42 protein-coding genes and 1 pseudogene (1 of these 43 only partly in view) are annotated in these 43,877 nt (G+C 31.2%); 20 read left to right on the top strand and 23 right to left on the bottom strand.

The features are described 5' to 3' along the window. The 6 genes and pseudogenes from HMPREF2647_RS11610 to HMPREF2647_RS07530 all read right to left on the bottom strand — a co-directional run. Nucleotides 1-105: pseudogene (locus HMPREF2647_RS11610) on the bottom strand (formate/nitrite transporter); the annotation flags it as partial. Between the two features lie 124 nt (nucleotides 106-229). After that, nucleotides 230-412, bottom strand: coding sequence for a hypothetical protein (locus tag HMPREF2647_RS07550; protein ID WP_002448340.1), 183 nt, complete (start codon nucleotides 410-412; stop codon nucleotides 230-232). A 71-nt stretch (nucleotides 413-483) separates the two neighbouring features. Next, the gene (locus HMPREF2647_RS07545) at nucleotides 484-954 is read right to left on the bottom strand and encodes an SRPBCC family protein (RefSeq protein WP_019834821.1); all 471 of its coding nucleotides are present in this window, start codon (nucleotides 952-954) and stop codon (nucleotides 484-486) included. A gap of 111 nt (nucleotides 955-1,065) precedes the next feature. Further along, a complete protein-coding gene (locus HMPREF2647_RS07540; protein ID WP_070859827.1) occupies nucleotides 1,066-1,581 on the bottom strand; it encodes a YceI family protein in 516 nt (171 codons plus the stop codon). 300 nt (nucleotides 1,582-1,881) lie between these two features. Continuing rightward, nucleotides 1,882-2,478 (bottom strand): thioredoxin domain-containing protein, encoded by a 597-nt coding sequence (locus tag HMPREF2647_RS07535; protein ID WP_049382396.1) that lies wholly within the window; start codon nucleotides 2,476-2,478, stop codon nucleotides 1,882-1,884. Nucleotides 2,479-2,502: 24 nt separating this feature from the next. Further along, a complete protein-coding gene (locus HMPREF2647_RS07530) occupies nucleotides 2,503-2,862 on the bottom strand; it encodes a DUF4467 domain-containing protein (RefSeq protein WP_017174967.1) in 360 nt (119 codons plus the stop codon). Nucleotides 2,863-3,129: 267 nt separating this feature from the next. On the opposite strand from HMPREF2647_RS07530, the gene HMPREF2647_RS07525 reads away from it, so the two are divergent. Continuing rightward, nucleotides 3,130-4,377, top strand: coding sequence for an aminoacyltransferase (locus tag HMPREF2647_RS07525; RefSeq protein WP_017174968.1), 1,248 nt, complete (start codon nucleotides 3,130-3,132; stop codon nucleotides 4,375-4,377). Between the two features lie 40 nt (nucleotides 4,378-4,417). Next, nucleotides 4,418-4,840, top strand: coding sequence for a MaoC/PaaZ C-terminal domain-containing protein (locus tag HMPREF2647_RS07520; RefSeq protein ID WP_017174969.1), 423 nt, complete (start codon nucleotides 4,418-4,420; stop codon nucleotides 4,838-4,840). A gap of 102 nt (nucleotides 4,841-4,942) precedes the next feature. Here HMPREF2647_RS07520 and HMPREF2647_RS07515 read toward each other — a convergent pair whose 3' ends face one another. The 4 genes from HMPREF2647_RS07515 to HMPREF2647_RS07500 form a co-directional block, all read right to left on the bottom strand. Further along, entirely contained in the window at nucleotides 4,943-5,674 is a 732-nt protein-coding gene (locus HMPREF2647_RS07515; protein ID WP_017174970.1) for an amino acid ABC transporter ATP-binding protein, read from the bottom strand. Continuing rightward, entirely contained in the window at nucleotides 5,671-6,390 is a 720-nt protein-coding gene (locus tag HMPREF2647_RS07510) for an amino acid ABC transporter permease (RefSeq protein WP_002448600.1), read from the bottom strand. Before HMPREF2647_RS07510 ends, HMPREF2647_RS07515 begins: the two co-directional genes overlap by 4 nt. Further along, nucleotides 6,371-7,171, bottom strand: coding sequence for a transporter substrate-binding domain-containing protein (locus HMPREF2647_RS07505; RefSeq protein ID WP_002448333.1), 801 nt, complete (start codon nucleotides 7,169-7,171; stop codon nucleotides 6,371-6,373). The genes HMPREF2647_RS07510 and HMPREF2647_RS07505 overlap by 20 nt, the downstream gene beginning before the upstream one ends. 118 nt (nucleotides 7,172-7,289) lie before the next feature. Then, nucleotides 7,290-8,729, bottom strand: coding sequence for an MDR family MFS transporter (locus HMPREF2647_RS07500; RefSeq protein ID WP_070859825.1), 1,440 nt, complete (start codon nucleotides 8,727-8,729; stop codon nucleotides 7,290-7,292). Between the two features lie 95 nt (nucleotides 8,730-8,824). Here HMPREF2647_RS07500 and HMPREF2647_RS11185 point away from each other — a divergent pair, with 95 nt between their 5' ends. Then, complete coding sequence (locus HMPREF2647_RS11185; protein WP_017174973.1) at nucleotides 8,825-8,923, top strand: putative metal homeostasis protein; 99 nt, start codon at nucleotides 8,825-8,827, stop codon at nucleotides 8,921-8,923. A gap of 133 nt (nucleotides 8,924-9,056) precedes the next feature. Here the strand turns inward: HMPREF2647_RS11185 and HMPREF2647_RS07495 are convergent, their stop codons facing one another. Further along, a complete protein-coding gene (locus tag HMPREF2647_RS07495; protein ID WP_017174974.1) occupies nucleotides 9,057-9,743 on the bottom strand; it encodes a 2,3-diphosphoglycerate-dependent phosphoglycerate mutase in 687 nt (228 codons plus the stop codon). A gap of 348 nt (nucleotides 9,744-10,091) precedes the next feature. Between HMPREF2647_RS07495 and HMPREF2647_RS07490 the strand changes: the two genes are divergently transcribed. Continuing rightward, nucleotides 10,092-10,535, top strand: coding sequence for an aggregation-promoting factor C-terminal-like domain-containing protein (locus tag HMPREF2647_RS07490; RefSeq protein ID WP_070859823.1), 444 nt, complete (start codon nucleotides 10,092-10,094; stop codon nucleotides 10,533-10,535). A 40-nt stretch (nucleotides 10,536-10,575) separates the two neighbouring features. Here HMPREF2647_RS07490 and HMPREF2647_RS07485 read toward each other — a convergent pair whose 3' ends face one another. From HMPREF2647_RS07485 to HMPREF2647_RS07475, 3 genes are all read right to left on the bottom strand, one after another. Then, nucleotides 10,576-11,451 carry a cation diffusion facilitator family transporter gene (locus HMPREF2647_RS07485; protein ID WP_017174976.1) on the bottom strand — a complete coding sequence of 292 codons (876 nt, stop codon included), beginning with the start codon at nucleotides 11,449-11,451 and terminating at the stop codon, nucleotides 10,576-10,578. Between the two features lie 181 nt (nucleotides 11,452-11,632). Continuing rightward, nucleotides 11,633-12,013: a GtrA family protein gene (locus tag HMPREF2647_RS07480; protein WP_017174977.1), complete on the bottom strand. Its 381-nt coding sequence runs from the start codon at nucleotides 12,011-12,013 to the stop codon at nucleotides 11,633-11,635. A gap of 2 nt (nucleotides 12,014-12,015) precedes the next feature. Continuing rightward, the gene (locus HMPREF2647_RS07475; RefSeq protein ID WP_017174978.1) at nucleotides 12,016-13,512 is read right to left on the bottom strand and encodes a hypothetical protein; all 1,497 of its coding nucleotides are present in this window, start codon (nucleotides 13,510-13,512) and stop codon (nucleotides 12,016-12,018) included. A gap of 150 nt (nucleotides 13,513-13,662) precedes the next feature. Between HMPREF2647_RS07475 and HMPREF2647_RS07470 the strand changes: the two genes are divergently transcribed. The 5 genes from HMPREF2647_RS07470 to HMPREF2647_RS07450 all read left to right on the top strand — a co-directional run bounded on the left by HMPREF2647_RS07470 (nucleotide 13,663) and on the right by HMPREF2647_RS07450 (nucleotide 18,924). Beyond that, the gene (locus HMPREF2647_RS07470; RefSeq protein WP_019834816.1) at nucleotides 13,663-14,808 is read left to right on the top strand and encodes a glycerate kinase; all 1,146 of its coding nucleotides are present in this window, start codon (nucleotides 13,663-13,665) and stop codon (nucleotides 14,806-14,808) included. A 15-nt stretch (nucleotides 14,809-14,823) separates the two neighbouring features. After that, on the top strand, nucleotides 14,824-15,546 hold the full coding sequence (locus HMPREF2647_RS07465) for a hypothetical protein (protein WP_002488783.1): 723 nt from the start codon (nucleotides 14,824-14,826) through the stop codon (nucleotides 15,544-15,546). 140 nt (nucleotides 15,547-15,686) lie between these two features. Then, nucleotides 15,687-16,883, top strand: a complete 1,197-nt coding sequence (locus tag HMPREF2647_RS07460; RefSeq protein ID WP_002488760.1) for a putative multidrug effflux MFS transporter TcaB — start codon at nucleotides 15,687-15,689, stop codon at nucleotides 16,881-16,883. A 225-nt stretch (nucleotides 16,884-17,108) separates the two neighbouring features. Then, entirely contained in the window at nucleotides 17,109-17,774 is a 666-nt protein-coding gene (gene scdA, locus HMPREF2647_RS07455; RefSeq protein WP_017174980.1) for an iron-sulfur cluster repair di-iron protein ScdA, read from the top strand. Between the two features lie 538 nt (nucleotides 17,775-18,312). After that, a complete protein-coding gene (locus tag HMPREF2647_RS07450; RefSeq protein WP_017174981.1) occupies nucleotides 18,313-18,924 on the top strand; it encodes a C39 family peptidase in 612 nt (203 codons plus the stop codon). 51 nt (nucleotides 18,925-18,975) lie between these two features. Here HMPREF2647_RS07450 and HMPREF2647_RS07445 read toward each other — a convergent pair whose 3' ends face one another. Beyond that, nucleotides 18,976-19,788, bottom strand: coding sequence for a metallophosphoesterase (locus HMPREF2647_RS07445; RefSeq protein WP_017174982.1), 813 nt, complete (start codon nucleotides 19,786-19,788; stop codon nucleotides 18,976-18,978). 306 nt (nucleotides 19,789-20,094) lie between these two features. Between HMPREF2647_RS07445 and HMPREF2647_RS07440 the strand changes: the two genes are divergently transcribed. Then, complete coding sequence (locus HMPREF2647_RS07440) at nucleotides 20,095-21,495, top strand: amino acid permease (RefSeq protein WP_070859821.1); 1,401 nt, start codon at nucleotides 20,095-20,097, stop codon at nucleotides 21,493-21,495. A 134-nt stretch (nucleotides 21,496-21,629) separates the two neighbouring features. Next, nucleotides 21,630-23,726: a cation:proton antiporter gene (locus tag HMPREF2647_RS07435; RefSeq protein WP_070859819.1), complete on the top strand. Its 2,097-nt coding sequence runs from the start codon at nucleotides 21,630-21,632 to the stop codon at nucleotides 23,724-23,726. Between the two features lie 53 nt (nucleotides 23,727-23,779). Here the strand turns inward: HMPREF2647_RS07435 and HMPREF2647_RS07430 are convergent, their stop codons facing one another. Continuing rightward, nucleotides 23,780-25,606, bottom strand: a complete 1,827-nt coding sequence (locus HMPREF2647_RS07430; protein WP_070859817.1) for an APC family permease — start codon at nucleotides 25,604-25,606, stop codon at nucleotides 23,780-23,782. Between the two features lie 272 nt (nucleotides 25,607-25,878). On the opposite strand from HMPREF2647_RS07430, the gene HMPREF2647_RS07425 reads away from it, so the two are divergent. Both HMPREF2647_RS07425 and yidC read left to right on the top strand, forming a co-directional pair. After that, nucleotides 25,879-27,372, top strand: coding sequence for a serine hydrolase domain-containing protein (locus HMPREF2647_RS07425; RefSeq protein ID WP_070859815.1), 1,494 nt, complete (start codon nucleotides 25,879-25,881; stop codon nucleotides 27,370-27,372). 96 nt (nucleotides 27,373-27,468) lie between these two features. Continuing rightward, on the top strand, nucleotides 27,469-28,311 hold the full coding sequence (gene yidC / locus HMPREF2647_RS07420; RefSeq protein WP_048762182.1) for a membrane protein insertase YidC: 843 nt from the start codon (nucleotides 27,469-27,471) through the stop codon (nucleotides 28,309-28,311). Between the two features lie 56 nt (nucleotides 28,312-28,367). Here yidC and HMPREF2647_RS07415 read toward each other — a convergent pair whose 3' ends face one another. The 3 genes from HMPREF2647_RS07415 to HMPREF2647_RS07405 all read right to left on the bottom strand — a co-directional run bounded on the left by HMPREF2647_RS07415 (nucleotide 28,368) and on the right by HMPREF2647_RS07405 (nucleotide 31,532). Beyond that, on the bottom strand, nucleotides 28,368-28,841 hold the full coding sequence (locus tag HMPREF2647_RS07415; protein ID WP_048762183.1) for a DUF1440 domain-containing protein: 474 nt from the start codon (nucleotides 28,839-28,841) through the stop codon (nucleotides 28,368-28,370). A gap of 100 nt (nucleotides 28,842-28,941) precedes the next feature. Next, nucleotides 28,942-29,874, bottom strand: coding sequence for a 2-dehydropantoate 2-reductase (locus tag HMPREF2647_RS07410; protein ID WP_017174989.1), 933 nt, complete (start codon nucleotides 29,872-29,874; stop codon nucleotides 28,942-28,944). A 257-nt stretch (nucleotides 29,875-30,131) separates the two neighbouring features. Continuing rightward, the gene (locus HMPREF2647_RS07405) at nucleotides 30,132-31,532 is read right to left on the bottom strand and encodes an MFS transporter (protein WP_070859812.1); all 1,401 of its coding nucleotides are present in this window, start codon (nucleotides 31,530-31,532) and stop codon (nucleotides 30,132-30,134) included. A 264-nt stretch (nucleotides 31,533-31,796) separates the two neighbouring features. Here HMPREF2647_RS07405 and HMPREF2647_RS07400 point away from each other — a divergent pair, with 264 nt between their 5' ends. From HMPREF2647_RS07400 to lrgB, 4 genes are all read left to right on the top strand, one after another. Beyond that, nucleotides 31,797-33,551 (top strand): sensor histidine kinase, encoded by a 1,755-nt coding sequence (locus HMPREF2647_RS07400; RefSeq protein ID WP_069723821.1) that lies wholly within the window; start codon nucleotides 31,797-31,799, stop codon nucleotides 33,549-33,551. After that, the gene (locus HMPREF2647_RS07395; protein WP_017174992.1) at nucleotides 33,552-34,322 is read left to right on the top strand and encodes a response regulator transcription factor LytR; all 771 of its coding nucleotides are present in this window, start codon (nucleotides 33,552-33,554) and stop codon (nucleotides 34,320-34,322) included. It begins immediately after the preceding gene. 235 nt (nucleotides 34,323-34,557) lie between these two features. Further along, nucleotides 34,558-35,013 (top strand): antiholin-like murein hydrolase modulator LrgA, encoded by a 456-nt coding sequence (gene lrgA / locus HMPREF2647_RS07390; protein WP_017174993.1) that lies wholly within the window; start codon nucleotides 34,558-34,560, stop codon nucleotides 35,011-35,013. Continuing rightward, a complete protein-coding gene (gene lrgB / locus HMPREF2647_RS07385) occupies nucleotides 35,013-35,714 on the top strand; it encodes an antiholin-like protein LrgB (protein ID WP_002448343.1) in 702 nt (233 codons plus the stop codon). Before lrgA ends, lrgB begins: the two co-directional genes overlap by 1 nt. 63 nt (nucleotides 35,715-35,777) lie before the next feature. On the opposite strand, the gene HMPREF2647_RS07380 is transcribed toward lrgB, so the two are convergent. From HMPREF2647_RS07380 to HMPREF2647_RS07365, 4 genes are read right to left on the bottom strand one after another with little or no spacing between them, the layout of a single operon-like run. After that, nucleotides 35,778-36,455, bottom strand: coding sequence for an ABC transporter permease (locus tag HMPREF2647_RS07380; RefSeq protein ID WP_070436362.1), 678 nt, complete (start codon nucleotides 36,453-36,455; stop codon nucleotides 35,778-35,780). Nucleotides 36,456-36,457: 2 nt separating this feature from the next. Next, nucleotides 36,458-37,396, bottom strand: coding sequence for an osmoprotectant ABC transporter substrate-binding protein (locus HMPREF2647_RS07375; RefSeq protein WP_048762189.1), 939 nt, complete (start codon nucleotides 37,394-37,396; stop codon nucleotides 36,458-36,460). 24 nt (nucleotides 37,397-37,420) lie between these two features. Further along, nucleotides 37,421-38,056: an ABC transporter permease gene (locus HMPREF2647_RS07370; RefSeq protein ID WP_017174996.1), complete on the bottom strand. Its 636-nt coding sequence runs from the start codon at nucleotides 38,054-38,056 to the stop codon at nucleotides 37,421-37,423. Continuing rightward, a complete protein-coding gene (locus HMPREF2647_RS07365) occupies nucleotides 38,056-39,354 on the bottom strand; it encodes a betaine/proline/choline family ABC transporter ATP-binding protein (protein ID WP_070859810.1) in 1,299 nt (432 codons plus the stop codon). Before HMPREF2647_RS07365 ends, HMPREF2647_RS07370 begins: the two co-directional genes overlap by 1 nt. A gap of 447 nt (nucleotides 39,355-39,801) precedes the next feature. On the opposite strand from HMPREF2647_RS07365, the gene HMPREF2647_RS07360 reads away from it, so the two are divergent. The 3 genes from HMPREF2647_RS07360 to HMPREF2647_RS07350 all read left to right on the top strand — a co-directional run. Next, nucleotides 39,802-40,857, top strand: a complete 1,056-nt coding sequence (locus HMPREF2647_RS07360) for a 2,3-butanediol dehydrogenase (protein WP_002448606.1) — start codon at nucleotides 39,802-39,804, stop codon at nucleotides 40,855-40,857. Nucleotides 40,858-41,159: 302 nt separating this feature from the next. Then, a complete protein-coding gene (locus HMPREF2647_RS07355) occupies nucleotides 41,160-42,803 on the top strand; it encodes an APC family permease (RefSeq protein ID WP_048762191.1) in 1,644 nt (547 codons plus the stop codon). A 101-nt stretch (nucleotides 42,804-42,904) separates the two neighbouring features. Continuing rightward, nucleotides 42,905-43,877: the 5' portion of a carboxylesterase family protein gene (locus HMPREF2647_RS07350; RefSeq protein WP_048762192.1), read on the top strand. The gene runs 377 nt beyond the window's last position; the window shows 973 of its 1,350 coding nt (coding positions 1-973); the start codon lies at nucleotides 42,905-42,907; its stop codon lies off the right edge, out of view.

Here is a 43,877-nt window from a genome sequence, read left to right as displayed (position 1 = left end):
TGTTTGAGTTGCCATAACTTCTTTCATTTGTACCTGTCTTACAGCCGCTTTAATAAGATCTTTTGTAGTATATGTATCTTCAATTGTTGTATGGTTACTTGTCATATTCCCTCTCCTTAATTCATTTATAATTTTATATTATATATAGTGAAGTGCATTTTGAATAGAGAAGATTAAAAAAGAGCAACATATGGAGGTTTATTTTCCATATCTTGCTCTTGTCATGATATTAATGTGCTTTTTTTAATTTTGAAAAATAACGTAATCCTGAAGCAAAAATACCATAGCCTAATGCCGTTCTTAAAATATATTTTATGACGCCATTATTTAAACACTTTGAATTAATTAATAATGTTGGAATTAAAGTACTAATTGAAAATAATCCCAGCACTTTTAAATATCTTTCTTTCATACTATATCATCCTCTTTTCAATATTATTATAACTTAAAAGTTCAATTTAATTTTGACATCCTCGTGACGATTTATTCATTAAGTAAGACTTCTAGTTGATCTAATGTTGAATTCATACCTGCTTCTATTCCCATACCTACTGCTTGTTGAGCTGCTTCTTTAGTTGGAAACACTGACGTAGACGTAATAGTAGTCATTTGTTTATTATCTGAGTTAAAATTGATTGAAATATGCATACCAGGTAAACGCGTATCTTTTTTTCCCTCAGGTGTAGCAAAGTAATCAAAGTATTCAAGATACTTCGGACGATCCACTTTTCGATATTCTGTTAATGTATAGCTTGTCTGTTCTGAGGTTTCTATTGCAAAGAAGGCTTCCCCGCCTTCTTCAGTATTAAAACGATATACTTTTGTCTTAGCGCCTTGAGGATGAAACCATTGCTCAAATAACGATGGATTTGTATAGGCATCAAATACATCATTGATAGGAGCTTTAAATGTTCTTTTAAAAATTATTTTATTTTCTTTTACATCGATTGACATCGTTATCTCTCCTAATTTCTAAAATGGTGATTTCTATAATTTAACAACTATTATATTTTAAGACAATAAAAAAACAGGCAAAGTTAGAACTCTGCCTGTTTTTTAACTTTATTATTCTTCAATAGGAAATTCTAAATCGAATTCCACATTTAATGTTTTACCTAATAAGAAACCAATAGTTTCTAATGGTTGGTTAAATGTAACACCATATTTTTCACGATCAAGTTCGCCAGTAATAACTAAACCTGCTGTATTTTTATTATTAAGTGGGTTTAAGCTAATACCTTTATAATCTAAATCGAATGTTTCTTTTTGTGTTTGATCTTTAATTGTTACATTACCAGTAACTGAATGGTCATCAACACTAATAATTTCAAATTTAATTTCAGGATATTGTTCAACGTTTAAGAAATCTTCACTTTTAAGATGATTATCACGATCTTCTACTTTAGTATCAATAGAATTAGCTTGAACAGTAAAAGTGCCTTTTAAAGAACTTAAATCATGAAAGTCACCTGTAATATCTGCATCAAAATCGTTAAAACGTCCTTTTACATTACTAATTACAAGGTGTTGTATTGAGAAATTCACACCTGAATGAACTGGATCTAAATTAAAGTTAGCCATTTATTTTCCCTCCAATAGTGAAATGATAAAACTAATAGTATTCATTTTATCTATCTTCTACTTTAATATAATTATTATACTCAGTATATTAAATAAATCTAATGAAAATGACAAACTAAACGACTTAATTAAAGTAAATTAATTGTTCTAACTTTATTTCTTTTATCTCTATTCCCTTTTTTTATAAAAATAATGATTTTAAATGTAAGATTTTTAAATATTTCATAAACTATATAAAAACATAATTAAAAGACCTAATTTAATATTTAAACAACACTAAGTTAGGTCTTTTGTATTATGCTATAAATATTGTTTCCATTCTTTAACTTTATAAGGGTCTTCTACTTTTTTACCATTGATAAAAACTGTTGGAACAGATTGAATATGATTTTCTTTTGTTAACTTTTTCTGTTTTTCTGCTTCCTTCCAAGCATCGCTATTTTTAGTTTTATATTCTTTTTTTATGCGATCTTTTTGTTTTTGAGAAATATTTAATTGGTCAATTTCTTTATCTAGTAATGTTTCAGTAATCCAATGTTTTTTTTCTTCTTGTTGATGAGCATATATATTTTTTTGGAATGTAAGATATTCTTTTGGTGCAATAGATTGAATAGCATTCCCTGCTCTAGAGCCCATTAATGAATCTTTTCCAAGAAAACTTGCATTAATAAATTGATATTCCACTCTATTTGTATCAATATAATCTTTTTTTATGATAGGCATGACGTTATCTTCAATTTTCTTGCAATAAGGACATTTATAGTCTCCATATTCTACAATTAAAATTTTTCCATTTTTCGTATGAGCTGGGGTTGTTTCTTTTTTATTTCGAGAGCAAGCGACAACGATAATGATTAAACATATGATCCCAGCTCCAATAAAAATCAATTTTTTCATATATACTCCTTAAGATTGTTTCAATTAGTTAAGATTTTCTTCCTTATAATCCGAATCATGTGTACTAATATATTGTTTCGTATCAAAGTGCTCTAAATAAGTTGCCTTCTTGTCTTTAAATTGATATGTATAATAATGCATTTCATCGTTATTACTTAATGGTCTATATGCTAATACAACATATTTACCTTTTTCATACACATATATATTAGCGTCTTTTTTATCAAAGTGTTTTACCACATCGCCTTGTTCATTCCTAGCAAGTCGTTCTTGTTTTTTATCTTGTAGTTTTACAGCTTTATCTATTTTATTAGCATATTCATCATTACCGCAGCCCGCTAGCAATATGACACATACACTTAATGATAAAATCAATCTTTTCAAATATGTTCACTCCTACTTTTTCTAATCTAACCTAATATAACTCTTACTATTATACTATGCTTATACTGATTATCATACAGTGGTTTTGCAATATAAACTAGACTATTAAAAAATATTATATTTTAAGTTTTATAGTTATATATTTTAAAAAATAATTATTATCTAATACTAAAGTACGAGTAAATTAATTTACTAAATGTGTGTAATAATAGAACTAATTTGATAAAATAGTTTAGAATTCTTAAAAATACAGAGGAGTAGATAATCATGAAATTCGTAAGTTTAACACCTGAAGAATTTGAAAAATTCACATCCGAACATTTTTCTCACTATACACAATCTCGAATACACTTGGATAATAGAAATGAGATGAAACATGATGTACATGTTGTAGGTGTTAAAGATGATAGTGGAGATGTCATTGCTGCAACATTAATGACTGAAGCACGCGCATTAAAATTTTATAAATATTTTTACACACATCGTGGTCCAGTAATGGATTATAGCAATATCAAACTGGTTCACTTCTTTTTCAAATCACTAACAGAATATTTAAAAAAACAAAATTGTCTATTTGTTTTAGTAGATCCATATATTTTAGAAAACCTACGTAATGCAGATGGAGAAATCTTAAAAAGCTACGATAATCGTGCAGTGATTAAAACACTTGAAGACTTAGGATATAAACATCAAGGATGGTCTGTAGGTTATAGTACAATGAGTCAAATTCGTTGGCTGTCTGTACTTGATCTTAAAGATAAAACTGAGGAACAATTACTAAAAGAAATGGACTATCAAACACGTCGTAATATTAAAAAGACATATGAGATGGGCGTAAAAGTTAAAACATTACCTATGGAAGACACACATACTTTCTTTGAACTGTTCCAAATGGCTGAAGAAAAACATGGCTTTAAATTTAGAGATGAGCCTTATTTCTATGAAATGCAAAAAACATATAAAGATCATGCCATGCTAAAATTAGCTTATATCGATTTAAAAGATTATTTGTCTACTCTACAACATAAACATGAGGATTTAACAAAACAACTTACTGAAATTGAAGAAGCTTTAAAAGAAAGCCCTAACTCTAAAAAGAACAAAAATAAACGCAATCAACTTCAACAACAATTTGATAGCAATGAACGTAAAATAAACCAAACAAAAGATAAAATTGCAGCAGAAGGTGAAGTATTAAATCTAGCAGCTGCATTATATATCTACAATGAACATGAAGTATATTATTTATCTAGTGGTTCTAATCCAAAATATAATGAATATATGGGGGCCTATCGTTTACAGTGGGAAATGATTAAATTTGCTAAAGAGCATAACATTGACCGTTACAACTTCTATGGTATTACTGGAGACTTTAGTGAAAATGCTGAAGATTATGGTGTCCAACAGTTCAAAAAAGGCTTTAATGCTGGTGTTTATGAATATATTGGTGACTTCATTAAGCCAATTAAACCTGTTCTTTATCATACTCAACAATGGATCAAAAATAGAAGATAATCATTGCATTATAAGTATACTTTAAGGTAGGCATATAACTATGAAATACAGTATGTTTTCTATAGGAGATACATTCATTAGTAAACATTACAAAATAACTGAGAAAGAAATATTAGAGTTTGCTCATCAATTTGACCCTCAATATATGCATCTAGATAAGAAAAAAGCAGGTCAAGGAATGTATAAAGGGATTATAGCATCAGGTATGCATACCCTTTCTCTCTCCTTTAAACTTTGGATTGAAGAAAATAAATATGAAGAAGACATCATAGCAAGGACTCATTTAAATAATGTAACCTTTATTAAACCTGTTTATCCAAATGATAACTTATATGTAAAAGTTAAAGTTTTAGATAAAAAATTAAAAAAACAATTTGGTAGTTTAACCGTTGAAGTTATGACATTTAATCAATATGAGAATAAAGTACTTCAATTTGAGCTTACTGTTTTACTATCAGTTTAAAATAATAAACATTTCTAAAGTCTATTTATGTGAAGAAAGAAAGCATTATTCAATAAAAAGAATCGTCGTTCAAGATGAAATATCTCAAACGACGATTCTTTTTTAATTTTTATTAATTACATTTAAAAAACGTCTTAATTCATCAGTTTTAGGATGATTAAATAATTCTTCAGGAGACCCTTCTTCACCAATTTCTCCGTCGTGAATAAATACAACTTTATTAGATACTTCTTTTGCAAAACGCATTGCATGAGTAACTATCACCATCGTCATGCCTTCATTTGCTAATTCTTTAATAACTTTCAACACATCATTTACAAGTTCAGGGTCAAGTGCAGATGTAGGTTCATCAAATAACATCACTTTAGGATTCATCGCTAAAGCTCTCGCAATCGCCACACGTTGTTGTTGACCACCAGAGAGTGCATGAGGACGTTGATCTTTAACATGTGTCAAACCTACTTTTTCAAGTAAGTCTAATGCTCTATCTCTAGCTTCTGATTTACTCATTTTCTTTACAGTTACTAAACCTTCCATCACATTTTCTAAAGCCGTTTTATGTGGAAAAAGATTATAACTTTGGAATACCATACCTGATTGTTTACGTACTTCAATTTGAGATTTCTTATCTTTAGCAGTATACGTTTTATCATTCACAGTAACGTTGCCTTCAGTCGGAATCTCTAACGCATTAATCATACGCAATAATGTAGTCTTACCCGAACCGGAACGACCAATTAATGTGACAACTTCACCTTTTTTTACATTCAAATCAATACCTTTAATTACTTCTTTATCATTAAAAGATTTATGAATATTGGATAACTCAATCATGCCTTATACCCTCTTTCAATATATGATTCATAGAAGCCTTGGATGACTGAAATAATAAAACAAACAACCCAATACATCACAGCTACGAGAATATAAATTGTAAAGTACTCGTATGTTGTAGAAGCAACTTCTTGCGCTTTACGGAACATTTCAGCTACTAAGATAAATCCTAATAATGAAGTGTCTTTAATTAATCCTAAGAATGTGTTACCTAAAGCTGGAACTGAAACACGAATCGCTTGAGGTAAAATAATACGTTGAATCGTTTGACGATAATTCATTCCAATAGAGTATGCCGCTTCTGTCTGGCCTTTTGGAATAGAAATAATACCGCCACGGATAATTTCAGATGCATATGCACCCACATTTAAAGACAATCCAATAATCGCTGAAACAACAGAAGACAATGTCCATTGTTCGTCTGCATTTCCAGTAATTAGACGTCCAAGTTCTGGAATACCATAAAAGATAATAAAGAGTTGTACAATCATTGGTGTCCCACGAATAATAGATACATATACACGTGCAATTCCTCTTAATACTTTACTAGACGAAATACGCATTAACGCCGTAAACAAAGCGATAATCAAACCTAAAATAAATGTCACAATTGTAATTGGAATAGAGTATTTTACTAAACCTTCCAACATGGGTCCAAATGCTTGAGTTGCTGCATCTAATGCGTGTTGTTGTTGACTATTTAGGCTCAGAAACATTTTCACCGAACCATTTCTCACCAATTTTTGCTAGTTCACCATTCTCTTTAAGTTTTTTCAAACCATCGTTGAAATCAGAAACAACTTTATCATCGACACTTTTAGAGAATGCAAATGCTGATTTATTTTGTTCTGCATCACCTTTGATTGCTTTAATTTTAGCATTAGGTTTTTGTTTTTTATAATCTAAATAAGATAAGCTATCATTAAAAGTACCATCCACACGTTTAGATAATAATAAATCGATAGACTGGTTGAAACCATCTACTTTAGTGATGTTAGCACCTTTATCTTTAGCAAGTTTTCCGTAGTTAGAAGTAAATGTTTGTGCTAATTTTTTACCTTTCACATCATCAAATGATTTAATATTCTTCTCATCATCACGAACAACTAAGACACCACTTGAATAAGTGTAAGGGTTAGAGAATTTATATTTTTCTTTTCTTTCTTTATTAATACCCACTTGGTTTGCAATGACATCAAAACGTTTTGCATCTAAACCAGCAAACATTGAATCCCAAGATGTTTCATTAAATTTAAGTTTATATCCTTCTTCTTTCGCAACAGCTTTAATTACATCAATATCATAACCAGTTAACTGATCTTTTTTGTTGTGGAAAGTAAAAGGTGCATAAGTCCCTTCAGTTCCTACACGTAAGGTTTTTTTATCACTATTACTGCTACTTGATTTTGAATCACTATTTTTGTCAGATGAACCACTATTACCACATGCGGCTAATACAAAAATAAGTGTCAAAGCTACAAATAAAAGTCTTTTCATTAATAACTCCTCCATATTCCTATTAAATTAGTCAGAATAAATTAATTCTAATCTCATCACTATGAATAGTCAATAACTATTTAAACTATTAAATAAAATAGAAGGTTTAGATATGAGGTTAATGACTTTCTTCATTTAAATCCTTTTTTCGTTTAAGTAAAAAAGTTAATAATAAACTAACAACTGTGATAATGACTGCGAATAAAAAGCCAGAATGATATCCATGTATCATTGCGTCTGTTTGAATGTGTTTCATCATCTCTGTTTTAGCCATTCCTTGATAATCACTTGGTGTCGGTTTAAAATGCTGACTTGCTACACTTAAAATTGTTACTAAACCAGCTGTACCAATAGAACCCGCTACTTGTTGAATCGTATTTGTCATTGAAGATCCATGAGCATTTAATTCTGGAGTGAGTTGGTTCATTGTATGCGTCATTACAGGCATTAACCCTAAAGCAATACCAATCATACGAATCGCATAAATAGTTGCTAAAACAATTGTTGACGTATGTTCATCCATTACTACAAAGTAGGACGTCGTAATTGTTACAATAAGCATACCTATCATTGAAAGTACTCGTGCTCCAAAAGTTTCGTATAAACTCCCAGATATGATAGACATGATTGCCATTACAATTGCTCCAGGTAACAATATCAAACCGGAATCAACAGGCGTACGTTGCAACACATTTTGTACAAACATAGGTAAGACCGTTTCAGATCCAATCATCGAAATCATCGTTACAGCCATAATAGCAATACCTACTGTGAATTGACTATTTTTAAATACTTTAAAACTTAATAGAGGGGTTTCAAGTCGTTCTTGTCTCCAAATAAATAAAACTACAAAAATAATGCCTAAAATAATAGTGCTCAGAACGACTGGGTCATTCCAACCTTTCTGAGAAATAGAACTTACCCCATATAACATACCACCGAATCCGAGAATAGATAAGATAATGGATAGTATGTCAATGGGCGCTTTTACTTTTACTCCAACGTTTTTAATAAAAATTAAAGCAAGTATAAAGGTCACTGCTGAAATTGGAGCTACAACATAAAACAATGCTCTCCAATTAATGTATTCAACCAAATATCCAGATAATGTAGGTCCAATCGCTGGTGCTAAACCAATCACTAATCCAAACATCCCCATATATTTTCCACGTTCGTGCGGTTCAAATATATCTAATATCGTCGTCATCATTAGTGGCATCATAATACCAGAACCTAATGCTTGGATAATTCTTGCAATTAATAAAGTAGTGAAATTAGGGCTAAATCCTCCTAGTAAAGTGCCTAGAAAGAATATAATAATTCCAGTTAAGAAGACTTGTCTTGTTGTATAACGTTGAATAATAAATGCAGATAATGGAATAACTACTCCATTTGTTAGTAAGAAGGCTGTTGTGAGCCATTGTACTTGAGAATATTCAATATGAAAATCTTTCATTATTCTCGGTAATGCTGTGGTCAACAAGGTTTCATTTAATAAACCAAAAAAGCCACCTAATAGCATAGTGAAAATCATAATTAACTTTTTACTATGCGACATGGTATCATCTCCTTATTTTTATTTTATAAATCGTAATAATTACTATTTACATAAACCATCTTTTCCTTTATTCTTTATAAAAAGGAGGACTATTTATGAAACAAGATTTACAAACTGCACGTCGCAACTTAAAAAGTTCTAATATTAAAACACGCAAACGTGCATTAAAGATGATTAAGCAATATCGACGTTAGTTAAAACCGTTTAACTATTTTTACAAACAATCTTACTCCACTACATTAATAAAAGACTAAAGCACTTCTTTAATGCTTTAGCCTTTTATTGTATCTACTATATTACAATAAATAAAAATTCTTGCTCACACTTTTATAAATAATAATGATTAGTTACTTTTAAATCATCATCTAATTCATAAATTAACGGTGCGCCAGTTTTAATTTCATAGCCTATAATGTCTTCATCTGATACGTTTTCTAAATATTTAATTAATGCTCGAATAGAGTTACCATGTGCTGCTACAAGTACAGTATCCCCATCTAATAAATGTTGTGAAATATGATCAGTCCAAATTGGAATGACACGCTCTAATGTTGTTTTTAAACTTTCAGAGTAAGGCATCATACGATGATCTAAATGACGATAACGACGATCATTTAAATAAGATTGACGTTGTTCTTCAGTTTGTGCTGGCGGTAATACATCATAAGAACGTCTCCATTGATGAACTTGTTCTTCACCAAATTCCTTACGGGCATCATCTTTATTTAACCCTTGTAATTTTCCATAGTGTCGTTCGTTCAAGCGCCAACTTTTATGAACGGGAATCCATTCTTGGTCAGATTCAGCTAATAAATATTGAGTCGTTTCCAATGCTCTTGTTAATAAAGAAGTATAAGCAACATCAATTTCAATTTTGTTTTCTTTTAATTTTTTACCTGAAGTGATGGCTTCATTTCTCCCTTGTTCTGACAGTTGAACATCTTCCCAACCGGTAAATAAATTTTTCGCATTCCATTCACTTTGTCCATGGCGACATAAAATTAATTTTGGCATAATATAACACTCCTTAGGTTAATAGAAAGTTAATGAGTATAACGATTGAATTATAAATACTTTCCTCATTATTTAATTTAATATCTATTTATCTTTACACCATTATTATAGAACTATTTCACTTTTTTTCATAATAGGACTACTTATAATTTAATTCGGAATATATGATAAACGTTTGAGATATTTGTTACTTCGTGTTCATATTTGATAATGATTCTTGATATGACAGTAACCTATGTCATTAAATTAACTGTTATAGTGAACATACCGTAGTCAACATCTAGATTTATTGGGATGCAATGTTTTAATTCGAACATTAATATCCAAATCACAAAGGAGTTTTTTATCATGAAAAAATCAATTTTTGCATTAATGACCATGCTCTCATTAGGTGCCGCTGGATTAGAAAGTGGCCAGGCACACGCAGAAGAGGTATCAACATCCCCTTCTCAACAACATCAATACCAATATCATCAAAGTCATACATCTAATTTAAATATATCAAGTTCAAACGCGACAACTTCTAGTACTTCAAGTCGTACACAATCAGTATATCAACGTTTCTTAGCTGCTGGAGTCACAGAAGAAATGTGGGAGAAAATTGTACTTCCTGAATCCGGCGGTAACCCTAATGCATCAAATGGTCAATACCATGGATTAGGCCAAACTAACCAATCATGGGGGTATGGATCAGTGGAAACCCAAACTAAAGGCATGATTCAATATGCAAAAGAACGTTATGGATCAATTGGAGCAGCGATACGTTTTAGAGAATCAAATGGTTGGTGGTAAATTGAATCAAAAAAGAGCAGGAGTATACTCCCGCTCTTTTTTATTTCTCATTTAATGTATTTGGTTCTGGATGAACATATACAGACGATATACCATTATGTTCTAAATGTGTTTCTACTCTATCGCAAATATCATGCGCTTCTTGTAATGATAAATTTGCATCAACTACAATCGTTACATCTAAAAAAATGCTACTGCCGTGATAACGTCCTTTTACATTTTTTACTTCTCTTACATCTGTAACTTCTTGAACAAGACTTCGATATTCTTCTAAATCTTGTTCCTTAAATCCATCACTCAATGCAAAAATTGAATCTTTAAATATCCCAAACCCAGTATAAATAATTAAACATCCTAATACAGTAGCAAGTATCACATCAATAATAGGTAGACCAAATTGTGTAAATAATAATCCAATAGCAGTACCAATACTGACTAAACCGTCAGATAAATTATCTTTTGAGGCCGAGTCTAATGAGCTACTTTTAGTTTGTTTTGCAAGTCTATGATTAATAGCATAAACACCAATCATAATGACACCACTCATCATACTAATAATAATCGTAATAAAATTTGGAATATGGTGTTCATTTGTCAACATTCGAGGTGCATTTTCAATCACTACTTGGATACCTACAAACATAATAATGAATGATACGAAAAGCGTTGAAATATTTTCAGATTTCAAATGACCATAAGGATGATTTTTATCAGCTGGCTTAATTGAAATCTTTAACCCCACAATAACAGCGATAGATACAACAATATCAGTCATATTGTTCAATGCATCTGCTCTTACAGCTGCCGAATCGTACACATATCCAGTAATATATTTTGCAACAGATAAAACGATATAAACAACTAAACTTAAATAAGCGCCTCTTTGCGCCAATTTAAGATTTTCGTTTTGGGTCATATCTAGTTAACCACCTTAAACACTTAGTATTACTAGTATGTACTATCAAAATTTGAATTACAATATTTTTTTATTTCTATCATTTTTATAAAAATAAGCTAATTAATTTTTTAGTCAAACCTAATTTCCTATTTATAAAAAAAAGAGCTAGAAGTACACAATTCTAGCTCTTTTTTAAATTTTAGTCTTTTAAAATCCATTTAGATAATATAAAAGTAATCGGAATTGTAACGATAAGTCCTACAAACGGTGCAATTTCAGAAGGGAAATTAAACCATCTTACAAAGATATATAAAAACAAAGATTGCATTCCCATATTTACTACTTGTGTTAATGGAAAACTTAAAAATTTCTTAAGGGTTGGTTTAACTCTATAAACGAAATAACAATTTAAATAATAAGAAATAATAAAACTTACTATAAATCCAATAATATGACTCACCATATAGTGAATGTGTAATAATTTTAGTAAAATGAGATACACTAAATAATAATCAAGTGTATTAATCCCACCCACTATGACGAATTTAATTATTTCATAGTGCGTTTGTTTTAACTTCATAGTTAATCTCCTCTGTCTTCTATTACATTAATATCAAACGGCAATATTTTAAGTTGTTTATTATTTGAAATTTGATAGTACTCTTTGAAATTTTCCTTTTCGATTTCTTCAGTTGGAGTCATTTCATAGAAATATGTCTCAAATGGCAAATGTTTTACAATAATTTCATTTCTATGTTGTTGAATTTGAGTTTGAATATTATTTAATCTAGCTTCATATTTAAAATGCACAATCGTAAAAATAGCAATAAATACGAATAATAAACATCCTACACAAATTTTAAGAATATTATCATAGCTTTGTTTTAAAGTATGTAATTCAGTAACTAAAGTAATCAATATCACACACCACATTATATATACAATAAAGAACTGTTGAGACGTTACCTCTGAAATGAAAAAGATAGGTATAGCACTTAAAATAATAGAAATAAAAGCAACTATTAAAATAATACGATAGTAGCTATCTGTAACTATAATAAAACTAGCCATACTTATACTGACGAAAAAGCTAAAACATAATAAGAAATTAATTAGACCATAACTTGTAATCAAAGTTGTTTGATTAAAATTAAAGGGTTCAAAAATAAATATCTTGTATATAGGCAATACAAGTATACCAATCATTAATATCATTTGTCTGATTTTAGAAAACGTTTGAAAGCGAGTATTTTTTATAAGTAACCCAATTATAACAATCGCAATCATAGACACTATGATAATATGATTAAAAAACATATAACGTGGAAGGTCATTTAATATTGTAACTCTTAATTTATGAACATAACCTAAGCCATCAATGTGTGCTCTCATTGCTTGAATGTCACTTAGATAATTAATGTACGTCTGGTTAATCAACATGATTAATGTACCACATAATGATAATAGAAACCCTATTAATAAATTAAAGTTAATTTTACGTTTTAACACAAAATAAGCAATTAATGTCGTGAATAAAGCCAAATTAACGAAAAAAGTTAATGATTCAGCAAATAATTGCCCACTGAAACAACTGATCCAAAATAAAATGACATTGTACATTTTTAGTTCATCTTTTATAAATAAAATTTGACTTATAAAATACAAATTATAGAGAACACATATCATTCCAAAAGCATAACTAAAAAAGTAGCCAAAGCTTCCATAACTCTCTGAAAAAACTGAATTAGGTATAATAAGCAATAACATAGTTGCAAGCATGAGATGACGGATTGAAAATGTTTGGCGTATCAATTTGAGTATTAATAAAATAATGCTTACTGATATTATTGAATACATAATCATACGTAATATTACCGAACGCACTGCTACAAGTTCAATTAAATTACTAATATAACGTCCATTCAAATTATCAAAATGATGATAAAAGGTACTTATGCCTTGATGACTTCCAAAAAACCAATCGATTCCATGTAAAGGAATAATTAAACCTAAGTAACCGTAAAATAATAATAACCCTATGACCCAGATGTAAAATTCGTGTTGTTTAAAGTTAGACATTTACACTACTCCTCCACTACAATAATGTTACATTATAGTGTTTAATCAATTCTATTTAATTAAATACCATTATATACTTTTTTTATATTTTAAACATTAAATCATTTTAATTTAGTTTTTTATTTATAATTTTAATCAGAAGTGATCTCGTTGAACATAAACAAAATGGTTATTGCGCCAGATTCATTTAAAGAGAGTATGTCTGCTAAACAAGCTGGATTAGCTATAGAACAGGGTTTTAAAAATATATTCGGTGATGCGCTTAAAACAGAGGTTATCCCTATGGCAGATGGTGGCGAAGGTACAACCGAAGCTTTAATAGAAGCATTAGATGCGACAATTCATAGCATTAAAGTACATGATCCACTTTTTAGAGAAGTGACTGCATCTTATGCTCGTTCGAGAGATAATCATGTGGCTATTATTGAAATGGCAGCAGCTTCAGGATTAGATTTAATTCGTACAGATGAACGTAATCCTTTAATTACTACAACATTTGGCGTTGGCGAATTAATTAAAGATGCTCTAAACCATAATGTGACTAAAATTATATTAGGCATAGGGGGGAGTGCAACAAATGATGGTGGTAGTGGTATGCTGACCGCTCTTGGCGTAAAATTTCTAAACTCTGATAATGAAGAAATTGAACTTGGTGGTGGCGCTCTTGCTCATTTAACTCATATAGATGCGTCAAAATTAGATTATAGATTAAACGACGTTACCTTTGAAGTGGCATGTGATGTTACAAATCCTTTATTAGGTTCTAATGGTGCAACATATATTTACGGACCACAAAAGGGAGCAACTGAAAAGATGATACCAAAGTTGGATTCCGCACTCGCAAATTATCATGATATGATAGAGAAAGCATATCATATCAGTGTTAAAGATATACCTGGTGCTGGAGCTGCCGGTGGATTAGGAGCTGGTATTCTCACTTTCTTCAATGCGTCATTATCTAATGGCATCGATATTGTCTTAAAAGAAACGCAATTTCTTCAAAGCATTAAAGATGCCGATTTAGTTATTACAGGAGAAGGAAAAATAGATGTACAAACGATTTATGGTAAAACACCTATCGGAGTGGCAAAAGCAGCCAAACAATTCGACTTACCTGTTATTGGTATATGCGGTAGTTTAGGAAAAAATTATCAAGCCGTATATCAACATGGAATTGATACTGTGTTTAGCATTATAGAAACGCCATCAGAACTCCCCTATTTATTAGAAAATGGAGAACGATTCTTAACACAAACTGCTGAAAATATTGCTCGATTAATTAAGTTAAATGATTAAAAAGAGGTGAAATCTATGAAACGTACTGAAAAATACAAAGATTCATATCAATACGATGATCAATATCAACAACGTAATCAAAAAAGTCGCGAGTATCAACAACGTCAACAGAGACGTCAAAGTGAAGAAAATTACAGAAGAAATGAACCTCGTCAAGAGTATCATCATCAAAATCAGGGCGATTATGATGAAAATGCTAACCGTTACTATAACGATCGTGACTTTAGACGTGAACAATTACTAGAAGAAGAGAATGAAAAAAATAAAAAATCAAAACGTTGGTTAATCGCTATTATTGCAATTCTTCTTTTAATTATTGGCATTTTTGCGACTAAATCTTATATTGATCATAAAAAGGAATCGGACAATAAACAACATACGTATAATGCAACAAATGATGTATCTAAAAATTATCAACAAGAAGTTCAAAATCAAAGCGATAATATCAAGAAACAAGTTGAAGATGCAAAAAATGATATTAAAGATAAAATAGACACTGAATCACGTCTTAGACAAATACAATCTCAAATTGATAAATTAAAAAATAATGAGATTACTAAAGAAGACTCTAAATTAACTCAATTTTATCAAGACCAAGTTAATAAGTTAAAAGAAGCAAATAATGCACAACAAAACAACGCAAATGAAAACAAAGTGAATGCGCTATTAGATGATGTCAATAATAAAGTAGATGATATCAAGAAAAAACTAAACAGTATTCTTGGTAATAATAATTAATATTCTTATGTATTGTGACAAATTTCAGCTCTAAAAAGATTGATTAAATCAATCTTTTTAGAGCTTTTTATATTTGAAATTACATATTTTCTCAAAAACCTATATAATGTACATTGCAAATCTTTTCAAGGAGTACAATTATGCATAACTCAACACATACTAAATTGCCGATGCTATTACTCATTGTTCTAGGAACAATGACAGCATTTGGTCCAATGATTATAGATATGTATTTACCCGCTTTACCAGCAGTTCAGCAACAATTTAATACATCAACGTCAAGCATACAACTTACCCTATCCTTTGCAATGATTGGCCTAGCACTTGGACAGTTTATATTCGGACCTTTATCAGATGTATTCGGTCGAAAAAAAATTGCACTAATAATTCTTAGTGTATTCGTTTTAGCTTCATGTGGTGCGATATTTATTACAACATTTCCACTATTTTTATTGATACGTTTGGTACAAGGATTAACTGCCGGAGGTATTATTGTTATCGCTAAAGCTTTCGCAGGAGATTATTACCAAGGAAATACTCTAGCTAAATTTCTTGCTTCTCTTATGGTTGTAAATGGTATAGTAACTATTTTAATGCCATTACTTGGAGGTTTATCGCTTTCTCTTGGCTCATGGAGAATTATCTTTGTTATTTTAACAGCTATTAGCATAATCATGTTATGTGGCGTTACTTTCAATATGCCGACCACACATCATTCTGAGCATGTTACTGCCAATTTCAAACATATATTTTCTGACTTTGGACGTTTGCTTAAACGACCAAGATTTATTATTCCAATGTTTTTACAAGGATTAACTTATGTTATGTTATTTAGTTTTTCATCTGCTTCTCCGTTTATCACTCAGAAAATATACCATATGACGCCTCAACAATTTAGCGTAATGATTGCAATCAATGGCATTGGTTTAATTGTTGTGAGTCAAATCGTTGCTTTGCTTGTTGAACGTATACATCGTTTTAAAATCTTAATTTATTTGACTTTCATTCAACTTATTGGTGTACTTCTCGTTGTATTTACTTTGATATTACAAGGTCCATTGTGGCTCTTATTAGTCGCTTTCTTTTTAAATGTTTGTCCTGTCACTTCAATCGGCCCCTTAGGATTTTCAATGGCTATGGAAGAACGTACTGGTGGAAGTGGAAATGCTTCTAGTTTACTAGGTTTATTCCAATTTATCCTTGGTGGTCTAGTGTCTCCTTTAGTTGGTCTTAAAGGACAGTATAATGTAATGCCTTATCTCACAGTAATTGTTATCACAGCAATTCTCATAGTTTTACTTCAATTTTTATATTTTAAAAAATATCAACGTATCTAATATATTCTTATATTAATAAACGTAATCTAGCATCCATTTTTAATATAAACATCGACTGCTAATATGTTAAAAAATATTTGAGACAATTATTATATCTCAAGTATTTTTTAACATTCACAAATTTGTAATGACTTTTCAACAAATACATGACAACTTATTCTTCTCTAATTGAAAATGATTATTATTTACTATAATAAACTATAGTTAAATAAGGAGGATTTATTTATGGTCACTAAAGATTCAATTGTTGCTAATGTCGTTACTGATTTTCCATTAAGTTCGGATGTTTTCAGAAAATACGGAATAGATTTTTGTTGTGGTGGAAATATCTCAATTAAAAATGCAGTAAAAAATAAAAAAGTAAATGTCGATACAATTATAGAAGAAATTAATCATTTACCTGTACATTCAACAGGAAATATCAACATTAAATATTTAGATGTCCCTTCCTTAATTCAATATATTCAATCACGTTACCATGAAACAATGCGTGAAGAATTTAAAAACCTTTCACCTTATGTCACTAAAATTGCAAAAGTTCATGGACCAAACCATCCATATTTACTTCAATTACAAGAGTTATATCGCCAGTATCGTGATGGTATGCTTGAACATATGGATAAGGAAGATAATCATGATTTTCCATTACTCATTAAAATTGCACGTGGTGAACAAGTTAAGAATGCGCATCAAGTTATTGAAAGTTTAGTTGAAGATCATACTCAAACTGGACATCTATTAGAAGAAATGAGCGATTTAACAAATCAGTATCAGCCACCTAGTGAAGCATGTAATACTTGGCGTTTAGTCTACACACGCCTTGAACATTTAGAACGTGAAACACATGAACATGTACATCTTGAAAATCACGTATTATTTAATAAATTTTAATTTGTATTAACGATAACATGCATCCTAGAAAAATAAGATTGACTTACTTTTTAACACAATCAGATTAAATAAGAAGCTATGACATCTTAAGGACTAAACCCATATCTACAGAATCAAAAGAAAGCAGGTCCTTTAATGTTATCTATCAGTATAATGTGCAATAAAGATTTTTGACGCAATAAACATAACATAAATGATATTGTTCATGCCGCAAAATAAAATAATACTTGGGAGTTTGCATATATTCATTTTTAAATGCATAACTCCCAATTTTATTTTATATTAACTGTTCAATCTTTCTGTTGCATATTAAAAATTAGTATATGAATAAGATACATTTTAAGCATGATATCTTTAATCACTTTTGGGTTTGAATTTTTAACATCAATTACTATATCAACATTCTTCTTATTGTCTTAAATATATTGACCCACATTTTGTTAATACAAAGAATTCAAATGATTATACGCTACTCTAATCAAGGTATATAATAAATTTACTTTAAAACAATGTTTTACTGACATAAAGGAGAACGTTAATGAATAAAAAATTATTATCAGTTACGCCTAAAAGTCAACTTTTTCCAATCCCTATGATTATGGGTTGTGAAGGCGTTTCTGCAGCTATGTTATTACAATATAATCATCATAATATTAAAGCTACTGATATTATGAAACATTGGCCTACGCATCCAAATAATCCCTATAAAGGCTATGTTGGTCACCATTTACTTGTTAAGTTTGGTCATCACCAAACGATTTTCCCTTCTGCTTATGTTCCATATTTACAAACATTTGATTCACGTATCGTAGATGGCACTGGTACGAATTTAGAAGAATTAGAAACTGTGATTGATCAAGGACAACCGATTCTTATGTATCATACAAGCTTAGGTCAAAAACCTTCACGTAAAACGTTTAAATTTGATAACCACACGCGTCAGCTTGTGTCTAACATTCACGTTACATTACTTATTGGATATGACGACACACATTACTATTATATTGATCCTTTATGGAGTCACTTTTTAAGAAAAATAATTGTGCCTGCATTAGTACCTAATCGCTTCCAGATTATAAAAATTAAAAAAGAATTCATGGAGCGTAGCTTTAACGCCCCTGGTAAAAAATGTATCTATGTAAAACCATAAATTAAAAGAGCAAAAAGCGACTGTCTTCTGAACGTCGTTTCTTGCTTTTTTTTATTCTATTACAAAGTCTATTAATGCATGATTCATTTCTGAATATATATCTGCTGTTCGCCATTCTCTTTTATAACCTAAACAAGGACATAAAAAGGTTATATTATTTTCTACTAAAGATTTACGAAAATGAACATGCCCCATAATACTGTATTTAATCGGAAACTGTTGATATAATCGGTCGAAATCTGATGTACCTATAAATGCATTGAAAAAATCAAAAATACGATGAGGGGTAGGTACTACAAATTTAGAATGTGTCACAATATGTGTCATTAAAATAATTTGTTTATCTTGAAGTTGCTCCAATGCTTGTTTAACATGCTTAGCCGCCTTTTTGGATAAAATCGTATCATCTTCATCCCAATCGATTTTCACTTTATCTTGCCAAGTGGCCCCATAATATTTCCCTTTTTTTAATCGAGTTTCTTCAAACTTTTTATCAGCGTAACTGTAATCATACCAAGCAGTATGGCCTACAATAGCCCAATTATCATTAATTACATATGGATGATCCAACAAACACTCTGGCTTTGTTCTATAAAAATCATAAATATCTTGAGATGTCGTTCCATCCTCTGCTTTCCAATAATCATGATTTCCTGGAACAAATAATATGGGAATATGTAAAGCAGTTTTTAAATCTTTAATAAATTGATAGCTATCTCTAAAATAATTCGAAATATCTCCTGCAATTAATAGTAAGTCAATCTCTCTATGTTGAACTACTTTAATCAATGTTTCTAGATATACATTTGATTTTAGTTTAGGATGTCTGTCTATATGTAGATCAGAAATCGCTCCGATTCTCATTCCTCTACTCCTCTAATACATTTTTAAATTTTATCTATTATGCCATAGATTATTATAAATATAAATTATTCTGTTTTTCATAGTTGTATACACACATTTGTTTTTTTGAAAATTAAGAGTATAATAAAATTAACTTTTAACAAAGTTACATATTTAACAAAATTTAAAAAAGTAAACTTTTAAAAATCTGAATATTCTAATTAATTACAAATTGATCTTCACTCTTTTCCACTTTGTTAAACAAGTTTTTAAAATTTAAAGAAAGCGCTTACGTAATTATCGTATGGCTTTCTGAGGGGGAAGTCTATGGCAAGACAGTTAGAAAGAGAATTAAGTAATAGACACATTCAATTAATTGCAATTGGTGGCGCTATTGGCACAGGATTATTTTTAGGTTCTGGACAAACGATTTCGTTAACAGGGCCATCATTACTGATTACCTATCTAATTATTGGTATAGTGTTATTTGCTTTCATGAGAGCACTTGGAGAATTATTACTTAGTAATACACGTTTCAATTCATTTGTAGATATTGCCAACGAATATTTGGGGCCGTTCGGTGGTTTTGTCATTGGTTGGACATATTGGTTATCTTGGATTGTTTCAAGTATGTCTGATTTAACGGCAATGGGACAATACTTTAGTTTTTGGTTTCCAAACGTTCCTCACTGGCTAACTGTATTATTTATCGTACTCTTACTTATTTCATTCAATATGCTTGGTGCAAAATTATTTGGAGAGTTAGAATTTTGGTTCTCTATTATAAAAATTATTACTATTATTGCCATGATTATCGTTGGCTTAGTTATGATTTTCTTTTCATTTAAAACGTCGTATGGACATGCGTCTTTTAGTAACCTTGTAAATCATGGCGGTATTTTTCCAAATGGACCAGCTGGATTTTTAATGTCATTCCAAATTGCTGTCTACTCATTTATTGGTATTGAACTAATAGGTGTTACAGCTGGAGAAACTAAAGATCCTCGCACAGTGATTCCAAAAGCAATTAATAATGTACCTGTTAGAATTTTATTATTCTATGTGGGAGGCTTACTTGTGATCATGTCAGTGATTCCTTGGAATAAGATTAACCCTGATGCAAGTCCATTTGTGATGTTATTTAGTATGATTGGTTTACCTTTTGCAGCAGGACTTGTTAACTTTGTCGTATTAACAGCAGCCGCTTCTGCAACGAATAGTGGTATTTATTCTAATAGTCGTATTTTATTTGGTTTATCTAAACAAGGATTAGGACCTAAGATGTTAAGTAAGACAAATCATCATAGTGTGCCTTACTTATCAATGTTTGTATCTTCTGGGACATTACTTTTAACCGCATTATTAAACTTTATCTTTCCAGATGCAATTCAATTATTTATTTATGTCACTACACTCTCAACTGTATTATTTATAGTTGTTTGGGCAATGATTATTATTTCTTACATTATATATGTACGAAAAAATCCTGAAGAACATAAACGCAATAAATTTAAACTTCTAGGCGGTAAAGCAATGGCTTATGTTATTCTTGCATTTTTCTTGTTTGTATTTGTGTTATTGTTCTTTAGTGCTGATACGAGAGTAGCCATATTTATTTCACCAGTTTGGTTTATATTCTTATTCTTGTTCTATAAAAAGTATAAGAAAAATGCTGAATATTTAGCTGAAAAAACACGTCAGCAACCTCGAGAATCAATCAATCATTAGATATTTTATTAAGCGGAACTGAATTCAGTTTCGCTTTTCTATGTCTTAAGAATGACATATACTAAAATATCTCATTATTTTTTTAATCATGATAAAATATTAAGTATTTAAAAAAGAAAGGAGTCATAATACATATGGAATTGTTAGAAGCTTTTTTATTATTTATACTTGCCGTTATCATTAGTTCTATTATTTATCATCGCTTCCCCAACATTCCAACAGCTTTCATTCAAATTGCCTTAGGTGTAGCGCTATTCATCTTCCCCATTCCACTACATTTTAAATTTGAACCAGAAGTTTTTATGATGGCTGTCATTGCCCCACTCTTATTTGTGGAAGGGACACATGTTTCTAGAGAAAAGCTTTTAGAATACCGAAAACCTGTCGTGCTTATGGCCATGGGATTAGTATTTACAACTGTGATTGGAGTTGGCTTTTTCATTCATTGGATTTGGCCTAATTTACCGATGCCAGCTGCTTTTGCTATTGCAGCTATTTTATGTCCGACAGATGCAGTTGCTGTATCAGCCATTACTAAAGGTAAAGTATTACCCAAGGGGTCTATGGCAATTTTAGAAGGAGAGTCTCTATTAAATGATGCTGCAGGTATTATTTCTTTTAAAATTGCAGTCACTGCTCTGGTAACAGGTAGTTTTTCAGCTATGAATGCAATTGGTCAGTTTTTACTCTCAACATTTCTTGGTATTTTAGTAGGTGCAATAATTGGTGCTTTAGTCGTCAGTTTACGTGTTTACCTCACGTCTAATAAAGGTTTAAAAGATAGTAATACATTGACTTTCATCCAATTGCTTACTCCTTTTGTCATTTATTTTATTGCAGAAGAAGTCCATGCTTCTGGGATTATTGCAGTTGTGGTAGCTGGGTTAATTCATGGTTTAGAACGAGATCGTCTCATTCGTGCCCAAACTGAATTACAAATGAACTACAATCAAATTTGGAATACATTAAGTTATGCATTAAATGGCTTTGTCTTCGTCGTTTTAGGATATATTGTGCCAGAAGTTATTTTAGAAATTGTACGTAATGAACCACAAAATTTAGTTTTTCTAATTGTGGTGGCATTCCTCATAGCATTTGCCATCTATATCTTTAGATTTATTTGGGTCTATGTTTGGTTTAAAGATTTTTACTATCCAAAAAACGTTGAAGCATATCTCGATGAAGAAGAAGAAACACAACCACCAAAACGGAGTCGTTATGCATTTATTATGACCTTGTGTGGTATTCATGGAACGATTTCATTGTCAATGGCGTTAACGTTACCATTCATTATTAACGGCAATCAAAACTTTGATCATAGAAATGATTTACTCTTTATTGCTTCAATGATGGTACTTATCAGTTTAATTTTTGCACAAATGATCCTTCCATTCATTACGCCATCCGAACAACAATCACACTTCAAAGGTATGAGTTATCAATCAGCTAAAATTTTCATGATTCAACATGTTATTCGCACATTAAAAGAAAAAGCAGATACACACAAAGATATTGATTATCGACCTATTCTGAATCAATATTTTAATGAATTATCATTTTTAATCGACATGGAAAGTGATGATAAAAATACGAAAGAATTACATCGATTAAGAGACATTGCAGAAGATGTTGAAACTGAGACGCTTCAACAGTTAATTAAACAGGAGCGTATTACTAAAAAAGATTTAAGTGATTATCGCAAAGTAATGGAATTGACACAATCATTTAGAGAAATGTCTTTTATTGAGAAATTGAATCGTTTTAGTAAGTTAATCATACTTAGATTTAAAGCGCGAAAAGATTCACGTAAAAGTGTGAATCAATCATCATTTGAACAACAACGCTATACTGACAGAAAAGAATTAAGACATAACTTTAAAAAAGTACAACACATCATACGTATTGTTAATCGTCAGGTGACTTTAAGACTTCAAGAAGAACAAAATAGCACAAATGTTCTCGAAGTCAGTTTAATTATCAACCAATATTATGCATTATCACGTAAGTTAAGACAACATCATAATCGAAAACGTCAACGTGAGGAAAATAAATTCATGTATGAATTAAATACTCAACAACAATATGATGCCAAATTAGATGCATTGTATACTCAACGTCAAATTTTAGATGAATTGATTTCTAGAAATAAAGTTACAAATGAAATTGCCGCACAATTACGTGAAAATATTAACTATAATGAAATTGTACTTGCCAAGGAATTAAATCATTAATATATAGAAAGAACTCAAGAGACCTGTATCTCTCGAGTTCTTTTTATTTTCTTCTACTTTTGTAATTTATAAGGAACCGTCGCTAAAATAACATTTTTTTGATAGAATAAATGCATTTTTAATCGCAAACTCGTTTGATTGTGTAAAAAGTTATGCCATGGTTTTTTAGGAATAAATTCAGTGACAACCACTGTGATGACATAGTTTTGATCATTCGCTTTTTTATTAATTTTATCGATAAATCGAGAAATCGGACGAATGACACTGCGATATTCTGAGTGTAACGTCACTAGTCTAATATCTGGATATTGTTTATTCCATTTTTCAATAAATAAATTATCAGTTTGATCTCCGAAAGATACATGTACAGCAATCACATCATCTGCAATCATATGTGCATAATAAATAGATTTATTTAATGCTGTAGTGATCGTATTAACGGGTACAATCGCTAGATTTTTATCGACCACTGGCATATCTTGAACAATTTTAGTTGTGCTAAGTTGCTCAGCAATATCCTTGTAATGTCTATTAATACGCGTAAATATATATACAACAATCGGTAAAAAAATTAAGATTGGCCATACTTGGTTAAATTTCGTAATTAAGAAAATCATAAATACGATAAAAGTAATAGTACCCCCTATAGCATTTGCAATAAGTTTAGTAGACCATCCTTTTTCACGACCACGAATCCATTTTAAAACCATTCCATATTGAGCTAGTGTAAATGGAATAAACACACCTACTGCATATAAAGGAATAAGATTTTCAGTTTTACCATGGAAAAAGATAATAAGCAACATTGCACAAATGCCTAATGTAATAATTGAATTTGAATAACCTAAACGGTCTCCTCTTACGTTAAACATACGTGGCATATATTTATCTTTTGACATACTTGCAGCTAACATTGGAAAAGCTGTGAATCCAGTATTAGCTGCAAGGACAAGAATCATGACAGTCGTTACTTGTACAAAATAATATCCTACATTATGCCCTAAAATATTCATTGCAAGTTGAGATAATACAGTTGTTTCAGTCTGTGGCATAATACCATACCAATATGCTAATCCCACAATACCTACAAGTAAGAAAGCTAATATCATTCCCATAGTAATTAACGTTTTAACTGCATTTTTAGAACCAGGATCTTTAAAGTTTGTTACTGCATTCGAAATAGCTTCTACACCTGTTAGAGATGATGCACCTGAAGAAAATGCTTTAAGTAATAAAAATAATGTGACACCTGGCACTGCGGTTCCTACTGTCGCCTGCATATGAGGTTCTGCTTGTCCGGTTGCCACTTGCCATGTTCCAATAACAATCATGACTATTAATCCAATTATAAATAAATATACTGGATAAGAGAGCACAGTTGCTGACTCTGTTAAACCACGTAAATTCATTATTAGAATAAATAGTACTAATAAACATGCAATGAATACTTTATGGTGATATAATCCTGGAAATGCTGCGACAAAAGCATCGGCACCTGATGAAATGCTTACTGCGACGGTTAAAATATAATCAACTAATAAAGAGCCACCTGCAAGCAATCCCCATTTTTCTCCTAAATTTGTTTTAGAAACCATATACGCTCCTCCGCCTTTAGGATAAGCATATATAATTTGACGATATGATAGAATCAATGCTGCAAGTAGCACTAAAACAGCAGCCGCAATAGGTAATGTATACCAAGATGCAATAGCTCCAACCACAGATAAAGTAATTAAAATTTGTTCTGGACCATATGCTACTGAAGATAATGCGTCAGAAGATAAAATTGCTAAAGCCTTAAAGTTACTTATTTTTTCATTTTTTAAGTCTCTATTTTTTTTTGGCTTACCAATAATAAGTCTTTTAAATTGAGTGAACATAATCCATCCTTACCTCTTTTTATATTCATTTTTAATGGATAAAATATACTCCCATTTAGTGAAAAAGTATACATTTCCGCGGAAATAATTTAGTATAAATTACATTTTAAGTAACTTTTTACAATTATATTTTTAGAGTATATCTTTTTTTACTAGTTATAAAGAGGTATCAACAGTATTTAATATTTGTATAGAGCGGTTTAAGTTTAAACTTGCTATACTATTTTTAGAGGTTTAATTTTAAGGAGTATTAAGTAAGGAAGTAAGGGAAAATGAGAAAAAATTTTATCATGCTTGGGATGATTTTATTAGTAGGAATCATTATTCTTTCCATAGCTATTAAATTAAAACCTAGTTATTCAATGTTTAGTCCATCGTCACAAAGTTATATCGATAACATGATTGTTAATAAAATGAAAGACGATCATATTCCAGGAATGTCCATTCTTATTGTAAAAAATAATAAGACGATTCTTAATAAAGGCTATGGTTTTTCAAATATTAAAAAGAAATCCAAAGTCACACCAAATACGCGTTTTGAAATTGCTTCAAATACCAAAGCATTTACGGGTTATGCAATAATGCAACTTGTTGAGGCACATAAAATCAATCTCAATGATAAAGTCAGTCATTATATTCCAAGTTTCTATATGAAATATAATCATAAAAAAGTAGATATCACAGTAGATCAATTGATTGCTCAAACAAGTGGTATTTCAGGAGACATCACAAATGATGACAAAATCACAAAAGACACAAACAGTCTAGAAGGCCTTGTTCATAGTATCAAAGGACGTAACTTAGATGCTAAACCTGGCAAGCAATTTGAATATTCCAATATGAATTATGATATTTTAGGTTTGATTGTTCAAAAGGTTTCACATCAATCATATGCGACTTACTTAAGCACACATCTTTTCACTCCATTACATATGACACAATCAACTGTAAAGGAAAGTAATATGAAAAAGAACAATGATGCTCAAGGGTATGTAATCAAAAAAGGAAAAGCTTATGCTGATAGTCCTGAATTTAATTTAGGAGATAATCCAGCTGCCTATATGATGACTAACACGAAAGATTTAGCCTCTTGGTTGAAGTTTCAACTTAATCCGCCAAAAAAGGTAGCATCATTAGTTCAACTAACACATCAACCTAAAGTTAAAGCAATAGATAATTCTCAAGACGTTCACTATGCAACAGGTTGGTTTATTGATGATAATCATTCAGAAACAATTGTATATCATCCTGGTACACTTGAAAACTATTCTTCATATATTATTTTAAATCCAAAAAAAGATTATGGCATTGTAGTCCTTGCTAATAGCTATTCAAAAAATGTAGCCGAACTTGCACAGCATCTCAATACACAAATGAGTAATGGTCAACATATTAAAACGTTACAATATCTTATTAATCAGTGGAATATCCTATTTATCATCATCACTATTATTTTGCTAATAGCTGTAGCAAGTGTTTTCCTAATAATCTATCGTTTAATTTTTAAATTTAAGTCTATTCATTTTAAAACGATGTCTCGTGGATTACTCATCAAAATAAGTATGATGATGTTAACTTTTACACTTATTTTAGCGATACTCCACTTACTTCCAACACTTTTATTATCAAATTCTGATTGGCGTTTTATGATGTCATGGTTACCATTACAAGCGAAAATAACATTATTTAGCTTCGTCTTATTACTGACAAGTCTATGGAGTTATTTTATCCTAAACATCATAACGCGATCCAAACGACCAATATAATCTATTAAAACATGTATTTCTTCTTTTCTTCATTATTATGTTAAGCTTATATCACTAAGACTAAGATTATTAAAGACAGTGTATAGGAGTTTAAATATGAAAAAGAAATGGTTCTTATTACCGATGGCCTTAATAATGCTTGCAGGTTGTGACTATTCTCATAAAGAAGAACAACACGGCCTATTTTATACTATATTTGTAAAACCGATGGATGCTTTACTTCATGTCTTAGGACATGCATTCAATGAAAACTATGGTTTAGCTATTATCGTCATTGTATTTATATTGCGTTTAATACTGATGCCACTCATGTGTATTCAAGTAAAAAATATTCATGTTATTCGTGGCAAAACAGAGGTCGTAAAACCAGAAATTAATAAAATTCAAGAAAAAATTAAAGAAGCTCAATCGCCTGAAGAACGACGTGCAGCAAATAAATTATTAATGAAAAAATATAATGAGTATGGAATCAATCCTTTTAAAAATTTAATTGGTACATTTCCAATTTTAATTCAAATTCCAATTCTTCTCGGACTATATACGTCAATTAAATATCCAACAAGTGGTGGTATTACTCAGCATCCTCATTTTTTATGGTTTAATTTAATGCATACTGATATAATCATGACCATCATTGCAGCTGTGATGTATTTTATACAACCCCTTGTCAACTCAATCCATTATCCCAAAAATGAACGTCGATCTTATTATGTCATGATGGTGTTATCCCCTTTATTTATTACTTATGCATCATTACATTCAGCATCAGCGTTAAGTGTATATTGGGCTATAAGTGCAACTTTTTTAATTATTCAAATGCATTTCGCTCATAGTCATTATGCGAAAGTGGGTAAAATTGAGGGAGAAAAATTAAGACAACGTATAGAAACAAAGCGTCAAACTACTTCAGAAACATCTTTAAGCACTTCTAACCATTGATAAGATCAATTATATAAAAAAGGAAGCGCGTGACTCTCACGCGCTTCCTTTTTTATTTATCGATGACTATTTCGTATTAAATCAATCGTATTCATCCAAACAATATGACCTAATAATTCTGAAATGCGTTCTTCTTTAGGTAAATCTTTAACTTGTGGTGTTAGATTTAATTTAGGCAGTATATATTCATGAAAAGCAATATGAATCAAAATACCGAAGAATGTACCTCTTAATGTCGTTACTTTTGGACACTTTTCAGCAAGTAATCCATATACCATAGCATTTGCAATTGAAAAACCATAATGAATACCCATGACAGTTATAGGTATATCGTTCTCGTTATAACGGTACGTAGCATGTTTAACATTATCAGGTAAATTCAATTTATGCAGTAATGTCATTGGTGGTGGTTCTTCTTCACGTTGTGGCGTTCTAGGAGGGATGAGTGCTTCCCATCCCATTTTAACTGCACCACTTAATAATCCGCCAATAACGCCTGTCATGATAACTCTTTTCGTTGATTGTTTCATTATTTTCACAACTCCTTATCTCACTATATATTGTATTTACCCTTAATAATTAAAAATTAAAAAGTGAGTTAATCACTTTTAACTCACTTTTACACTCTATTTACTTAGCTTGACGTTGCTCTTCTTTGGCATGTACCATATTCGCTACAAATTGATTAATTGGCGCATCGATATGATGTTCTGAACCTAAGCGAGCCACTGCTCCGTTAATATAATCAATTTCAGTACGTCGATTATTATTAATCAAATCTTGATACATTGATGGGAAATGTGGACCTACTTTATCATTTAAATCGATAAGATAATGATAGACTTCATCTGCATTTAAATGTACACCATCAACAGTAGCAACTTCTACTATCTCTTTAGTAATGTCATATACAAGTTTTCTTGCATATTCACTTTCATTTAATGTTGATAAACGACATTCTAAAATTGTACATAGCGCATTTGCTGTCCCATTTACACAAATCTTCTTCCAAATAGATTGTTGCAAGTCTTCACTTTTATGTGGATTGAGCTTCGCTTGTTCTAATAGATTATATATCACTTCAACATTATTCTGTCCCTCTGGCACAAGAGAACCTATCTCTACTGGACCACTACCCATTAAATGAGTATGTCCAGGTGATTCTAAGCCGGCCGTCCACGTAGTTACACCACGAACAATACGTGATTTATCTACATAATTTACAATACGTTCTTCATGTTTTAGACCATTCATTGTACAAACCATAATTGTTGTATCATGAATATGTGGCTGGATATGTGTTAGCATGCTCTCAAGTTGCATAGCTTTTGTAAATAAAAATACAATATCAAATTGAAGATCACTTGGTATTTTTGTATCTTGATACATAGGAATATTTAAATGATAGTCTTCTCCATTTATATCAATATGTAAACCTTCATGTTTTACAGCTGTTGCTTGTGGCTCCCAACCATCAATGAGTGTCACATCATTACCTTGGCGATATAACATTGCACCGAAACCACTTCCCAACGCTCCTGAACCAGCAATTGCTATTTTCATAATATTCGACTCCTTCTTTTAATATTATTTTTAAAATACTACTTTAATAAAGTATCGTCAATAATATAAACAGAATATTCTAAATAATTTGATAAATTTAGAACTTTTTTTATTTTTCAATAATTGACGTAGAAGTCATTATCCCCCTGTATAAGGACTCATTATTATGTTTACATTTATTCTTTTATTCAATATAAAAAAATCTGAGGTACTCTATTCGCACCTCAGATTTAAATTTTATTAATATCCAGTTTTAATTAAGCACGTTTAGCTTTATTTGGAATTAAGAAGAAAATGACAAAGAAAGCAGTTAAAACGATGATGGCATTAAAGAGTACGCCCGCTGAACCACCAAGTTCTAAATTCATTTTCGCTGCACAAACACCATAAATCGTACTTGATAAAGCTACACCAAATGCATTTCCTAGTGATGAAGCCATTTTATACAATCCAGAGGCAACACCCACTTTATCATCTGGCGCTTGATCAACTGCTGTATCTGTAGATGGTGTGGCATACATACCAAGCCCAATACCAAATAGTAGGTAACCAATAATACTTGAAATAATATAAAACAAATTAGGTAAGAAGGTTAGTGATAAAAGTAGTAACCCTAAAAATGTAAATCCACTACCTATAAGCAATGGCTTTTTAGCACCTAATTTTTGTAATAGTTTTTCACCTACACGAATCATTACAAGCACTGCTACTAAATAAGTGATAGAGATTAAACCTGCTTGTAATGAAGTGAAACCTAAATGACTTTGGTAATATGTATTTACTACGATAAGCGTACCACCTGCTACTCCATTTAGCATGAAGTTTGAAAGTGTAGCACCACTATATCCTTTATTCTTAAATAAACTAAAATCAACAAGTGGGTTCTCAGTTTTAAATTCACGAAGAACAAAGAATATACCAGCAATTAAAAATATTCCAAATAACGATAGAATGACAGGTGATAATAATCCACGATCAGAAGCTTGTGTTACCATCACATTGACACTTAATAATGTAATAACTAATAAAATCAAACCTATAAAATCAAATTTTGAACCGCTATTGTCTGTATCCGTATCTGGTTCATTTTTTGTTTCTGGCGTGTGTTTAATTAAGAAAAATGAAAGTATTGACAAAGCAATAGAAATAATAAAAATCCATTGCCATCCTATTGTTGAAGCGATAAATCCACCAAACAATGAACATATTCCACTTCCGCCCCATGAGCCAATAGACCAAAAACTTAATGCACGTTGTCTTTCTTTTCCCATGTAATATTCATTAATTATCGCAAGAGTTGATGGCATAATGAATGCACCTGATAAACCTTGCAAAGCACGTCCAATCAGTAATAACCATGGAACTGGTGTAATAATCAATAATAATGAACCAATGATATTTAAGCCTAGTCCCAAATAAGTCATTTTGACGCGACCAAATTTATCAGCAACATCTCCAGCACCTACAATAAACAAACCAGAAAATAAGGCAGATAAGCTCACTGCAATATTAATAGTACCCAAATCGGTATTAAATGATGATTGTAGTGTTGGCACAATATTAAGTAACGATTGCGCAAACAACCAAAATGTTAATACACTAATAATAATTCCAACGAGTAACCGATTATCTCCCTTAAATTCTTTTGAAGACTCCATTATAAAAAAATTCCTCCTACTTTGCCCAAAAACTATATAATTTTAAACTACATTAAAATTTTATCATAGCTTACTATAATGGGATATAAAAATCTTTTTTTCTTTTTAAATATTATTTTCCAAAATAAATTATCATTTAATATAAATTAAGTGCTAAGTATTTATAAGTAAACATTTTAAACTATCAACTTTAAATTTTCCATACTATAATAAAAAGTGTAGTAAAAATTTTGAATTTTATTAATATACTTAATAGGTGCAAAAATGTTTAATTTATTTATTTTATTACTTGAACGTGTAGGCTTAATTATTATTATTGCTTACATTTTAATGAATATTAATCACTTCAAGACGATTATGAGTGCACGTGAAAAATTACGTGCTCAAATAGAACTCACCATCTTATTTTCATTATTCGCAATTATTTCTAACTTTACTGGAATTGAAATTGAGCATGGCAAAATTATTTCTAGTAATATTTACTATCATCTAAATAATGAAACGTCACTTGCGAATACACGGGTATTAACGATTGGAATGTCTGGTTTAATTGGTGGTCCTTTTGTAGCGATTATCGTTGGTATTATCTCGGGCTTATCACGAATCCTCATTGGTGGCGCAAATGCTTATATTTACCTATTTTCATCAGTCATCATTGCATTAATTTCTGGATTTTATGGATATCGCACCATGAGACATAATCGCTATCCAACTGTTTTAATAGGTGCCATGATTGGATTAATAAACGAAAGTATTCAGATGGCTTGTATTTTAATTTTTGCTGATGATGTTTCTAATGCTTGGGCATTGGTAAAATTTATTGCTTTACCGATGATATTAATTAATAGTATTGGAACTGCGTTATTTTTATCTATTATTCTGTCTACTTTAAAACAAGAAGAGCAAACACGTGCAATTCAAACTCATGACGTCCTTGAATTAGCAAACAAAACACTACCTTATTTTCGTTCAGGATTAAATGAAAAATCTGCTCGTCCTGTAGCTGAAATTATACTGAGGCTAATGAAAGTATCTGCTGTGGCAATTACCAATAAAACCGATATTTTAACACACGTAGGCGCGGGTAGTGATCATCATGTCGCTAAAAAAGAAATCATTACTAATTTATCTAAAGAAGTCATACGTACAGGCCAATTAAAAGAAGCCAATTCAAAAGAGGACATTGGATGTAATAATCCGAATTGTCCGCTTCGAGAAGCTATCGTTGTGCCCTTAATGACGAATGGAAACGTCGCAGGTACTTTAAAATTTTATTTTACAGACTATAACCATATTACGACATCAACTAAACAACTTGCTCGGGGTTTAGCAGATATTTTTTCAAGTCAATTAGAACTGGGACTGGCCGAAACGCAAAGTAAATTATTACGAGATGCTGAAATTAAGTCTCTACAAGCTCAAGTTAATCCACACTTTTTCTTTAATGCGATTAACACCATTTCAGCACTTGTACGTATTGACAGTGAAAAAGCACGCAAGTTACTTTTGCAATTGAGTCAATTTTTCAGATCAAACTTACAAGGTGCGCGTAATAGCACGATTACTTTAGAAAAAGAATTACAACAAGTCAAAGCATATTTATCATTAGAGCAAGCACGTTTTCCAGATCGATTTACAATTAAATATCATATTGATGATGCCTATAAACAAGTATTAATTCCACCATTCATCATTCAAATTTTGGTGGAAAATGCAATTAAACACGCATTCAAACATCGACGAAAAGATAACATTGTTTGTGTAGACGTTCAATACAAAGAAGCCTCATTAAAACTATCAGTTAGTGATAATGGACATGGTATAGCGCCTGAAAAATTACCCTCACTTGGACAAATCAGTGTGGCTTCAGAAACTGGAACTGGTAGTGCACTAGAAAATTTAAATCGCCGTCTCACTGGTTTATATGGTTCTAATGCAAAATTACACTTTGATACATCTAATTACGGAACAACAGTATCCTGTAAGATTCCATATCATTTAATCAAGGAGGAACGTTAAATGAGGACACTTATTGTTGACGATGAGCCATTAGCACGTAATGAATTACATTACTTATTAAATGAAATATCTGATTTCGAAATAATCGATGAAGCTGAAAATATTGAAGACACTTTAGAAAAACTGCTCTGTCACACCTATGATTTAGTGTTTTTAGATATTAATTTAATGGATGAAAATGGGATTGATTTAGCTCATAAAATTCGAAAAATGAAACAACCCCCTTATATCATTTTTGCTACGGCACATGATACGTTTGCAGTCAAAGCATTTGAATTAGATGCAGTTGATTATATATTAAAACCTTTTGAATTAGAACGAATTGAACAAGCAGTTCAAAAAGTAAAACGATTATTAAACGCTAAACAACAGATTCAAACATTGTCAGACCCTATCCACTCTCCACAATCACAAACGAATACTTCTTCTTATACTAATCATCAAAGTGTACTTCCTATCGAAGTGGATGAGCGTATTTATGTCATCAATTTAGACGATATTGTTGCGATTTCTGTGAACAATGGAATTTCGACTATTACGACTTTAAAAAAAACATATGAAACGACAGAACCGCTCAATTATTATGAGAAGAAATTACCTAAGCAGTTGTTTATAAAAATTCATAGAGCTACGATTATTAACAAGCAGTATATCGAAAGTGTCGAACACTGGTTTAATTATACGTATCAAGTGACAATGACAACGAATGTTAAATTTCAAGTTAGTCGTTCATTTATGAAATCATTTAAACAAGAAATTGGTCTTGCTTAATATATATTCTAAGTTAGCTTTTAACCTAACACTTCATATGATCAAGTGTTAGATTAAAAGCTTTTTTAATGACATCACAGTTCATTTATTGTTCTATAAACACTTTCTGATTTTCAACTGGAAAATACTGCAACTCACCTATTAATTTTCGTAACTCACTTCTAAATCTAACTCAAGAAAGCGGTTTCATTTTATACTAACATCAAGAGAAAAGAAAAAGAGGGAGAGTATCAATATGGCGAAAAACAATTCAACTACCGCTAATACTCAAGGAAATAAGAAAGCAGGTAAAACTTACAATTTCTTTATCCAAGTATTAACTATTGTTGCTGTATTATTTGTTTCAAAAATTATTGAATCATTTATTCCGTTTCCAATGCCTGCATCGGTAATCGGACTCGTATTATTATTTATTTTATTAAGTTCAGGAGTCGTAAAATTACGTCAAGTAGAGGGTGTGGGAACCGCTCTAACAAATAATATCGGCTTCTTATTCGTACCAGCCGGTGTATCAGTTATTAATTCGTTACCACTTTTAAGTCAACATCCAATTTTAATTATTCTATTAATTATTATTTCAACATTATTATTATTAGTCAGTGTGGGCTATGTATCACAATTATTTGTAACAAAAACATTATTCCCTACTGAAGAACAAAATGAAAAAACACGACTTAAGGAGGAAAACTAATGGCTGATCACTTAGGTATTACAACACCTTATTTTGGTATTTTAGTCTCATTAATTCCATATATTATTGCACAATATTTCTATAAAAAAACAAATGGCTTTTTCCTACTGGCACCTTTATTTGTAGCGATGGTGGCAGGAATTGTCTTTTTAAAAGTAACAGGTATTAGTTATGATAACTATAAAATTGGTGGAGATATTATCAACTTCTTCTTAGAAGCTGCAACAATTAGTTTCGCGATTCCACTTTATAAAAAACGTCAAGTACTTAGAAAATATTGGTTACAAATTTTTGGTGGTATTGCTGTGGGTACACTAGTAGCTTTAATCTTAATCTATTTAGTTGCAACATTATTCCACTTAGGTGATCAAATTAGTGCGTCTATGTTACCTCAAGCTGCAACAACTGCGATTGCCTTACCAGTATCTGACGGTATCGGTGGTGTAAAAGAATTAACATCATTAGCAGTTATCCTTAACGCTGTCGTTATTTCAGCATTAGGTGGAAAAATTGTAAAAATGTTTAAAATTTCAAATCCAATTGCACGTGGTTTAGCTCTTGGTACAAGTGGACACACACTTGGTGTTGCCGCTGCTAAAGAACTAGGAGAAACAGAAGAATCAATGGGAAGTATTGCAGTAGTAATTGTAGGTGTGATTATTGTTGTAATCGTACCACCACTTGCTTCACTATTATTCTAATAAAAAAAGCGTTGCTGACGAACTAAGTAACAACTTAGTCATCGTCTAAGCAACGCTTTTAATTTATCTTAAACTTTGTACTTGTTTACTAGAACGATGTGTGGGATCTAATTTTTTCTCTAATAAACGTAGACCAATATCAATTAAAATCGCAATTAATGCAATTGGAATCGCACCTGCAAGAATAAAGACTGTACCATCAGTAGAATTCGTTCCACGAATAATAATGTCTCCTAGCGTCGGTGCACCAATAAATGAACCAATAGCAACAATTCCTATTGCTACAACAAGTGCAATACGAATACCACCGATGATTACAGATAGCGATAGTGGAAGCTCAATCATACGCATAACTTGGTTATTGGTCATTCCCATACCTTTACCTGCGTCTTTAATATTGTAGTCAACTTCTGTAATACCTGTGTAGGTGTTTTTTATGATCGGTAGCAAGGAATATAAAAATACTGCAAATACAACCGTTGATGGACCGAGCCCTAACGCCAACATCAGTATAGCAAGCATTGCAATGGCTGGCACGGTTTGAATAACATTAGCAATAGTAATCACTGGCCATGCTATTTTTGAATAACGTGCAATTAAAATACCAATTGGAATGCCAATAATACATGCAAACAATACTCCATATATAGACATTAATAAATGTTTAAAAAAGAGTTCCATCAGATAGCCAAAATTCAAAGTGTAATATTCATAAAGCGAACTTAACAAATTCCCTTTCACTGTTATTGACCACCTTTCTTATCTTCAAAATAGTTATGTTTTTTAATAAATTCTTCTGCAATGACGGCTGGTTCTTTTCCTTTTCCATCTGCTTCATAATTCAGTTTTTGCATTTCTTTTGTACTTATTGTATTTTCTAATTTTGTTAAAGCTTTATCAATCTCTGGATGGTCTTTAATTAATTCTTCTGTGGCTAATGGACTGCCATCATATGGAGGGAAAAAGTTACGGTCATCTTTTAAGATTTTCAAATTATATGCCGCAATACGTCCGTCTGTGGAGTAACCAACGGCAATATCTAATTTTTTGTTTTTAAGTGCATCATACACTAAACCAATTTGCATTGGACGTGCACTTTTGAACTTAAAGCCATACTCTTTTTGGAAAGCTGGGTATCCATCTCCGGCACGATTCATCCATTGCGTATCCATACCCAAGCGTAACTGATCTTTATATTTTTCTAAGTCTGATACTTTTTCTAAGTGATATTTATCAGCAGTTTCTTTTGTTACCATAAACGCATACGTGTTTTCAAAGCCAAGTGAATGATAATATTTTTGATCATATTTCTTTTTAAATAATCGCTGTGACTCATCCATGGCTTTATTCGCATCTCTAGTTGGGGGTGCATCGAGTACACTGGTTAACTCTGTTCCTGTAAAACGCACCGCTGACATATTAGCATCTCCACGCATAAGTGCATTATGTTGAACAATACTTGAACCTAAATTTCCAATAATGATTGGTTTGATATCTCCATTTGTATAATGTTCAATCATTAATTTCTCAATATTTGCTACTATTTTGGTTTCACTACTTTCAGTCGCTGTAATTTTCACACTGTCTTTCGAATTACTGTCACCTAAACCGGGTAAGCCGCATCCAGATAATACTACGAGAGACAATGTAAGAACGATAAATATATATTTAATATTTTTCATAGCTGTTCATTCCTCCCTTTTAAACTATCTAGATACTTTAAGACCTTTAGGTACAGCCCATTTTTCAACTAAAGATAATAAGAAATCCACAATTAGTGCTAAACAAGTCACTAAAATTGTAGCACTAATAATCATTGGTGGTTCATAGAGAGTTAAGCCATTAAATACTAAATCACCTAGACCACCTGCACCAATATAACTCGCAAGTGTAGCCCAGCTAATGACATATACACTTGCAAGACGTATACCACTAATAATTAATGGTAAGGCAAGGGGTAATTCCACATCTTTCATTAATTGAAGTTTTGTCATCCCCATACTTGTTCCAGCTTCAATAATGTTTTTATCAATATTTTGAACTCCTAATACTGTATTATTTAAGATAGGTAATAATACATAGATAAATAAAGCTACAATTGCTGGTGTCTTACCTACACCAAAAATTGGAATCATAAGCGCTAAAATGGCAAGTGTTGGTACCGTTTGAAGTACACCTGCAATAGTCAATACAACATTCGCCGTACGTTTTGTTTTTGATAATAAAATACCAAGTGGTACAGCTACGACAATAGCAATAAGTAACGAAATAATAGAAATATAGAAATGTTCTATCGTTTTCGATACGAGTTCTTCTCCGTATTGTGCAAAAAAGTCTCTCATTAACGATCCACTCCCGTATCATCCGTATTATGGGTATGTTCTCTATCTGTTCCGTTCATAATATCTTCATGATAACGTTGTGTACCTTGTGTTGTTAAACGTTGTTGTGTTTCATTTTGACGTTCATTCTCTCGCTCAACTTCATTTGAATAGGTTTTAGAAGAGTGACTCGTTTCATTCTCTTCACCCCAAATGGAGTCATACACAATATCTACTAAGTTTGCTCGTGTAATCAGTCCAATTAATGTATCATGATCATCTACTACAGGCACATTACGTACATTACGCTTTAAAATAGTTCGCACTGAATCTTGTAGTTTTGAATCGATATGTACTTTATAAACATCACGCTGCATCGTATCAATTAATTCTTTACCTTGACGTAATCCTTGATTTATATCTTCAATATCTAAAAACCCTAAAAGACGATGTTTATTATTCACTACAAAAATAGTGTCTATACGATGGGTTCTCATAATATTGACTGCATCATTAAGAGAATCGTCAGCTTGAATAGTAATTGGTTTGATCATTGCATCTTCAACCGTTCTCATGTTTGGTCGATCTTGAATCAGTCTATTTTGTCCAATAAATTCTCTAACAAAATCATTTGCTGGATATCTTAAAACATTGTCCGGTGTATCATATTGAACGATTTGGCCTTTCGACATGATACAAATTTTGTCTGCTAGCTTAATCGCTTCATCCATATCATGAGTTACAAAAATAAATGTTTTTCCTAACTTTCTTTGTAAATCTTTAACTAAATCTTGTAACGTATCTCTAGTTATAGGATCTAATGCCCCGAACGGTTCGTCCATCAAAATAATGTCTTGTTCTGCTGCAAGCGCTCTAACTACACCAATACGTTGTTGTTGTCCACCCGACAGTTCAGACGGATAACGATCTAAGTAATCCTCAGGTAAATCGACTAATTTAATCAACTCTTTTGCTTTAGCATCTTTCTTTTCTTTAGACCATTTTAAAAGTTTTGGAACGAGCACAATATTTTCTCTGATAGTCATATGTGGCATTAATCCAATTTGTTGAATCACGTATCCAATACTACGACGTAATTCTACTGGATTCATGTTACGTACATCTTTACCATTCATTTCAATTGAACCCTCTGTAGGTTCAATCATGCGATTAATCATTCTTAATGCTGTTGTTTTACCACTACCACTTGTTCCAATAAATGCAACAAATTCTCCAGCTTCAATATTTAAAGAAATATTATCGACTGCTTTCTTATTTCCAGAATAAATTTTAGTAAGGTTCTTTATACTAAGCGTCATAGGATGTCCCCTTCTATCGTATTAATGATGGAAAATTTTAAATACAAAAAAGCCAAAGTATTCTATTTTTGATTGTCTCAATCAAGAACCATATGGCCATTGCGTAATAAAGTTTTAAAAAATTGCATTTTAATAGAAATCGTTAAAATTCCACCACCTATACTTATATACCCTTTATAATTTTTTGAAACATTATTTATATGTAATAATTAATTTTTTTACCTAATTATTTTTTTAAGTTTTTAAATTTAACATTACTTATATACAACTATTCTTTGTAAATAGTACATTCCAACTTTTTTATATTGTCTGCAATTAAAGTTCGAAAAATTGTCAAATTTTTCTAAAGTGTTTAACAATTCATTTATATATATTTGAATTTCTGAGTTCCTAGTATTAATCTATAATTACAAAGTGTTTTTTATTATGAAAGGGATGTTATATATCATGAAAGCAGCAGTATGGTATGGTCAAAAAGATGTTCGCGTTGAAGATCGTGAACCAAAAGAATTAAAAGATAACGAAGTAAAAGTTAAAGTATCTTGGGCTGGTATTTGTGGTACTGACTTACACGAATATTTAGAAGGTCCAGTATTTATTTCAACTGACAAACCTGATCCATTCTTAGGTCAAAAAGCACCTGTAACTTTAGGACATGAATTCTCAGGTATCGTTGAAGAAGTGGGGAAAGACGTTACAAAATATAAAAAAGGTGACCGTGTCGTTGTAAACCCAACTGTTTCTGCACGTGAAAAAGAAGAAAATTTAGATTTATATGATGGGTATACATTCATCGGATTGGGTTCAGATGGTGGTTTCGCTGAATTTACTAATGCACCTGAAGACAATGTGTATCACTTACCTGAAAATGTGTCTGCTCAAGAAGGTGCATTAGTTGAACCAACAGCAGTAGCAGTGCAAGCTGTTAAAGAAGGTAACTTATTATTTGGTGATACAGTGGCTATCTTTGGTGCAGGTCCAATTGGTTTATTAACAGTCGTTGCAGCTAAAGCAGCTGGTGCTAGTAAAATCTTTGTATTTGATTTATCAGAAGAACGTTTAGCTAAAGCTAAAGAAGTGGGCGCAACTCACGTTGTAAACTCTGGTCATACTGATCCACTAGAATTCGTAAACGAACATACTGAAAACGGTGTAGATGTAACCTTTGAAGTAGCTGGTGTTGGCGTAACATTAGCACAATCTGTAAAAGTAACACGCCCAAGAGGTAGTGTTGTCATTGTTTCAATCTTTGCACACGAAGTTAACTTTGATCCAATGTTATTGACAAACTCTGGTGTTAAATTAACGTCTACTATTGCTTATACACCAACAACATTCCAACAAACAATTGATTTAATCGCAAATGGCAGCTTAGATGTTAAGAGCGTTGTAACAGATAAAATTGAATTAGCTGACATCGTTGAATCAGGATTCAATCAATTAGTGAATGATAAATCACAAGCTAAAATCCTAGTGAAATTAAATGGTGACCAAAAATATTAATTAAATGTTTTAACCCTGTAAAGCAGGAAAACTGCTTTACAGGGTTTTTTGTATTATTTCAAATCATACGATTCTATGCCTGTTATCTCTATTTTTATTTATCATTTATTCCCTTTCTACATCGGTTTCACTACATACTTTTTCATAACATTATCATCATTATATTATAGAAAAAATTTAATAAACTCCTTTTAATAATATTTTGAAATCTATTAAATATTTAGTTTGACTAATTAAATGATAAGCGTATAATTATATCGTGTTTTTTTTATAAAAAATAAAATAAATTAAAAGGAGTATTTATGGGAAAGAATAAAAACGATAATAAAATTAGCCTAACGCAACTCGTGTTACTCGGTTTAGGTTCGTTAATTGGTTCTGGTTGGCTCTTTGGCGCATGGGAAGCATCTTCAGTAGCTGGACCAGCAGCCATTATCTCATGGGTCATAGGTTTCATAGTTATTGGAACGATTTCTTATAACTATATTGAAATAGGAACAATGTTTCCACAATCTGGTGGCATGAGTAACTATGCTCAATATACACATGGTTCATTACTTGGCTTCATTGCTGCATGGGCAAATTGGGTCTCACTCGTAACGATTATTCCAATTGAAGCAGTATCTGCAGTCCAATATATCAGCTCTTGGCCTTGGGACTGGGCTAAGCCAACTCAGGCATTGATGCATAATGGTTCTATAAGTACAGTTGGTTTATTTGTTGTTTACATTATCATCATTGTCTTTTCATTATTAAATTATTGGTCTGTAAAATTATTAACGTCATTTACAAGTTTAATTTCTGTATTTAAATTAGGGGTGCCACTCCTAACAATTATTATGTTAACGATCTCAGGGTTTGATGCAGGAAACTATGGTCATTCCTTGAATACATTTATGCCATATGGTAGTGCTCCTATCTTTGCAGCAACAACAACATCAGGTATTATCTTCTCATTTAATGCATTCCAAACGATCATTAATATGGGCTCAGAAATTAAAAATCCTGAGAAAAACATTGCACGTGGTATCGGCATTTCACTAATATTAAGTGCAATTTTATATATTATCTTACAAAGTACATTTATCACTTCAATGCCACAATCAATGATTCATTCACATGGTTGGCACGGTATTAACTTTAATTCACCATTTGCAGACATGGCAATTTTATTAAGTATTAATTGGTTAGCCATTTTACTTTATATTGAAGCCGTAGTATCTCCATTTGGTACTGGTGTATCATTTGTAGCCATTACTGGTCGCGTATTAAGCGCTATGGAAAAAAATGGTCATATTCCTAAATTCTTAGGAAAAATTAATTCAAAATATAATATTCCACGTGTTGCGATTGCATTTAATGCTGTCATGAGTATGATCATGGTAACGTTATTCCGCGATTGGGGGGTACTTGCAGCTGTTATTTCAACTGCAACATTAGTAGCCTATCTTACAGGTCCTACTACCGTTATTGCGTTACGTAAAATGGGGCCTAAATTGCATCGTCCCTTCCGTGGTAAATTATTAAAAATCATGGCACCTTTATCATTCGTATTAGCATCATTGGCCATTTATTGGGCAATGTGGCCTACTACAGCAGAAGTTATTTTAATTATTATTTTAGGTTTACCAATTTACTTCTTCTATGAATATAAAATGAATTGGAAAAATACTAAAAAGCAAATTGGCGGTAGCTTATGGATTATTGTCTATCTTATTTTATTAGCTGCTATGTCATTTATAGGTAGTAAAGAATTTAAAGGTATGAACTGGATTCACTACCCATATGACTTTATTGCTATTATTGTGTTGTCCCTCATTTTTTATAAAATTGGTTCTTCAAGTCACTTCAATAGTATTTACTTCAAACGTGCTAAGAAAATCAATAAAAAAATGAAAGATGGTTCGCCAGAAGAAGCGGAAGCAGCTGCTAAAGGTAACGAATAATCATTCAAACGTCTGAAACAAGTTAGAGAATAGTCTCAACTTGCTTCAGACGTTTTTTTTAATGTTATATTAGATATAAGATAAGTATGGAGATGATACTGTTGACCTTAATTAAAACACATGGCGGAGATATTAAAGGCTATACTAAAAAGAAAATTAATTACTTTCTCGGGATTCCTTATGCTAATCAACCTATCAATGAACATCGATTTAAACACTCGAAATGCTTAAAAACTTGGAATAAGACCATTGAAGCAACATCGTTTAAATCTATACCACCACAACCCTACAACAAACTCGAAACCTTCTTCTCATCACATGCTCAATTATTTAATCAAAGTGAAGACTGTTTATATTTAAATATTTGGTGTCAAAATAATCAATATAACAATAAGCCTGTCATTATCTATTTTTATGGTGGTGGCTTTGTGAACGGACATGGTTCTCAGGAACTTTATACACCTGAACATATTGTTGAACAACATGATGTCATTGTCATTACGTTTAATTATCGTTTAGGTGCTTTAGGATTTTTAGACTGGTCTTACTTCAATAGCGATTATAATAAAAACAATGGTTTGTCTGATCAAATTAATGCACTCAAATGGATACATACGTTTATTAAATATTTCGGTGGAAATTCAAACAATATAACATTAATGGGACAGTCTGCTGGTAGTATGAGTATTATGGCATTAATGCAACGACCAGAATTAGATAAATACTATCATCAAGTGATGTTATTAAGTGGAACGCTACGTCTTGATTCTCATTTATTAGGACAAAAGAAAGCAGCCCATTTTGCCTATCTGAAAGATACCTATTTTCCTAAAAAAAGAATGACTCATTTAACAACTTTAGAGATATTATCATTAATGGCTTATGATGAAGCATCACGCGGAAAATCAAAAGGTCTTGAATTGATTTATGCACCTATTCAAGAGTCAAACATGTCTCGTCCCCTTTCTCAATTTACTAAACCGGTTGTTATAGGTACTACGAAAGAGGAAGGCAATATTTATATTCGCAATGAATCTAGAAAATTATCACCTGAGCGCTTTGTGGAAGTCATGA

The organism is Staphylococcus sp. HMSC035D11, from assembly GCF_001836075.1.
In the GTDB taxonomy this organism is placed as follows: domain Bacteria; phylum Bacillota; class Bacilli; order Staphylococcales; family Staphylococcaceae; genus Staphylococcus; species Staphylococcus hominis.
This window is presented reverse-complemented; position numbering and strand designations above follow the sequence as displayed.

Excerpts from the sequence above, each read along its gene's own strand:
- HMPREF2647_RS07515 (WP_017174970.1), bottom strand. The coding sequence starts at position 5,674 with ATGATTGAGTTATCCAATATTCATAAATCTTTTAATGATAAAGAAGTA.
- HMPREF2647_RS07435 (WP_070859819.1), top strand. The coding sequence starts at position 21,630 with ATGGAATTGTTAGAAGCTTTTTTATTATTTATACTTGCCGTTATCATT.
- HMPREF2647_RS07405 (WP_070859812.1), bottom strand. The coding sequence starts at position 31,532 with ATGGAGTCTTCAAAAGAATTTAAGGGAGATAATCGGTTACTCGTTGGA.
- HMPREF2647_RS07490 (WP_070859823.1), top strand. The coding sequence starts at position 10,092 with ATGAAAAAATCAATTTTTGCATTAATGACCATGCTCTCATTAGGTGCC.
- HMPREF2647_RS07365 (WP_070859810.1), bottom strand. The coding sequence starts at position 39,354 with ATGACGCTTAGTATAAAGAACCTTACTAAAATTTATTCTGGAAATAAG.
- HMPREF2647_RS07475 (WP_017174978.1), bottom strand. The coding sequence starts at position 13,512 with ATGTCTAACTTTAAACAACACGAATTTTACATCTGGGTCATAGGGTTA.
- HMPREF2647_RS07495 (WP_017174974.1), bottom strand. The coding sequence starts at position 9,743 with ATGCCAAAATTAATTTTATGTCGCCATGGACAAAGTGAATGGAATGCG.
- HMPREF2647_RS07465 (WP_002488783.1), top strand. The coding sequence starts at position 14,824 with ATGAAACGTACTGAAAAATACAAAGATTCATATCAATACGATGATCAA.
- HMPREF2647_RS07545 (WP_019834821.1), bottom strand. The coding sequence starts at position 954 with ATGTCAATCGATGTAAAAGAAAATAAAATAATTTTTAAAAGAACATTT.
- HMPREF2647_RS07395 (WP_017174992.1), top strand. The coding sequence starts at position 33,552 with ATGAGGACACTTATTGTTGACGATGAGCCATTAGCACGTAATGAATTA.
- HMPREF2647_RS07410 (WP_017174989.1), bottom strand. The coding sequence starts at position 29,874 with ATGAAAATAGCAATTGCTGGTTCAGGAGCGTTGGGAAGTGGTTTCGGT.
- HMPREF2647_RS07400 (WP_069723821.1), top strand. The coding sequence starts at position 31,797 with ATGTTTAATTTATTTATTTTATTACTTGAACGTGTAGGCTTAATTATT.
- HMPREF2647_RS11185 (WP_017174973.1), top strand. The coding sequence starts at position 8,825 with ATGAAACAAGATTTACAAACTGCACGTCGCAACTTAAAAAGTTCTAAT.
- HMPREF2647_RS07460 (WP_002488760.1), top strand. The coding sequence starts at position 15,687 with ATGCATAACTCAACACATACTAAATTGCCGATGCTATTACTCATTGTT.
- HMPREF2647_RS07415 (WP_048762183.1), bottom strand. The coding sequence starts at position 28,841 with ATGAAACAATCAACGAAAAGAGTTATCATGACAGGCGTTATTGGCGGA.
- HMPREF2647_RS07445 (WP_017174982.1), bottom strand. The coding sequence starts at position 19,788 with ATGAGAATCGGAGCGATTTCTGATCTACATATAGACAGACATCCTAAA.
- HMPREF2647_RS07375 (WP_048762189.1), bottom strand. The coding sequence starts at position 37,396 with ATGAAAAATATTAAATATATATTTATCGTTCTTACATTGTCTCTCGTA.
- HMPREF2647_RS07360 (WP_002448606.1), top strand. The coding sequence starts at position 39,802 with ATGAAAGCAGCAGTATGGTATGGTCAAAAAGATGTTCGCGTTGAAGAT.
- lrgB (WP_002448343.1), top strand. The coding sequence starts at position 35,013 with ATGGCTGATCACTTAGGTATTACAACACCTTATTTTGGTATTTTAGTC.
- HMPREF2647_RS07370 (WP_017174996.1), bottom strand. The coding sequence starts at position 38,056 with ATGAGAGACTTTTTTGCACAATACGGAGAAGAACTCGTATCGAAAACG.
- HMPREF2647_RS07500 (WP_070859825.1), bottom strand. The coding sequence starts at position 8,729 with ATGTCGCATAGTAAAAAGTTAATTATGATTTTCACTATGCTATTAGGT.
- scdA (WP_017174980.1), top strand. The coding sequence starts at position 17,109 with ATGGTCACTAAAGATTCAATTGTTGCTAATGTCGTTACTGATTTTCCA.
- HMPREF2647_RS07550 (WP_002448340.1), bottom strand. The coding sequence starts at position 412 with ATGAAAGAAAGATATTTAAAAGTGCTGGGATTATTTTCAATTAGTACT.
- HMPREF2647_RS07510 (WP_002448600.1), bottom strand. The coding sequence starts at position 6,390 with ATGTTTCTGAGCCTAAATAGTCAACAACAACACGCATTAGATGCAGCA.
- HMPREF2647_RS07425 (WP_070859815.1), top strand. The coding sequence starts at position 25,879 with ATGAGAAAAAATTTTATCATGCTTGGGATGATTTTATTAGTAGGAATC.
- HMPREF2647_RS07480 (WP_017174977.1), bottom strand. The coding sequence starts at position 12,013 with ATGAAGTTAAAACAAACGCACTATGAAATAATTAAATTCGTCATAGTG.
- HMPREF2647_RS07540 (WP_070859827.1), bottom strand. The coding sequence starts at position 1,581 with ATGGCTAACTTTAATTTAGATCCAGTTCATTCAGGTGTGAATTTCTCA.
- HMPREF2647_RS07485 (WP_017174976.1), bottom strand. The coding sequence starts at position 11,451 with ATGACCCAAAACGAAAATCTTAAATTGGCGCAAAGAGGCGCTTATTTA.
- HMPREF2647_RS07525 (WP_017174968.1), top strand. The coding sequence starts at position 3,130 with ATGAAATTCGTAAGTTTAACACCTGAAGAATTTGAAAAATTCACATCC.
- yidC (WP_048762182.1), top strand. The coding sequence starts at position 27,469 with ATGAAAAAGAAATGGTTCTTATTACCGATGGCCTTAATAATGCTTGCA.
- HMPREF2647_RS07505 (WP_002448333.1), bottom strand. The coding sequence starts at position 7,171 with ATGAAAAGACTTTTATTTGTAGCTTTGACACTTATTTTTGTATTAGCC.
- lrgA (WP_017174993.1), top strand. The coding sequence starts at position 34,558 with ATGGCGAAAAACAATTCAACTACCGCTAATACTCAAGGAAATAAGAAA.
- HMPREF2647_RS07355 (WP_048762191.1), top strand. The coding sequence starts at position 41,160 with ATGGGAAAGAATAAAAACGATAATAAAATTAGCCTAACGCAACTCGTG.
- HMPREF2647_RS07520 (WP_017174969.1), top strand. The coding sequence starts at position 4,418 with ATGAAATACAGTATGTTTTCTATAGGAGATACATTCATTAGTAAACAT.
- HMPREF2647_RS07440 (WP_070859821.1), top strand. The coding sequence starts at position 20,095 with ATGGCAAGACAGTTAGAAAGAGAATTAAGTAATAGACACATTCAATTA.
- HMPREF2647_RS07450 (WP_017174981.1), top strand. The coding sequence starts at position 18,313 with ATGAATAAAAAATTATTATCAGTTACGCCTAAAAGTCAACTTTTTCCA.
- HMPREF2647_RS07535 (WP_049382396.1), bottom strand. The coding sequence starts at position 2,478 with ATGAAAAAATTGATTTTTATTGGAGCTGGGATCATATGTTTAATCATT.
- HMPREF2647_RS07430 (WP_070859817.1), bottom strand. The coding sequence starts at position 25,606 with ATGTTCACTCAATTTAAAAGACTTATTATTGGTAAGCCAAAAAAAAAT.